Consider the following 57,671-nt stretch of genomic DNA (forward strand, 5'->3'; position numbering starts at 1 on the left):
ACCCTCATACATCCACAAATGTTCAGACATTTTCGGATTGTTAAAATCGAAATATTGAATTTCTTTTGAATGCACCGATAGTGGTGTTACAATATGAAAAAATTCGTGCGATACCACATCTACCATTGCTTGTTCAAGACGACCAAGATCCATTGCTTCTGGCAACACTACAACAGTAGAAGTATGATGTTCTAAAGCACCGAAACCTTGAGCATCTGGTATATTAACATCAGACAGGTATAATAATATGTTATATTCTTTTGTACTATCTACATCACCCAAAAACCTTTTTTGAGCACCCATCATAGACACCATTTTTTCTTTCAAATCAGCAGCCTTGTATACATTATTAGGAGAAAAAAGACTTAACGTTACCATTATTCCATTAATCTCAAAAATCTCAGTATTAGGCTTCGCATACATAATAGGGTTATCAATAACCTCAAAATATCGCTTAGCTATAAAACCATCCCACAGAGGATCTGGTTTTCTATTTGGCTCTTTAGAAAGTGTAGTAGTCGCAATTAAATTTGCGGGTTTTTTAATCAAAATTGAATAAGGCACTTCTTTAAATCCATCAAAATAACCAACGAATCCGTGTAGGTTAAGCATGAAATTACTACCGGCAGCAATATTTGTCCCTGCAGGAGAAAATACTGCATCATCAACTTCATTCTCGGTATCATAGGTATCATTTACCCAATATTGAACTTTATCAAGTTGAGTTCCATTGTCAATACTCCAAGAATTCTCATCAATTTTTGTAAACTGTAGCAGATTTCCTTTATAATCAAGAGCCTTAAAATCTTGAATATACTGTCCGTAATTATCAGAACTATAGGTTCCGGGCACTGTCTTCGGAATACTAAAAATAACGGTAGATGTGGTAAAAGCCCCAGGGTTCAAATCGACCTGAACTCTATCATCTACTACATTCACCAAATCTATAGCCGCAACTATCGGCGCATTCTCGACCGAAACTAAAGCTTTACCAGCACCACAGGCACTTAATATCAAAGCGATAACAATAACTAATACATTTTTTTTCATAAAAAACTTCATATGTGCATTTTTAAAAATAATGGTTACCAAAGATAGAGAATATGTAACCACCCAAACTTATAGAATTATGTTTTGCTTGTTTAAAATTTGACCACGCCCATCAAAAATTTTCATTATTTTTGGTGGCAAATAAATATTTAGATGCACTACAAAAGAATTCTTCTTAAATTAAGCGGTGAAGCCTTAATGGGCGAAAAGCAATACGGTATAGATTCTAACCGTCTAAACGAATATGCCGAAGAGATAAAAGAAGTAGTAGAAAAAGGAATTGAGGTTGCCATAGTAATTGGCGGCGGAAACATTTTTAGAGGATTAGCCGGTGCCGCAACAGGTATGGACAGAGTACAAGGCGATCATATGGGAATGCTGGCTACCGTTATAAACGGATTAGCATTACAAAGTGCATTAGAAATGAACGGTGTACAAACAAGATTGCAATCTGCTATTAAAATCAACGAAGTAGCAGAGCCTTTTATTCGAAGACGTGCAATGAGGCATTTAGAGAAAGGAAGAGTAGTAATTTTTGGTGGTGGTACCGGTAACCCTTATTTCACTACCGATTCTGCAGCGGTTTTAAGAGCTATTGAGATTGAAGCTGATGTAATTCTTAAAGGTACTCGCGTTGATGGTATTTATACTGCAGACCCAGAAAAAGACAAAAGTGCAACGAAATTTGACACGATATCTTTTCAAGAAGTACTTACAAAAGGGTTAAAAGTAATGGACACTACGGCTTTTACCTTAAGTCAAGAAAACGAACTACCTATCGTAGTTTTTGATATGAACAAAAAAGGAAACTTACTGAAAATTGTTGACGGCCAAACTATTGGTACGACCGTAAACGTATAACTTTCGGTATAGTTTATGATATTGCGATAGCTATATACTTATTATATGAACGAAGAAGTACAATTTGTTTTAGACGCTACAAAAGAAGGCATGGATGCCGCTATAGCGCATTTAGAACGTGAATTTTTAAAAATTAGAGCCGGTAAAGCCAGCCCTGCAATGTTGTCATCTGTTATGGTTGACTATTATGGGTCGCAAACTCCGTTATCTCAGGTGGCCAATGTGAATACACCAGACGGTAGAACGATTTCTGTTCAACCATGGGAAAAGAACATGCTTCAAGAAATTGAAAAAGCGATTATGAATGCCAATCTAGGCTTCAACCCTATGAACAATGGCGATATGATCATTATCAACGTACCACCACTGACAGAAGAACGCAGAATTCAACTTACCAAACAGGCAAAGGCAGAATCTGAACATGCAAAAGTTGGTGTACGTAGTGCTAGACAAGATGCAAATAAAGAAATAAAAGATTTGGATATCTCTGAAGACCTTCAAAAGAATGCCACTGCAGATGTACAAGTTCTAACCGATGCTTATACTAAAAAAATCGATGACTTCTTGATGAAAAAAGAAGCAGAGATTATGAAAATATAGGTAACTTAAGTCAAAAATACGTAAGTAAAGCTACCCTATTCGGTAGCTTTATTTTATTGTATAAAATTTAAACTTTTCAATTTAGGAACAGATGTAGCTAATAGTTACCTTTGCCACCTGCAAAAACAGTTATGGTAGCTAAACTTACGAAAGGATTTTGGCCTAAAACGGCAAACATAATTCTCCGCAATAGAATCTTAATTTTACTATTGATTGCCGGTTTCACCATTTTCATGGGCTGGCAATGGCAATACATGCGATTTTCGAGCTCGCAAACAAACTTACTACCAGACGACCACCCCGTAAATCAGCAATACCAAGATTTTCTTAGCAAATTTGGCGAAGAGGGGAATGCCGTAGTATTTGCTATTCGTGATAGCGCCCTATTTACACCTGCAAATTTTAATCGTTGGAACAAGCTGAGCAAGCAACTTGCGGCTTTTCCTGAAGTAGAATTCGTTATTTCGACCGACAATCTTAAAGAATTGGTCAAAGACAATGAGTTACAACAGTTTAAAATGCGCCCCTTAATAAATGGAGAGCTAAAAACAAAAAAGGAAATAGATAGCATTACCAACCATTTATTTAACGACCTACCTTTTTACGACAATATTATTTATAATAAAGAAAGTAAAACAATACGTACTATAGTCAATTTAGACAAGGATATAGTAAATACTGCGGTCAGAAAAGACTTTATTCTACAAGATGTAAATAAACTCATCGAAAATTTTGAGGACGAAACCAATTTAGATGTTCACATATCTGGTATGCCCTATGTGAGAACCATGAACTCTCAAAACATTATTGATGAAATCGGTAAATTTATATTAGCTGCCCTAGGGGTGACTTCATTAATTTTCTTCTTTTTCTTTAGAAGTGTACGGGCAACGTTCATTTCAATGTGTGTGGTGATTATTGGAGTTATGTGGGCTTTTGGTTTTCTAGGGTTATTACAATACGAGATTACCGTACTAACTGCACTGATCCCTCCGTTAATTATTGTTATCGGTATACCAAATTGCATATTCTTAATTAATAAATACCAGCAAGAGGTTAAAAAACATGGTAATCAAGCACTTTCATTACAACGTGTAATTTCTAAAATTGGGAATGCCACTTTGATGACAAACATTACTACGGCTTCAGGTTTTGCTACATTTATTATTACTGATAGTACCCTTTTAAAAGAATTTGGTATTGTAGCCTCAATAAATATTATTGGGATTTTTGTTTTGTCGCTACTGATTATACCTATTGTATATAGCTTTATGCCACTGCCAAAAACAAAGCATTTAAAGCATTTGAACAAAAAATGGATCGATGCTTTTGTTCATTGGATGGAACGTATTGTACGACACCGAAGAATTACTGTTTACATAGTTTCAATTTCTCTGTTAGTAATTAGCATCATTGGTATTTACCAAATAAGAATTTCAGGAAGTCCTATAGAAGACATGCCTAAAAATGCAGATTTCTTTCATGATATTCGATTCTTTGAAAAAGAATTTAAAGGTATCATGCCTGTTGAAATAGTTGTGGATACTAAAACTCCGAAAGGTGTTTTAAAACCTGCAACCCTTAAGCGCATGAATCAGTTTAGTGAGGTCATCGAAGAGATTCCCGAACTTTCTACACCGGTATCCGTAGTTAATTTAGTAAAGTATTCAAAGCAGGCGTTTTATAATGGTATTCCTAAATACTACCAACTACCTACCAGTCAAGAGAATACTTTTATAATGGATGTTGCGCGTAAATCATCTGATAATGGAGATTTGCTAAAAGCTTTTGTTGACAGCACAGGGCAAACTGCAAGAATAACCACTTTCATGCGAGATGTTAACACTAGCCGAATGGAAGAAATCGAGACTCGTTTACTAGAGAACATCGATAAAATATTTCCTGCCGAACGTTATACCGTTTACATGACGGGTAGTGCCTTGTTATTCTTAAAAGGAACCAAATATCTAGTAAAAAACCTAATTATGTCACTTGCATTGGCGATTGCATTAATTGCTTTGTTCATGGCGTATTTATTCAGGTCTTTTAGAATGATTATTATTTCACTCATACCAAATTTACTACCGTTGGTTATAACGGCAGGTATTATGGGGTTTGTAGGCGTGCCCATTAAACCTTCTACTATTTTAGTATTCAGCATTGCCTTTGGTATATCGGTCGATGACACCATACACTTTCTCGCAAAGTATCGGCAAGAACTCACCGCTAATAACTGGCGCATAGAAAAATCAGTATATAATGCCCTAAGAGAAACAGGGGTTAGTATGTTCTACACCTCCATCGTTTTATTTTTCGGTTTTTCGGTATTTGTAATATCTAATTTTGGTGGCACAGTAGCCTTAGGTTCTTTAGTTTCTGCTACCTTATTGCTAGCAATGTTGGCCAACTTAATTTTATTGCCATCATTACTTTTATCTTTAGAAAAAAGTATTGCAAACAAGCAAACATTAAAAAAACCACAAATAGACATTTTACCACAAGATGAAAGTAATAACTAACTGAAATCATTTTGCCATGTTTATATAGCTTTATAAGCTCATTATTTTTTAACAAAATCCTATCTTTGGGTCTTTAATTTTCAATTCAACATCATGCGTTTAGCTACAATAAAAGAATTACTAGCAAGTAAAAACTTACTACAAGAAATAACTATAAAAGGTTGGGTACGTACTTTTAGAAGCAACAGATTTATTGCTCTTAATGATGGTTCAACTTTAGGCACTATTCAATGCGTGGTTGATTTTGAAAATTTCGACGAAGAATTATTAAAGAAAGTAAACACAGGTGCAGCTCTAAAAGTTACGGGTACTCTTGTTGAAAGTCAAGGTCGCGGACAATCTGTAGAGATCCAAGTTAGCGCTTTAGAAGTATTGGGTGTTGCAGATCCAGAAGAATATCCTATTCAACCAAAGAAACACTCTTTAGAGTTCCTAAGAGAAAAGGCACATTTAAGAATTAGAACTAACACTTTCGCAGCAATCATGCGTGTTAGGTCTACCCTAGCTTTTGCTATTCACAACTATTTTAGAGAAAACGGGTTCAACTATTTTCATGCACCTATTATCACTGGGTCTGATGCTGAGGGTGCAGGCGAAATGTTTCGTGTTACCACGTTAGATGAAAAAAATCCGCCATTGACAGAAGATGGTCATGTAAATTATAAAGAAGATTTCTTCGGAAAAGAAACAAACCTTACCGTATCTGGTCAGTTGGAGGCTGAGGCTTATGCCATGGCATTAGGTAAAGTATATACATTCGGACCAACATTTAGAGCCGAGAACTCTAACACCTCTAGACATTTAGCAGAGTTTTGGATGATCGAACCAGAAATGGCTTTCTTCGATTTAGATGCGAATATGGACCTTGCCGAAGATTTCATTAAAAATGTTATTTCATATACATTGACCCATTGTCAAGAAGATCTAGAGTTTTTAGAAAATAGATTGTTAGACGAAGAAAAAAGCAAACCCCAAGCACAACGCAGTGATATGGCGTTAATCGAAAAATTAAAATTTGTAGTAGACAACAACTTTAAAAGGGTAAGCTATACAGAAGCCATTGAAATTCTTAAAAATTGTAAGCCCAATAAAAAGAAGCAATTCACCTATCCTATTGAAGAATGGGGTACCGATTTACAAAGTGAGCATGAGCGTTACCTAGTAGAAAAGCATTTTAAATGTCCGGTAATCTTATTTGATTATCCTGCGAAAATTAAAGCGTTCTATATGCGTTTAAATGAAGATGGCAAAACTGTTAGGGCTATGGACATTTTATTTCCTGGTATTGGCGAAATCGTTGGTGGTTCTCAAAGAGAAGAGCGATTAGATGTCTTAAAAGAGAAAATCAAAGAATTGGGTATCGACGAAAAGGAATTATGGTGGTACTTAGATTTAAGAAAGTTTGGTACTGCAGAACATAGTGGGTTTGGACTAGGTTTTGAACGTTTAGTTCTTTTTGCAACTGGCATGGGTAACATTAGAGATGTAATTCCGTTTCCAAGAACACCACAGAATGCCGAATTCTAAGCGGATTTAGTTACTTTTACAAGTACTAGAATAAACTAATGCTGAAACAACACCTATCATTTAAATTATCTCAAAAGTTATCTCCACAGCAAATTCAATTGATGAAGCTGATTCAATTGCCCACGCAGGCATTTGAACAACGTCTGAAACAAGAATTAGAGGAGAATCCGGCTTTAGAGACCGGTAAAGAAGATTTAGAAACTACTTCTGACGACTATGATGATGTTTACGATGACGCATCAGATAATGAAACCATCAATACGGAAGACATCAATATTGATGATTATTTAAGTGATGACGAAATACCTGATTACCGTACCAAGGCAAATAACTATAGTTCAGATGATGAAGAAAAAAGCGTGCCTTATGCCGCAGGTATTTCTTTTAATCAATATTTAATAAATCAACTGAACACGTTTTATCTTACCGATGATGAGTGGAATATCGCCGAGTTTCTTGTTGGCAGTATAGACGAAAGTGGCTACATCCGTAGACCAATTACAGATATTATGGACGATTTGGCATTTACCCAAAACGTGTATACAGATGAAGCTACTATTACCAAAATACTATCTATCGTTCAAGATTTAGATCCACCTGGGGTCGGAGCTCGATCCTTAGAAGAGTGTTTAATTATTCAATTAGAGCGAAAAGATATTACACCAAGCATAGAACTTGCGACCGAAATACTTAAGAAGTCTTTCGAACACTTTACCAAAAAGCATTATCAAAAGTTAATTCAAAAACACAATATTACCGAAGCAGAATTAAAAAACGCTATTGGTGAAATAGAGAGATTGAACCCGAAACCAGGTGGTTCTTATTCTGGCAACAACAGAATGACAGAACATGTGGTGCCCGATTTCGCTATTAGAATTACCGAGGGAGAACTGGAACTAACCCTGAACGGCAGAAATGCACCAGAGCTGCATGTATCTAGAGAATATAGCAATATGCTTAAAGGCTACAAAGAAGCCAAAGACAAATCTAAATCTCAAAAAGATACTGTCATGTTCATTAAGCAGAAATTAGATGCTGCAAAGTGGTTTATAGATGCCATAAGACAACGCCAGCAAACGTTGTTCATTACAATGAACTCTATAATGCAATATCAAAAAGAATATTTTTTAACTGGTGATGAGCGTAATTTACGCCCTATGATCCTGAAAGATATAGCTGATGAAATAGGTATGGATGTTTCAACCGTATCTAGGGTGGCAAATAGTAAATATGTAGATACACCTTACGGCACAAAGTTGATAAAAGAGTATTTCTCAGAATCGATGAAAAACGAACAAGGTGAAGATGTCTCGACAAAAGAAATAAAGAAGATTTTAGAGACTGTTATACAGAACGAGACAAAAAAGAAGCCACTTACCGATGATAAACTGGCGGCTATTTTAAAAGAAAAAGGATATCCTATTGCTAGAAGAACCGTAGCAAAGTATAGAGAGCAGTTAAATATACCGGTTGCACGTATGAGAAAAGAAATCTAATGAAGGTTTTCTCTAATTTCATCTCTTATTTATTACACCCACTTTTTATGCCTATTGGCGGTACGGTCGCCTACTTTCTAATTACGCCAAAATATACGCCATTAGAAATACAAAGCGCCAGTATTTTACCCATTTTTATATTGACCGTTATTATACCAATTGTAACATTTCTAATATTAAAAAACTTGGGATTGGTACATTCCATTTCGTTAGAATCAGTTAAAGAAAGAAAATACCCTTTATATATACACGCTTCTATACTTCTACTAATCCTATATAAGGTTATTCCGAACAATTATGTAAGTGAGCTCTATTTTTACTTTACAGGGCTTTTAGGCGCCACTATCGCGTGTATTTTACTTGTAGTATTAAATTTTAAAACTAGTTTACATGCCGTAGGAGTAAGTGGGTTGCTTATGTACCTAATTAACCTAAGTATTCATTTTGAAATAAACCTTATAATTGCGATAAGCGTATTTATACTATTTACGGGGGGTATTATAAGTGCAAGATTAAATCTGAAGGCTCACACCCCACTAGAACTTGTTGTAGGACTTTTTATAGGCATATTATCGCAGCTACTAACCGTTAGATTCTGGTTATAAGATGTAAAAAATAAGACCTATTCGTAAAGGTCTATATTGTAGAACTTCACCATTGACAGAAGCATTACCATTAAACAGTTCGGTTAGCGCATAGTAAGCATGTAAATTAAATGTATTGTAACCAAAATTTAATGTTAGCCCGTATTGAAATCTAGTTAGGTCTGTATTTTTGAATCCTTCACTAATATCACCTAAGTCGTATTTTGACCTAGCACCTAAAACATAAGCAGCTTTAATACCACCATATACGCGCCAGAATTTATAATCTTCTGCAGTAGAATTTCGCCATCTAAACTCTAAAGGAAACTCTACTAGATGTGTCTCTAATTTACTTCTAGTTATATCATCATTGATACTATAAGAAATATCATCACCAGAAATATCGGCAACTAAGTTCGAATAATAACTATTTAAAGCTAAACCAGCACCAATACCTATAGCTTTAGTTCCCGTACGATTTAAGGGGATATCTTTAATGACCCCAGCTTGTAGACCGTATGATAAATTACGTTGGTTAGAGCCCACTGGGTGATTTAGTATAAAATTATATGAAAGACCTAAGTAGAACTGATCTTCAAAATAACGTGTATCACTAATACTGTCAGTTGCTACTTGAGCATTAGACTGAAATATGATTAAAAGAAATAGAATTACAAAACGCATAAAGTAAAGTTAATGAAATAAAAAACGCTTCAAATAAATTTGAAGCGTTTGAAAATGTAATATTCTACTTAACTAACTATTGTAGATTATTGAAAGCATCACCTTCATAGGTAGTATAATTTACCTTTAAAGCGTTTACTTTTCTTAACTCTTGTTTAATATCGGATATCAATCCCATATTAGCGTTCTTATCAACCTTAAGCGCTGTGGTCAGTACATTTTGAATTTCTTGAGGCTTTTTAGCTCTTTCCATTAAAATATAATCACCGACTTCTGACGGACTAGCGAATTTATCGTTCAATTGAATCTTTGGTTCTGTACCAAAAGTTTTCTCATATTCTTTAGTTGGCTTACCAACATAAATATAGATCACACGATCCTTCTTTTCCAATTTCTTTACTTCACTAGCGTTCGGCAGTACGTTTTCAACTTTCAAGGAACTATCTTTCATAACGGTTACCGTCATAAAGAAAAACAAAAGCATAAATACAATGTCAGGAAGGGAAGCTGTTGATACCGCTGGTACCTCTCCATCTTTTTTCTTTGCAAATTTTGACATAGTGTTACTTTTAATTTATTAATTATTCACTTGAAGTTTCAGCCTCAGATAATTTCTGTGGAAACAAACCTTGTATTCTGGTTACCTTATCTTTCAACTCCTCTTTAACAGAATCTTCAGTTTCAGGATTCAAATACTCGGCTTCCATCGCAACATAATCTTTACCGTATAATCTTTTAGCCTCTCTATTTCTAAGATCGTTATAAGCCCCTACCAATTCGTTTTGAACTGTAATGTAAGTACTATACTTAGTTTCACGATCATTTTTCAAAGAGATAATTGCCTTAGTCGGATTATCAGAAGAATCAGCGTTACGCTTTCCTTTACAATAACTGCAATAATCTGGGCTACCTGAAGCCGCTCCTCCATTATCTAAAAAGGCCATTGCTTTTTCACGCAAGTCGTTAATTGAAAGAATTTCATTTTCAACTAATAACTGACCGTTACGGTTAATATTTACCGTAAAAATGTTCTTTTCTTTAATGATTGGTGGCGCTTCAGTTGGTGGCTCCATTGGTGGAAGCATACGATCCAATCCTGCATCAGTTTCAATAGTAGTTGTTACCAAGAAAAAGATAAGTAAAAGGAAAGCTATGTCCGCCATTGAACCCGCACTAACCTCTGGTGCTCCTGCTCTTCTAGCCATAGTTTTTTATTTTATTATTTACTAAACATATTTTTAACAGCTGGCACTACTAAAGATAATACAGCGATTATTGTAAGGATAAAAAATACATTCAATCCCATACCAATATTCTTTACTGTACTTTCATTTGTCATAGAAGCGAATTCTGGAGCAACGTCCGTTCCGCTTGATAGAACATAAGAAATACCAACTACCAATAAAAGACCACCAATAACAAACAAAGTCTTTTTCAAACCTTGAGGATTAGAGAATAAGTTTTTTAAGGTAAAGACTAAACTTACTATAACGGCAACCGCTAAAAGGAAGTAAGTTATGATAAACATAAAGTTCATAGCACCACTTTGAGCTGCTTCAGCCGCAGGCATATCCCTTCCAGGAAGCATGAACCAAAGTACTGCACCAAGTAATCCTATTACTACCAATGCTATTTTTACAATTTTTTGCATAATATTTTAGGTATTAAAAGTGTTACTTATTTTTTGTGATCCACCAACATATCGATTAAAGTAATCGAAGAGTCTTCCATATCATTAACAATGCTATCAATTTTAGCGATGATATAGTTATAAAAAATTTGAAGAATAATAGCCGTAATAAGACCAAATACAGTTGTTAATAATGCAACCTGAATATCACCTGCGATAAGAGACGCACTTAAGTTACCAACAGCTGCAATCTTTTGGAAAGCCTGAATCATACCGATTACAGTACCCATGAAACCAAGCATTGGAGCAATAGCTATAAATAAAGACAACCAAGAAACGTTTTTCTCTAATTGACCCATTTGAACACCACCATAAGCAACAACCGCTTTTTCAGCAGATTCTATGCTCTCACCAGCTCTATCTAAACCTTGATAGTAAATAGATGCAACAGGACCTTTTGTATTTCTACAAACTTCTTTTGCAGCTTCAACACCACCAGATGCCAATGCGTCTTCAACTTGTTGTTTCAACTTAGCAGTATTAGTACTTGCCATGTTTAAATAGATAATTCTTTCAATAGCAACTGCAAGACCAAGGATCAAACATAAAAGAACGATGCCCATAAAGCCGGCACCACCAGTAATAAACATTTCTTTTAACATTTGAGTAAAACCTCTCTCTGCTTCTGCAGGTGCGTCTTGAAGTAATAAAGCTACTGCGGCTACTTTAGCGCTTGCCATATTTGTACCTGCTACAAATGCCCCAGCAATTGCTAGGCTTGGGAATAATTTTTTCATTTTTTCGAACTTAAATTAGTTAGTTAATAGGGTTAAAGATAAAAAAAAAACAATATAAAAAAAGTAAAACTTACTTGCAGAGAGGAAGGGATTCGAACCCTCGATACCCTTTTGGGGTATACACACTTTCCAGGCGTGCGCCTTCGACCACTCGGCCACCTCTCTAAGTTACCCTTTTTAAGGGTGGGCAAATAACAAAAAAAATCTTAGTTATCGAAATTAAAATGCTGTTAAATTTATAGCATTTCTCCTCTTAACGAAGTTTCAAAAACTGTTTTAAATAGCTCATGCGACACACCGCTACCGAGCAAGTACATTGCCTTGGTAATGGCAGCCTCAGTTGTAATATCCTTACCATTAATCACTTGCATTTTTTTAAGCCCTGAACTTGTTTCATAGTGTCCCATCATAACGGCACCACCAGAACACTGAGTTACATTAATAATATGTATTCCTTTATTTATGGCATTATTTAATTTCTCTAAAAACCATTCTTCCATCGGCGCATTTCCTGAACCATACGTCTCCAAAACGAGCGCTTTTAAATCGGCTGCATTTAAAATTGCATCAATAATATTTCTGTTAATTCCTGGAAAAATTTTTAAAATTGCCACATTATCATCCATCTTTCGATGAGATTTTAATGTTAATTTTCTTTTTTGAGGCAATAAATACTCCTTAAAAATTGTCAAATGCACCCCAGATTCGATCAAATGAGGATAATTTAAAGAGGCAAAAGCTTGAAAATGCTCTGCGTTTATTTTAGTAGTTCTATTTCCTCGGTACAGTTTATACTCAAAATAAAGCCCGACCTCTTGTACAACCGGCTTCCCTTTTTTATGTAAAGCGGCAATTTGTATTGCAGTTATTAAATTTTCTTTAGCATCTGTTCTTAAATCTCCTATTGGCAATTGCGAACCAGTTAATATGACAGGTTTTGAAAGATTTTCAAGTAAAAAACTTAAAGCTGATGCCGTATAACTCATAGTATCACTACCATGTAATACCACAAAACCATCATAATCACTATATCTTTCAGAAATAATATCGGCAATAGAAACCCAATGTGTTGGGTTCATATTCGAAGAATCAATAGGCTCATCAAACGAAAAACTAGATATCGTACAGTCCAATTGATTTAGTTCTGGTATGTTTTTCAATAATTGCGTAAAATCAAAAGCTTTTAAGGCACCCGAGGTATAATCTTTCATCATACCTATAGTACCACCAGTATATATCAGTAAAATATTTTTCTTTTCTATGCTCAAAACTTCCTATTTAAACTCATTACTATATACCAAAAACTTCTTTCGAGTTCTTTGTCGTTTCTAAAGCGACCTGTTCATTTGAGACCCCATAAATATCTGCCAACTTCTCAAGAATATTAAAAATATAGGCGCTTTCATTTCTTTTACCTCTATAAGGTGTAGGCGCCAAATATGGTGAATCTGTTTCCAACACAATATTTTTTAGGTCGATTTTATTTAAAAAGGTATCGATTTTACCATTTTTAAAAGTAACCACTCCCCCAATGCCTAACTTCAAATTATAGCCTATAGCTTTTTTAGCCTGCTCTAAGGTACCTGTAAAGCAATGAAAAATCCCTTTTAAATCATCTCCTTTTTCCTCTTCCAAGATTTCAAAAACTTCATCGAAAGCATCGCGGCAATGAATAACTATTGGCAATTTATTTTTTTTTGCGAGTTGTATCTGCGTTCTAAAAGCTAATTGCTGCTCATTTAAATACTTCTTCTCCCAATACAAATCAATACCAATCTCACCTATTGCATAATAGGTATGCTTACCCAACATTTCTTCAACGTGCGCCAATTCTTCTCTAAAATTTTCTTTCACATGCGTGGGATGCAAGCCCGTCATTAAATACATATGCCCAGGAAAATCTTTCTCTAAAGTCAACATGCGCTCGGTATAGGTAGAATCGATGGCAGGTATAAAAAATCTTTCTACGCCTAAATCGATTGCTTTTTGAATGGTTTCTTTTCGGTCTTCATCAAAAGCCTCACTATATAAATGGGTATGCGTATCGGTTATTATCATGCCGCAAAAATAGACTTATCTTTGAAAAAAATGAATTATGAGTACCCTCAAAAAGTTTTTGAAGGATAAAGATTACGTACGCATCCCTTTAGTATTGACAGCTACCGACCATTTTGAAATATATGCAGAAATAAATTCAGTACCCGGTAGATTTATATTAGATACTGGCGCCTCTAACACCTGTGTTGGAATAGATCGAATTGACCATTTTAAATTGATATCTGAAGAGTCTTTAATAAAGGCTGCAGGAGCTGGGGCAACGAATATGGAAACCCTTGTGTCGAAAAAAAACAAGATCGGATTAAACTCTTGGAAATATAAAAAACTTGAAATAGTTCTTTTCGACTTAAAACATGTTAACGAAGCACTTACCGCACACAGCGCCGAACCTGTAGATGGTATTATTGGCGCTGACATTTTAAAAAAATCAAAAGCGATTATTGATTACAATAAGAAATGTATTTATCTAAAAAAGAAAAAGCGTTGAGATTACCCAACGCTTTACTTTATATATAAATCTTAAGAAAATTACATCTCTAAAGCTTTCTTAATATTATTATCCATCAACAACTCTTCAGGATTTTCTAAGGCTTCTTTGATTGCTACCAAGAAACCTACAGATTCTTTACCATCAATAATTCTATGGTCATAAGAAACAGCAACATACATTATAGGTGCAATTGCAATAGCTCCGTCACGAGCAATCGGTCTGTCAACTATATTATGCATACCTAAAATTGCACTCTGAGGCGGATTGATAATTGGTGTAGACAACATAGAACCGAATACACCACCATTGGTAATAGTAAAAGTACCACCTGTCATTTCATCAACAGTAATTTCACCTTCACGCGCTCTAATCGCCAATCTTTTCACCTCAGCTTCAACACCTCTAAAGGTTAAGTTTTCAGCATTTCTTATTACAGGAACCATTAATCCTTTTGGCCCAGATACTGCAATACTAATATCACAGAAATCATAAGAAACCATTTCTTTACCGTCAATCATAGAATTAACTGCAGGATACATCTCTAAAGCTCTAACTACCGCCTTTGTAAAGAATGACATAAAACCAAGACCTACACCGTGCTTATTCTTGAAATCATCTTTGTACTTATTTCTAAGTGCGAAAATGGCACTCATATCCACTTCGTTAAAAGTGGTTAACATTGCCGTTTCGTTCTTTGCAGAAACTAATCTTTCAGCAACTTTTCTACGTAACATCGATAATTTTGAGCGAGACTCCCCACGATTACCACCGGTTGGTGACCCCATTGAAGGTACAGCACTTACCGCATCTTCTTTGGTAATTCTACCATCGCGACCAGAACCTGAAACAGCATTACTATCAATACCTTTTTCATCTAATATTTTCTTTGCAGCTGGCGAAGGTACACCAGATGCATACGATTCTTTAGCTTTTGCGGGTTGTGGTGCTTTTTCAGCAACAACTTCCTTTTTAACGCTTGCAACTTCTTTTTTAACAGCAGCTGGCGCATCATCAGATCCACCTGGTTTAGCTGCACTAGTATCAATTAAACACACTACAGCACCTACCGCAACGGCATCGCCTACTTCTGCTTTTAATGTTATAATACCACTAGCTTCTGCAGGTAGCTCTAAAGTAGCTTTATCTGAATCTACTTCGGCAATTGCCTGATCTTTTTCTACATAATCCCCATCTTCAACTAACCATTCCGCTATTTCCACCTCTGTGATAGACTCTCCCGGCGATGGGACCTTCATTTCTAGAATCATTCTTTCTATAATTTGATATGTTATTTATTTTTTTGGTTTTGACATGTTGTCTTTTGTTTTATCAAAGACGTAATCGATAACTTGTTGGTGACGTGCTTTAGAACGAACAGAGCTACCAGCTGCTGGTGCCGCATAAAAACGTCTAGATGCAACCCTGAATTTCTGAATTTCACTAAAATGCATTAACATATGACTCCAAGCACCCATATTTCTAGGCTCTTCTTGTGCCCATACAATATCATCTGCGTTTTTATATTTCGTCATTGCCGCCTTCATTTTCTCTTCAGGCACCGGAAATAATTGTTCTACCCTAACAAGGGCAACATCATCTCTTTTTTGCTCTTCTTGAACAGCTAAAAGGTCATAATAGAATTTACCTGTACAGAATACTAAACTTTTAACTTTTTTAGGGTCTGCAATTTCATCATCTATAACTTCTTGGAAACCTCCATTGGTTAAATCTGATATTTTAGAAACAGCCTTGGGGTGCCTTAATAAACTCTTCGGTGTAAAAATGATTAATGGCTTTCTAAAATTCGCCTTCATTTGTCTACGAAGAATATGAAACATCTGAGCAGGTGTAGTTACATCTGCTATGTACATATTATCTTTTGCACATAATTGTAAGTAACGCTCCATTCTAGCAGAAGAGTGCTCGGCACCTTGACCTTCATAACCATGTGGCAATAACATTACCAATCCGTTTTGAAGCTTCCATTTATCTTCGGCAGCCGAAATATATTGGTCGATCATAATTTGTGCTCCATTACTGAAATCGCCAAATTGTGCCTCCCATATAGTTAAGGTATTAGGGCTCGCCATAGCGTAACCATAATCGAAACCAACAACACCATATTCTGATAAAAGTGAGTTATAGATTTGGAATTTAGCTTGCTGTTCAGATAACTGATTCAACAAAATAACCTCTTCTTCACTTTCTTCAACTTTCATTACTGCATGACGGTGAGAGAAAGTACCACGTTCCACATCTTGTCCAGACATACGAACCGCAAAACCTTCTTCCAATAATGTACCATATGCTAAAAGCTCTCCCATTGCCCAGTCAAGGTTATCAGCTTCAAAATACATATTGTAGCGATCATTAACCAGTTTCTCAACTTTGCGTAAAAACTTTTTACCCTTAGGCAACGCAGTTATTACTTTGGCAATTTTATCTAATTTGGCTTTAGCGAATGTGGTATTTACAGGCTCCATCATTTCCCACTCACGAACATTGTCAAAACCTTTCCATTCATCTGCCATGAACGGGGTAATTACAGTTTTATCTTCTTTTCGTGAATCTTCTAATTTCTCTTCAAGCGAATCTTTATACTGTTTCTCTAGTAGCGCAACATACGTGTCATCAATAACACCTTCTTTGATCAACCTTTCAGCATAAATATCTCTTGGGTTCTTGTGTTTGGCGATAGCCTTATATAATTTAGGCTGGGTAAATCTTGGCTCATCACCTTCATTATGCCCATATTTTCTATAACCTAACAAGTCAATAAATACATCGCTAGAAAAACGCATTCTATATTCTAACGCAAAAAGAGATGCGTGCACTACTGCCTCGGCATCATCTGCATTTACATGTAAAACCGGACTCAACGTCACCTTGGCAACATCGGTACAATAGGTAGATGTTCTTGCATCTAAATAGTTTGTAGTAAAGCCTATTTGGTTGTTTACCACAATATGTATGGTACCGCCAGTTTTATAACCATCAAGACCTGCCATTTGAACAAGTTCATATACCAAACCTTGACCAGCAATAGCTGCATCGCCATGTACTACTATAGGCAATACTTTTGAAAAATCATCTTGATAATGAGCATCTTGCTTTGCTCTTGCAATACCTTCAACCACTGCACCAACGGTCTCTAAGTGTGAAGGATTAGGAGCAATATTCATTTTAATCTTATTACCGTTATCAGACTTTCTATCTGACGTCCAACCTAAGTGATATTTAACGTCACCGTCAAAAATCTCTTGCTCGTAGTCTTTACCGTCGAACTCGCTAAATATGTCTTTTGCAGATTTACCGAATATATTGGTAAGTACATTTAATCTACCACGGTGTGCCATACCCATAACAAATTGCTTAACGCCCATTTCAGCTGCGCGTTCTACAATTACATCTAGAGCCGGAATCAACGATTCATTACCTTCTAATGAAAACCTTTTTTGACCTACATATTTAGTATGTAGAAAAGATTCAAAAGAGATCGCATGATTTAGCTTCTTAAGAATATGTTTTTTACGGTCGGCATCATAGTTCGGGTGATTATCGTTGACATTGATCCAATCTTGAATCCATTTAACACGTTCTGGCTTTCGAATAAACATATATTCTACACCAATAGCATCGCAATAGATACTTTGTAAATGTCTAACAATCTCTTTAAGGGAACTTGGACCTATACCAATTATATCACCGGCATTAAATACTGTTTCAAGATCAGACGTTAAAAGTCCAAAATTTTCAATTTCTAATGAAGGTTCATAATGTCTTCGCTCACGTACCGGATTTGTTTTCGTAAATAAGTGTCCTCGGCTTCTATAACCATCAATTAAACGAATTACCTGAAACTCTTTCTGTAGAGATTCTGGCATTTCACTTTTATTGCCGTTTACTAAAACTGTAGTTCGATTCTCATCAATTTCAAGTTCATCTAATGAACTCTCCATACCAAAGTCAAATCCTTGAAAAAAGGCTCTCCAACTTGGCTCTACACTATCCGGATTCACTAAATACTTATCGTATAACTCTGAAAAAAAAGAGGTATGAGCGGTATTTAAAAAGGAATATTTATCCATGAATTACTTTCTGTATCTTTAGAATAAATTTCTAACAAAAATACAACATTTACAATATCTAACGATAGAATGCCATGTATTATTGAAAAAAATGAAACTTTAAAACAAAATTATCATATGAGCTTAAAAAAACTAATTTTAACAGGGCTAGCAACACTTACTGTTACTCTTTCATTCGCTCAATCTTCAAATAATGCTTCTGATTTTTGGAATAACGTAAGATTTGGCGGAAGTATTGGCTTAGGGTTCACAAATAATGGTTTCAATGGCTCCATTTCGCCAAGCGCTATCTATCAATTTAATGAGAAATTTGCTACAGGCGCAAGTTTAAGTTTGAATTATGCAAAATTTGCTGACGATAAATTCTTAGCATACGGCGGTAGTGTACTTTCCCTTTTCAACCCCATACCACAAATTCAATTATCAGCCGAATTTGAACAACTTAGAATTAATAGAACTCTCGCCACCCAAACTATTAATATAGAAGACAATTATTGGCTGCCAGCATTTTTTATAGGGGCGGGTTATAGCACTAGAAATGTAACCGTTGGTCTACGGTACGACCTTTTGTATAATGACAACAAAAGTATTTATGGCAATTCAATAATGCCATTTGTACGTGTCTATTTCTAAATTTTACTACCTTTCTCTATACCAAACCAACCAGCATGAGTAAATTAAAAAATAGATTTCTTTCATTAGATGTCTTTAGAGGGATGGATGTCGCTCTAATGATTATTGTGAACTCCCCCGGAAATGGAGATACTAGTTTTGGAATTTTAAAACATGCCGTTTGGAACGGATTCACACTAACTGATTTAGTTTTCCCAACATTTTTATTTGTTGTCGGTAATGCCATGAGTTTTAGTATGAAAAAATACGAAAGCGAAGGCAGTGGGGTATTTTTAAAAAAAGTCTTTAAACGTTTTTCGATTATTTTCCTATTAGGATTTTTAATGTACTGGTTTCCGTTTTTTGAAGATGGCGGACTTAAGCCGATTGCCGAAACTAGAATTTTCGGAGTATTACAGCGCATTGCCCTGTGTTACTTGTTTGCATCAATTTTTCTTCATTATTTTAAAACCAAATCTGTTCTAATTTTTAGCGCTTTAGCTTTAGTAGCTTATCATATTATACTAGTAGTATTCGGCGACTTAACCTTGACAGGCAATGCAGTATTAAAACTTGATAAATTTCTTATCGGTGCAGATCATATGTATCATGGTAATGGCGGCATAGCTTTTGACCCTGAAGGATTACTAAGCACATTACCTTCGATTGTAAATGTAATCGCAGGCTATTTTACAGGTAAATTTATTCAAAAGAATGGGCAAAATTTTGAGACTATTGCTAAACTTATTATGGCAGCCGGTATTTTGATAATTGCCGGTTTTGCTTGGGATATAATATTCCCATTCAACAAAAAACTTTGGTCTAGCTCATTTGTACTGTTGACTAGCGGTATTGACATTTTTGTAATAGCTGTTTTAATCTATCTCTTAGATATGTCTAAACCCGGCAAATGGACCTACTTCTTCGAAGTATTTGGCAGAAACACACTATTCATCTACTTATTATCAGAGTTATTCATTATCAGTTTAGCAGAGCTATCTATGAAAGGCACAAACGCTTATAATTGGATAGCAGATAAGATATTCATTGCTTCAGCAGGCGATTATTTTGGCTCACTGCTATTTGCCTTGTGGATCATGTTCACCTGCTGGCTTGTTGGTTATATTATGGATAGAAAAGGAATTTACGTAAAAGTATAAGTGCTATTGATATCGATTACGATACCATACCTTTTTATACTCTCTTTTCAATATTAATAATGTGACCTGGTCAGCCACATCAACAGTATCGGTGATTTCAATATTCTGAAAATCATTTTCTGGAATATCTATAATATACATTAAATTTAGATAATCAGAAAAATGCTCCATCATTAGATAATACACCTTCTCACGAACTAGGGCAATAAAAGCTACATGCCCTAGTGTATCAGGTATTTTCAAAGAAACATTGGCAAGAACAAAATCTTTCTCGACCTGGTGTACCAGTTTATCAAATAGCGAATCACTTTTCACTACTTGCATCAATTGCTCACTATTGTCAACATTCAACTTCATGCAATTGATTTATCCTTAAAAAATAACAACCTATTATTTATACTATTGTTTGTATACTACACCCTCTTTCATTACAAAAACAACATCGGTAAGCGTTTCTACATTATCTAAAGGATTTTCATTTACAGCAACAATATCGGCTATGAAACCTTCTTTTATTTGACCTAATTCCTTTTCACCCAAAAGCATTGCATTCGTAATTGTAGCAGAGCGCAAAGCCTCTATAATTGGCATGCCTGCTTTGTGCATATAAATAAATTCTTTCGCATTATCTCCATGAGGTGACACACCAGAGTCTGTACCAAAAGCGATACTTACGCCTTTTTTATACGCCTTTGCAAAAGTTGCATTTAATTTAGGTCCGATTTCCAAAGCTTTCTTAGCTACAACAGGCGGTAAGTAGTTCGGTATTTTAGCCAACCTAGCCGCTTCTTGACCTGCAGATATCGTAGGCACCATAAACGTTTTATACTTTATCATTAAGTCCATTGTTTCTTCAGACATTAATGTACCGTGCTCAATAGTTTTTATACCTCCTAAAATTGCCCTTTGCATACCTTCATCACCATGTGCATGAGCTGAAGTAAGCATACCGTAATCATTAGCTGTTTCGGTAATCGCTTTTATTTCTTCAATCGTAAATTGAGGGTTCTGACCACTTTTCGCTACACTTAACACACCACCAGTAGCAGTTATCTTAATAACATCAGCACCTTCTTTATAGCGTTGACGAACCGCTTTTCTTCCATCTTCAGGAGAATTAACCACTCCGTCTTTTGGTCCTGGATCACCCATTAACTCATTGCTTCTTCCGTTAGTTGGATCTGCATGACCACCAGTAGTGGCAAGGGCTTTACCAGCGGTAAAAATACGTGGCCCAACTACAGTACCTTTATTAATTGCTTTCTTTAAGGCAATATTTACTCCCGAACCACCTAAATCTCGCACAGTTGTGAAGCCGGCCATTAATGTTCTTTTAGCATAAACTGTCGATTCAAATGCGATATCAGCTTCATTCATAGTAAAAGCCTCTAAATATCTTGACGGACTTGATTCGCTTTCAATATGCACATGCATATCTATAAAACCTGGTAAAACGGTCTTAGATTTTAAATCTACCACCTCATCTTGATCACCGCCGGCCACAAAGCCATTCTTAATTTCTGTAATTTTATTACCTGAAATAATGATCGTTTTCTCTGACATTATCTCACCTGATTCCACATCAACAATTTTACCGCATTGAAGATATGTATTTTGAGCTGTGGCTACTGTAAAAGAAAGAAGCATAAGAAGAAATAATGATTTTTTCATAAGAGGTGGTCTTAAAATTGAATAAGGGGAAATATAGCTATATTTCCCCTTATTCATATCGTTAAACCTGAAAAAATCAGTCACGTATTTTCTGTTCCCAGATCCACGCGTAATTCATGGCTTCTTCTAAAGTATATTCTGCTTTCCAGCCTAACACTTTATTGGCTTTAGTAGTATCGGCATAAGCAGTTGTAATATCACCAGGTCTTCTATCTACTATTTTATAGTTTAATTTTCGTCCAGATACTTTTTCAAAACTATGTATAGCCTCTAGCACAGAGCTACCAGTACCCGTACCAACATTAAACACCTCATAATTAGATTCGTTTTTGCCGCTCAATAAACGCTCTAAAGCTATTACGTGAGCTTTGGCTAAATCTACCACATAAATATAATCTCTAATACAAGTACCATCTGGCGTAGGATAATCATCACCAAAAACAGATAATTGATCTCTGAGTCCGATACCGGTCTGAGTAATAAATGGAACCAAATTCTGAGGTACACCTATTGGCAATTCCCCAATTTCACCACTCGGGTGTGCACCCATAGGGTTAAAATAACGTAATGCAATTGCATTTAAACTAGGCGTTACTTTACAGGTATCTGCAATGATCTCTTCACCCATTTGTTTCGTATTACCATAAGGCGATTCAGCAACTTTAATAGGTGCATCTTCCGTAATAGGCATTTTATCTGCTTGACCATAAACCGTGCAAGAAGAACTAAATATAAAACTAGCCTTGTTCTTTTTACAAAGCTCTTTTAAGATATAAACTAACGTACCAATATTGTTCTCATAATACAGTAATGGTTTTTCAACACTTTCACCAACTGCCTTAGAAGCTGCAAAGTGTATAACACCAGCAACATCTTGATAGCGTTGAAAAAAATCTTCTACCTTATGCTTCTCTTTTAAATCTATTTTCTCGTAAAGCGGCTTCTTACCTGTAATAGCTTTTATGCCTTCAAGTACATTTTCGTCAGAATTAGAGCAATCATCTATAATGATTACTTCGAACCCTTTGTTTTGAAGCTCTACTACAGTGTGAGACCCAATAAAACCTAAACCGCCTGTTACTAATACTTTCATTTATAATGCTGTTTGAACGTTATCAAATTTAAAAAATTACACCATTACCCGTTAACAAATCCGATAATTAACTGCGTTATAAAGTCAATCTGCTCTTCATCCAATTCTGTGTGCATCGGTAAAGACAATACCTCTGTCACCAATTGATTCGTTACCGGAAAATCTGCTTCATTGTAACGGTCATCTACATAAGCTTTTTGTTTATGTAACGGAATTGGATAGTATACCCCAAAAGGAACTTCATTTTTAGCTAAAAATTGCCCTAACTCATCTCTTTTTCCATTTGTGATTCTCAATGTATATTGATGAAAGACATGACAATCGCACACATCGCAAATACCTTGACAATTATTAACCGTTACAGGAGTCATAATATGTTCTTGCCCCTCAAAAGCTTTAGAATATGCCCTTGCAGCATTTCTTCTTGCCTCACAATAACCATCTAACTTAGGTAGTTTTGCACGTAAAACTGCAGCCTGTATAGAATCTAGTCTAGAATTTACACCAACCACGTCATGATGATAACGCTCGTACATACCATGATTAACGATACCACGTAAGGTATGTGCCAAATCATCATCATTGGTGAAAATTGCACCACCATCACCATAACATCCTAAATTTTTAGAAGGAAAAAATGACGTAGCACCAACATGCCCCATACTACCTGCCATATGCTTTGTACCATCTTTTGATAAATATTTAGCCCCTATTGCCTGAGCATTATCTTCAATAACAAACAAATCGTGTTTTTTAGCCAGGTCAAGTATAACATCCATATTGGCGCATTGGCCGAAAAGATGAACCGGTACAATTGCTTTTGTTTTTGGAGTTATCGCTTTTTCTATAGCTTCAATATTAATATTGAAAGTATCTGGATAAACATCTACCAAAACCGGAGTCAGCTGTAACAATGCAATAACCTCTACTGTTGCAGCAAAAGTAAAATCTGCAGTAATAACTTCATCGCCTGGCTTTAGACCCAAACCCATCATTGCAATTTGCAAAGCATCGGTACCATTAGCACATGGTATAACATGCTTAACTTGAAGATAATCTTCTAGTTCTTTTTGAAAAGCATGAACTTCAGGACCATTTATATATGCCGAGGTTTCTAATATTTGAGCTATAGAAGAATTTACTTGTTCTTTAATTTCTTGGTATTGACCGCCAAGGTCTACCATTTGTATCTTTTTCATCTGTTGTAATTACATGAAGTCATACAAAAATACGAAACGGGCGACACTAATTTTATGGAAAGAAACGTAATTTAGCCCAAAAGCATCAGTTTGTACTTTCTTTATAACCTTATCGTAATATGCGCATCTACTATTTTAAAGGTATTGGCATTGGTGAATTCTAAACTCTCGCTATTTGTAAATGGCAGGAAAGAGACAATCTCCTTAATTAAAAAATCCGTTTCAATAGATGACAACGTTATTTGGATTCATGCAGCCTCATTAGGTGAATACGAGCAAGGATTACCCATTTTAGAAAAAATAAAAATTGATTATCCTTCGTATAAAATAATCCTAACCTTTTTTTCTCCTTCTGGTTATGAAGTGAAAAAGAACAATAAAATAGCTGATGTTACCTGTTACCTACCTATGGATACGAAGAGCAACGTAAATTCCTTTTTGACAGCCGCACACCCAGATATCGCCATTTTTATTAAATATGAAATATGGCCCAACTACTTACATGCATTAAAAAAAGCTAATACACCAATATTTTTAATCTCAGCATTATTTAAAGAGAATCAGATTTATTTTAAGTGGTATGGTGGTTTTATGCGTCGATCACTAAATGAGTTCTCACATTTTTTTGTACAGAATGAAACATCAAAAACACTATTAAATTCCATTGGACATACCAATATTACCATTGCCGGAGACACTCGTTTTGATAGGGTAAATGAAATTTTAGAAAGAAACAACGCATTAGATTTCATGACACGTTTTAAAGATGGTAAATTTTGCCTAGTTGCAGGCAGTACGTGGCCTGAAGATGAGAAGTTGATAGTAGAATATATTAATAAGACCACCTACCCTATTAAATTTGTAATCGCACCACACACTGTTAAGGACAATCATATTCAAGAAATAATTCAATCTTTAGACAAGAAGGTTACACGCTTTACAACGCTAGAGAATAGTGATCTAGAAGATTGCGAAGTGCTAATTATTGACACCATTGGGCTTTTAACCAAAATTTACAGCTATGCAGATATGGCTTATGTTGGCGGCGGCTTTGCGACAGGTCTGCACAATACCTTAGAGCCAGCAGTTTTCGGTATACCGGTAATCATTGGTCCGAAATATGACGGATTTGCAGAAGTGGAAGAATTAGTTGATCTAAAAGGTGTTATTACTATTGAAAACGCAAATGAGTTTACAAAACTCACTAATAATTGTTTTACCAATGATGACTTTAGAGTAAAAACTGGATGTATAAATACCGCATATATCAAAAATAAATCTGGTGCCACAGACCGTATAATGACCATACTTAATTCAGTAATTGGTTAAACCTTACACTTAGTAATTTATCTACCCACGCTCTATTTCGCATAATTCTCAACGAAGTTTTATGCCTATTAATATTCATTAATTATACTGTACAAAGGAGTTTTGCTTACGTTAATCGATTTTACAAGCCTATACAACAGTACTTTATACTAGATAAACCTATATTGAGTACAGAACAATAGAACAAAGATTATGGAAAGAGAACTAACACCCGGAGTTAAAATACTCAACGGATTTCTTAAATTAATGATTACCTGTTTAGTCGTAATACTTTTAGCTGTACCACTAGCAGGAATAGCAGATTGGCTTGGAGTTATTATATAATTAGATTCAATAACATACTTTAAAAACAACACTACATTCGTTAACTAGTAGAATTTGCAACAAATCGAAATCGACGAGTTGCCACTTTTATGGGGTGAATTACATTTCGGCACTACTTCAAACCACAAATTTGTAAGTTTTTACATCGTATTTGTAAATTTATACAACATTTTGTATTGAAATGTTGCCCAATTCAACTAACTTTAGTAGTGTAACTTTAAAGTAGGTAATGTTATGAACGATTTATCATTTAAAACCGGAGTAGAAACTTATCTATCCGTGCTTGTTATTGCAATGCATGCATTTTTAGCAGTAGTTGTAGTAGGAGCTTTTTTAGCCCTAATAGGGATTGTCTAACCTTTTAATACCAAACCCTTATTGAAAAAAATTACTTCAAAAAAATGCCCCTTTTAAAAGGGGCATTTTTCATTTTATAAAGTTATACGATTACATCATTAAATATAATCACTTGATTAATCTTGATTTTGCCTTTTTCCTTCTTTTCCAAATATCCAAAACATCAAGTGAAAACGGCATTGTTTGCCAAATGGTTGGATAAACTTTACTATTTTTCATTCTTTAAATAATTAACAATTATATCATGCAAAGGTGATCTAAAGTATAACTATGCAAAACATGGATATTATCAAGTTTCTATGCTGAATTAACTTAAACCTTACCTTAAATCACAATTTACACCAGTTAAGAAAATTATTATACTCCTAAAGTTATAATATATAAACAAAAGAAGCCGTCAAAAATGAATTTGACGGCTTCCCTTTTAATTAAATTATTCTATTGGTAAACCCTTACATAATCCACTTCCATTGTGTCTTCTGTAAATGCTGGATCTATAGCGCCACCAAGTGTACCGCCCATTGCAATATTCATAATTAGAAAGAAATCACTATTAAAGGGTGTAGTTGCACTATTGACTAAACTATTATGGACTAGCTCCCCATCAACTACGAACTTAATACTATCTGGAGTCCATTCAACCGTATAGTTATGAAATTCTGACGTGGCGGTTTCTACAGGCGTACTACCTACAACTGCATTACCACCAAAATTACCAGGATAATGCAACGCACTACTAATAGTATTGCTGTTGTTACCTACATGCTCCATAATATCTATTTCACCCGTTGCAGGCCATCCTACTTCATCAAAATTGGCACCTAATGCCCAAAGTGCAGGCCAAGTACCGCCAGCCGAAGGAAGTTTTGCTCTAATCTCTACTCTACCATATGTGAATTCAAATAAATTTTCAGATTTAATTCTAGCAGAAGTATAAGCTGCATCACCCGAAGGACTTACTCCGAAATCAAAGAACAACACTACCCTATCATAATTAAATGCCGGAGCACCACTAAGGTCAAAAGATAATGTCTCCCAAGACTCTGATACCGATGTAGTTGCATCTACTTCAAAAAATTCTTCTGAATTTGCTTGATTTTCGATTTTCAATCTAACCACTGCACCTGTTACAGGAGACCAAGTATTTATATTCATACTTGAATATGTCTCTAAATCTAAAGGAGCGGCAATATCAAAAAATGAACCTGCCCAAACTTCGGCACCACTATTCTTTGTTGATTCTGCTACTGTACCAGAAGTATTTACACCCGATGCATCAGGATTGTCTATTACAGCAGTTGAAGCTCCACCAAAATCTGTAAATACCGGTGCGCTACTTTCAAAATCCTGTACAGATAAAGTTTCACCACCAGTAGCGATCAGAGTAATATCATCATAATAATGAACAGCTCCACCAACTGCACCAGAACCTCTAGCAGTAATTTTAAGAACACCATCTTCCACAATTACATTATCCGAGCTATCTGTATATTCTTGAGCTTCACCGTTACCCCAGCCACCTGCTCCAAGGTCATACGTCCAATTTGCAGGATTAGGTGCACCATCTACATCAAACTCATCAGACCATATCAAATTAGTATAAATGGTTTCTAAACTTTCTTCACCACTACCAGTTGAAGGAGCCGAGGTAAATCTTAAATACCAAGCCAAATCCGCATTCTTGGTATCGTAAGTTCTAACGTAAAGTAAATTTTCACTTATAGTTAATATTTCATATGTAGATGAACCTACATAATAACTCATGAATCCTCCATCAGAAAATTCCATTTGCATACCCGTTGTTTCCGCAGTTGGCACATTTCCTTCTACCGATGAAAAGGTTACGTCTTTTTCTCCAGAACTATCATAGTCATAACAATAATCTTCGTCTGCTGTTCCCCCAACTACATCTTTATGTCCGACGTTAAAAAAGGTTTGACCCTTATTATCCAAAACATAAGTAACATCACCACTATCATCAACTGTAAATGTTAATTCATCATCACAAAAACAATCGGATATTTCGATTGCACATTTTTCAAAAGCTTGGGCTGAATACCATTTAGGGTACCACCAATCACCATCAATACCTTCTCTTGCCGGACCTAATCCTAAATGACCTGGTTGAGCTGCTGCCAAAAACCAAGTTTTAGAATTTCCGTCGGTAATTAAATTAACTAAATCTGAATTTGTAGCAGGCAAAATTATAGTGACTTGAACAGTTTCTGTTAAGGTAGTACCATCATAACCAATTGCGGTAATTGTTACAATAAACGTATTTTCTCCCGCCGTGGTGTAGGTTTTTGAAATAAAACCCGTTAGAGATTCCCCTGTAGTACCATCCCCAAAGTCGTAGGTGTAACTCTTGGCTCCTGAAGCACTAGGAGTAAACATTACTATACCAGAACCATCATCTTTTATTTCGGTGGTAACCGCTAAATTAGATAAAGCCCCAGTCGAAAAGGTATCATCATCTTCACAGCTAGCAAAGACCATTAAAAATACAAACATTGTGTACATAAAGTTTTTCATAGTTTAATTTTTTGTTAGAGTTAATTATTTGACTTAGAAATCACCCTGAACATTACACATACTATTGTTGTGTTCTGATAAGAATAATCGCTATCGCAATTTAAATCAGAACATTATTAATTTCTAAATTATCGCCCCTACAAAAAACATACAATTCAAAAAAAAGATATAATAAAAGAGATTATCGTAATAAAATATAGGCGTTGCCTAAATATATCATTAGCAGTATGAAATTTATTAACTAGTGTAAAAGTTTAAGAATGTTGTGGTAATGTTGTGGTGATTTCACCAAGTGTTGAGGAAACTATAAATTGATGATATACTCGGTTAAACCAGCTTCATGTGCTAAATTCATTTTTTTTCGCAAACGATACCTTTTCACCTCTACGCTTCTAACAGATATATTTAAAAGTGGAGCAATTTCTTTAGAGGATAAATTCAATCTTAAGTATGCGCACAATCTTAAGTCGTTCGCAGATAAATCTGGATGCTTCTCTTTCACATTTTTCAAAAAGTCTTTATCGGCATTATTAAAAGCATTTTCAAAAAATTTCCAATCGTCAGCGTTATTAATATTTCTATCTATAGTTCTAATAACTGATTTTATTTGAGGATTTTCATCACTCTTTTTCAACTTGTCTTTGATTGAATTTAAAAATTCATTCTTCTTTATAATACTCATGGTAGAGATTGCCAATTCTCTATTCTTACTTTCAACCAACTCTTGTAACTGCTCATTTTTAATTTGAATAATTTTCTTTTGACTTTTTAATTTTTTACGTTTTAAAAGCCTTTGATTTTCTTTTATGAGTTGCTGTTGCTGCCTTTTATAATGGTTTTTATATAGTTTATGAATTAAAATAGAAAGCAGAGCCCCAAGAAAAATATAACATAAAATTGCCCAGTAAGATATATACCATGGTCGCTGTATAACAAACGTATAAGTGGCTATGTTTTTAGATAACTCATTTCCCACTCTTGCTCTTACTTTAAGTTCATAAGAACCATAGGGTAAATTTTCAAAGGAAACATTAGGGCTTGTTGACCAACTACTCCATTCATTATAAAACCCATTTAATTCATACTGGTAATATACCTCTGTGTACTTATCATACTCGGTAACATTGTAATTAAAATTTATAGTATTCTCTGCATATTTAAATTCCTGAGAACCATTAAGAACAATATCCACCTTAGGGGATTCGTGTGTTTTTCTATAAATGGAATTAATATGTATTTGATAATCTTTCTGTTTTACTTTTTGTAAATCTAAAGTAACGTAACCATTAGAGATTCCGATTAAATAAAGTTCCTTTTCTAAATGAACCACAGATTCAAAACCCAAGACACCCATACTGCGTCTAAAAGATTTAGGAATTGGAATTTTTACTGTTTGTGGTTCATTACTTAAATGTCCATTAGAAACACTAATTATATTATCATTTGTAAATCCCCATAACCTTTCTGAATTATTAGTGGATTGTAATATACCAACAATACTCTCATCAGTATTAAAGAATTTAGTGGTAAGTACAGAGTCTTTCAGAAAATCATGTTGTTCCGCATTATATTTAAAAACTCCGTTTATAGTACTGTAAACAATATCATCTCTATAGCGAACTAAACTTGAACCAATACCTTTAGATTCTTTGTGATCACTTTCTATGACTTTAGTAAATTCTGAATCAACCGTTAAATCGAATATCCCTTTATAATCATGATTTACAAGTAAATGATGTTCCCCAACAAATTCAAAAAACCTACTAGAATTATCAAATCCTATAATATCATTACGGTATTGCCATTGATTATTTTTTCGTTCCAATACACTTAAACCTTTATAGTTTCCTTGTATCAATAAATCCTCTTGGTTTTTTAAAGATTGAATATCCCAAGTTCCTGGTTCATTAGAAATCTTGGTTGCATTTTCATTTTCTATTACGTAAGTACCGTTATGATGACCACAGAACAATGTACCGTCAATTTCTTTTAATAACCATACTTGGCCTTGTGTACCATTTACAAGTTGAAAGCCATCTACTCCAAAGGTTCTTCTATAGAATAAACCCTGATTAGTACCTAAGTATAAAATGTCACCTAATTTCTTAGCAGTATACACAACACCAATAGCACCAACATGATCTATATATTCTTTAAATGGTGAGTCTAAATTTATGATGGTTATACCGTTATCTAGCCCCAGCCATAAGTTTTGGTCGTAATCTTGAAATAAGGATAATACTGTATTATTGTTTAGCCCTTTTTCTTGATTAATATGCCTTATCAACAATCCATTAGCATCTAAATGAAAGATACCTTTGGATATTGTTCCCAATATAATAGAACCATCATTTAGACGTAAAGTACTATGGATTTTGGTTGTTGATAAATCTACTTCTGCTGATATTTCCCATTTTATCAGCTGAGAACCATCTAAATAATAAAATTCTCCAAGTTCCGTAATTACTAGAATTTTAGTTGCCGATTGAAAAACACCAACAATACCTGTATTTTTAAGAACTGCATCATTAGACACCAAAATAGGTGTACCATTATCTAGCGTATATAAACCTTTACCAATTTTTTGAAAGTATAATTTGTTTCCAACTTCAAATATTTTAGGACTTATGGTCTCTACCTCCAACATTTCAAATGAAGCATTCTTAACATTGTAGATATAAATTCTATCTAAAGATTGAAATAAAATCCAATCTTTAAAATGCGTAATATTCCAAAAATCCTCATCTTCTATAAGGGAAGTATTTAAATGAGCTGATAGTGAAGTGTATTCTAGAGTCCCGAATTCATTTCCTTTCCAATATCCAAATTCCATGTAACTACCAGTGTAAACCCTATCATCAACAACCTTTACAGATTTTACAGGAGTACCGTAAGGAACTTGATATAACTTCCACGATGTACCGTTGAATGCCATTAACCCACTATTGTTGGCTAAGTACACAGAGGCATCATTAGATTGGTCTATAGACCAATTTTGATTACCGGCATTATATTCTATAGGAGTAAAATTCTGTATTGGCGGCAACTCTTGAGCTGAAATACACAATGCAAAAAGAAATATTACACTAAAATAAGATTTCAATATCATTGAAGGGGAGATGAAATTTGTTGAATTTAAATATAAGATATTTAAAATTGGACATCATATTAAGTGCATTGAAATTCCTTGACACCAAAATAGCATGTCATATTTCTTGATTAATTTTTATAACAACTTAAAAGCATTTATAAGTTATTAATTAACTTGTGGTACACAACCTAAATACCAATGAAAAAATTTACATTACTCTGTTTAGCCCTATTAACAATTCAATCATCATTATCCCAAACAACTCAAAAAAATAGGGTAATTATACTTTCTGATATTGAAGCAGACCCAGATGACACACAATCATTTGTACGTTTATTTCTCTACGCAAATGAAATCGACATTAAAGGAATTGTCGCTACTACGTCTTGTTGGATGCAAACTACTATTAACCCAAATTCTATTGAAAAAATAGTTGATGCATATGGCAAAATTCAACCTAACCTTCTTAAACATCAAAAAGATTATCCTTCTGCAGAAGCTTTACGCTCAATTATTAAAGAAGGCTTGCCAAAATATGGCATGACAGGAGTTGGAGATGGAATGGATTCTGAAGGTTCTGATTGGATAATAAACGAGTTGGAAAAAGATGATGACCGCCCTCTTTGGATATCTGTTTGGGGCGGTGTAAATACGTTAGCACAATCTCTGCATAAAATAAAAAACACAAAAAGCATAAAAGATGCTAAAAAGTTGATTTCTAAACTTAGAGTTTATACTATTTCTGATCAAGATGATAGCGGATTATGGATCAGAAACAATTTTCCTGATGTTTTCTATATAGTATCCCCTGGTGATAATTATGAAGACGCTACGTGGACGGGAGTCAATACTTTTATAAAGGGTATAGATAACACAACCATTAGTAATGAATGGCTAGCAGATAACATTCAACAAAACCATGGCCCACTTGGTGCAATATACCCAGATGTTGCATGGGGCGTTGAAGGAGATACCCCGGCATTTTTATCGTTGATACCAAATGGACTAAACGAATCTGAACATCCTAATTGGGGTTCATGGGGTGGGCGTTATGAGCTATACAAACCAGATTTTTCCAAAACTAAAAAAGGGAACTCCATAGTTGAGATTGGGGCTGAAAAACGGGCTATTTGGACTAATGCAATTGATAATTACATACCACACATACCATCTAAATATGGCAGATCCGTTAAACCTGATTCTACTTCATTTACAGGATTCAAAGAAACACTTTGGCGCTGGAGAGATGATTTTAACAATGATTTTGCCGCTCGTATGGATTGGTGTACCATGAGCTTTGAAAATGCTAATCACCCTCCCGTACCTGTACTAAGTCATCCCCAAGAATTTGAAGTAAAATCTGGTCAAGCGTTCAGTTTAGATGCACTAGACTCTACAGATCCAGATGGAGATAATTTGAGCTTTTTATGGTTTCACTATCCAGAAGAAAGCTCGTATAAAGAAAAAATTAACCTAGGCGCCGACAATGTTCATATTGTTCATGCAACCGCACCTAAAGTAACAAAGAAAGGAACATTACATTTTATACTAAAAGTAACCGACAAAGGGTCTCCCGCGCTATCTAGGTATAAACGGGTTATTGTTACGATTACCCCTTAATTATTTTATGACACTATTCATAAAATCCTCCTTATAAGCCCTACCTATGGGAAGAAGAGTATTTTCTTCTAACTGTATTTGATTACCTGTTATCTTAAGAATTTTTGAAATATTTAATATGTACGATTTATGTATTCTTGAGAATTTTTGTGGATCCAAATATTCTTGCCAGTAACGTAATGTTTCTTGAGAAAGATGTCTCTGGTCTTTTGTATGAATTTCAGTATAATCTGCATCTGAACGAATGTAACAAATGTCACCTACTTCTATTTTGATGTGTTCGTATCCAGATTTGATAAACACTACGTCTGTAAATTCATTGCTACCCAAACCTTTAGATTTTTTAGAAAAGGCTATAGTATTAATAGGCACTTTATGTACCGCTTGTATAAAACGTTCAAAGGAATATGGTTTAAGAAGGTAGTCTACCACATCATATTCATAACTCTCCAAAGCATAATCTGAAAATGCCGTAGTTAATATTATGCTAGGTCGGTGCTTTACAACTTTTAAAAAATCAATACCCGAAATTTTAGGTAAATGAATATCTAAAAAAATCAAATCAATGGTATTGGTCTTTAAAAAATCTATGGCTGACAGGGCATCGGCAAAAGTAGCTTTAAGCGCTAAGTTTCCTATATCAGAAATATATTTTTTCAACACTCTTTGTGCTGGTGGTTGGTCTTCTATAATAATGCACTTTATCATATGCTACCTTGTGTTAACATTAACCTCAAATGAACGTAGTATATATTTTGATCTTCTTGAATGTACATTTTATGTGCATTGGGATATAAAAGTTGTAATCGTTTTTTTACGTTCTTCAGACCTATACCATGAGAAAGCTTATCTGTATTTGTCGTTTCTAAAAAAGAGTTTCTACATTCAAAATTTAAAAAACCTTTATCATCCAATGAAATATTTACATCTATAAATATACCATCGGCCTGGCTAGCCGTACTATGCTTAAATGCATTTTCTATAAAAACAGATAAAATTAAAGGGGCAATTTCATAGTTGTCTTTAATATGTTTTGTTTGAAAACTAACCTTACCTCTTTCTTCGATCTGTAATTCGTTCAACTGGGTAAAATTTTTCAAATGTTCAATTTCCTTTCCCAGTCCAACAAATTTAGCCCTACAATCATATAGCATATACCGCAAAACCGAAGATAGCTCAAGTATAATAGATGGTGTCTTAGGCGATTGTTCTATGGCATATGAATATAGATTATTCAGGTTATTGAACAAAAAATGCGGGTTTATCTGTGACTTCAAGAATAACAATTCACTTTCTTTGACCGACGTCCTAAGTTCCTCCACTTCCAACTGTTTTATAGAGGCGTCCCATGCAAACTTAAATCCCACTAAAATTAAAATTACGGGCATTACATCTAATAGACTATAAACTATCCCGGGGAAAAATTTTGCCCTTGAATCCGGATAGTATATTTGTTCTAAAACAAGTTCTTCAAAAGCCATAATTATACTTACCAAAACAGCTACACAACAAAAGAAAAGAACGTATTTTTTTTGATAAAAAAATAGAGGTAACAACACATAATTTATCACTAGGGCACCCAAGGCATAGTTAAGAAAAGTCACAATTTTAAATCCTTGAATTTCAGGTTCGTACCTGTCAAAAGAAAAAAATAAAAATACCACAATATGCAATAGAATCTGAAAAAGAATTTCGTTTCTAGTTGTATTTTTAAAAAATGGAGTAAAGGTCATATTATAAAAATAACGTTTTACAGACATACGCAATTCAACAAAACCGCCAACGACAATAAATTACTGGTAAACGCCATTTAATATGACGATGTCGTTTACACTATAACATTTGTCGTTTGCAGAATTTAGCTATTAAAACATAAAAGTAAAATGCATCTTTACATACAAACTCATCAACTTTTAATATGCATAATCAACTTACTTTATTAACATTATTGTTCGTTTCATTTATAGGCGTCAATACTTTAATAGCTCAAAATACAACAACTATTACCGGTAAAATAGTAGAAGCTAATGACGGTGGCCCTATCGAATTTGCAACGGTTTTAGTTGGGAATCCTACAGACCAAAAACCTATTGTAGGCACTACCACCCTACAAGATGGGAGCTTTGTGTTAGAAACCAATGCACAAGAATTTTATATTGAAGTCAGTTTTATAGGTTTCACTACCAAAAGGTTTGACAATCCTAAAATTGTAAACGGTAAAATTGATTTAGGTACGGTAGCTATTGCAGAAGATTCCCAGCAATTGGATGAAGTTGTAGTGCAAGGGGAAATTAGCCAGACCGTTTTTAAATTAGATAAGCGCGTTTTTAATGTAGGTGCAGATTTAAGTAGTACGGGCGCCAGCGCATTAGAAGTTTTAAATAATGTACCGTCTGTTAATGTAAATATTGAAGGGCAAATTAGTTTACGAGGTAGCCAAGGTGTACAAATGCTTATAAATGGCAAGCCATCTGTAATAGCCAATGAGCAGGGAAATGCTTTGGGAACCTTAACGGCAGATATGATAGAGCGTATTGAGGTAATTACAAACCCATCTGCAAAATACGATGCAGAAGGTACTTCTGGCATCATCAATATAGTACTTAAAAAAGAAGAGAAAAAAGGGTTGAATGGTGCCGTAACTTTAAATACGGGCATACCTAACAATCATAGTATTGGTTTAAGTCTTAACCGAAGAACAGAAAAATTCAATCTATTTAGCCAGTTAGGTTTTGGTCGCAGAACATTTCCTAGTGACGAGGAGACCGAAAATAGGAATCTTATAGATGACACTTACATTAGCAGCATTGGAAAAAATGATAAGAACGAAACGTTTTTCAATCTTATTCTTGGAACAGATTACCACATTAACGACCTCAACGTAATTACATTATCTGGAAATTTTGCATACGAATGGGAAAAAGAAAATGCTGATGCTATTTTTAATACATTAAATTCTAGCAACACATTAACAGATGCTTTTAGGCGTACAGAGTTGACTACGGCCACCAACCCTAAATACTCATACGAACTTCAATATAAAAAAGATTTTGAAGGCAATGATGAGCAGTCTTTATTATTAAGTGCTACTGGAAATCTTTTTGCAAAAGATCAAACATCAGATTTTACAAATACCACTACCATAGGTAATGAAGATGATATGATGCAACGTAGTAGAACAGATTTTAGCCAAGCAGAATATACGTTCAAGGCAGATTACACATATCCTTTTTCAGAGAAATTTACTCTTGAAACGGGTGCTCAATATCAAATTAACGATGTAGAGAATGATTTTGCAATAAGTGATTTCAATGGTGGAAATTTCATTGAAAATCCTGATTTAACCAATGTTTTTGAATGGACTCAAAAAGTATTTGGTATTTATGGAACCACCGCATACGAAAGTGATAGATGGGGCTTAAAAGTAGGATTACGATTTGAAGACACTGATGTTGCTACGCTATTACAAAACACAAATGTCAGTAATGATAAAAAGTATAGTAATCTTTTTCCAAGTGGGCATACTTCTTATAAAGTTAACGATGATCTTTCGCTGCAAGCAGGCTATTCTAAACGTATATTCAGACCTAGGCTCTGGGATTTAAATCCGTTTTACAACATTAGAAATAATTTCAGCATTAGTACGGGTAATGCAGATTTGCAAGCAGAATTCACAGATAGTTATGAGGTTACCAGTATCTATAAAATAGGCAAGGTTTCTATGAATCTTGGTGTCTTTTTTAGACATACAGAAGATGTTGTAGAACGTATTGTAGCGTTTGAAGACAATGTAAGTATATCTAGACCTGAAAATGTTGGTATCAACAATACAACCGGTATAGAGTTTAATGCGAAATATATTCCTGCAAATTGGTTGTCTTTTACCAATGATTTTAACTACAGTCACTTTACCAGAGAAGGAGATTTTGAAGGGAATTTGTTTGATTTCAAAGGAGACCAGTGGTCCACAAGACTTACTAGCAAGTTTAAATTACCAGCCGATATTGATTTAGAATTTATTGGAAATTACCGCTCAGGGTATAGAACGTTACAACAAGAAATCACTGAAAACATATTTATGGATTTTGGGGCACGAAAGAAAATTTTTAAAGGAAAAGCAATAGTTAATTTAAGTGTTAGAGACGTTTTCGCTTCACGTATTAGCGAAAGTATTACCAGCCAACCAGAATACTATTTAAGAGATTTTAGTCAAAGAGGTCGCTTTGTAACCTTAGGTATTAGTTTTGGTTTTGGAAAAGGAGAAGCAATGGAATTTTCAGGTCAAAAACATTTTTAACCGCAACAAATAAGTAATATTTAGAAACAGTACTTCTTAATAAGACAAAGACACCCTATTTATAATTTACAAATTAGATAAAACAAAAAAGGTCAGCTATTAGCTGACCTTTTTCTATTCTAAATATTCACTTTTATTTTACTTCAACACCTTTCCAAAACGCAACAAATCCTTTAATACCCTTTGCTAATTCTGAAACTTCTGGGTAATACCATGCCGCATCTTTATTTACTTTACCATTTACTTCTACATCGTAATAAGAAGCAACTCCTTTCCAGGGGCAACTTGTATGTGTATCCGTAGTTTTAAAAAACTCTTTTTTAATATCGTTCGGCGGAAAATAATAATTTCCTTCAATTACAACAGTTGCATCACTTTCTGCTATAACAACATCGTTCCAAATTGCTTTTACCATTTTTTAAGATATTTATTTCTCTTAGACTAACTCAGTTTTTATAACAGCTTCCGACTCAAATGTTTTATGAACAGGGCATTTATCGGCGATTTCTAATAATCTTTTTCTTTGTGTATCGTCTAGATTACCAAATAATTCAATTTTCCTTTTAAAGGTATCAATTTTTTTGACCACTGATGTATTCTCAGAATCAGGTGCATGTTCTTTACCGTGATCTACATGGACAATGACTTTCTGTAAATCCCATTTTTTTCTAGTTGCATACATTCTTAAGGTCATTGCCGTACAAGCACCTAAACCAGAAGCCAAATAGTCATAAGGTGATGGTCCGAAATCATTACCACCAAAATCTATTGGTTCATCTGCTATTAACAAATGATTACCCGAAACAATTTCAGAGGTAAAACCTTCATTACCGATAATTACCGCTACTTGGTGTGCAGTTTTCAATTCTTGTCTTTTCGGAATATCTAAATATCGTGATGCCCAACCAGCTATTACATTATCCAGATACGTAGAATCTTCATTATTCGTCAATAAATGATCTGCTTTATCTATGGATACAAAACTTTTTGGATGGTGCGTTCAAAACCCATATGTAGTGTTTTCTATATTTTTAATGTAATCATAGTATTAGAAGTAAATAATACTTAAAACTTACAGCAAGGAAAATAAGATTTGTTTTAGGCAAATAGAAATTTAAAATAAAAAAAGCCCTTCATTTCTGAAGAGCTTTTGACTCTGTACAGGCGGAGAGACTCGAACTCTCACACCTTGCGGCACTAGATCCTAAGTCTAGCGTGTCTACCAATTCCACCACGCCTGCATACTTTCCTAAATCACCAAATAGTGATTATCGGGGTGCAAATATAACGCAAAAAATCAATTCTCTAAATTTTAGCTATTTAAAAATTACGCTTTTTGTACTTTTATCGAAAGTCATATAAAAAAGTACATGAAAAACGTAAAGAATTATCTATCGGAAAATAAGGACCGATTTTTAAATGAGCTTATAGAACTACTTAAGATTCCGTCTGTTAGCGCAGATTCTGCCTTTTCTCAAGACGTGTTAGATACTGCAGAAATGGTTAAAGCCAGATTAGAGGAAGCAGGTTGCGATATTGTTGAAATTCATGAAACTGCCGGGTATCCAATTGTATATGGTGAAAAAATCATAAATACTGATCTACCTACAGTTCTCGTCTATGGCCATTATGACGTTCAACCGGCAGATCCCATCAATCTTTGGCATTCACCACCATTTGAGCCTGTTATTAAAAAAACGGATAAACACCCAGAAGGTGCCATATTCGCTCGTGGAGCTTGCGATGATAAAGGTCAAATGTACATGCATGTAAAAGCATTGGAACTGATGGTGAAAACCGATCAATTACCATGTAATGTAAAATTCATGATCGAAGGCGAAGAAGAAGTTGGTAGTAATAACCTTGCCATCTATGTAGCCGAGAATAGAGAGAAACTGGCAAACGATGTTATTTTAATATCGGATACAGGTATGATTGCCAATAATGTACCATCGATCACTACAGGTTTACGCGGACTAAGTTATGTTGAAGTAGAGGTTACAGGACCTAATCGTGATTTACATTCAGGTTTATATGGCGGTGCGGTTGCCAACCCTATTAATATTTTAACTAAAATGATTGCTAGTCTACACGATGAGAACAACCATATAACCATACCAGGTTTTTATGACAAAGTAGAAGAACTTTCTGCTGAAGAACGTGCAGAAATGGCAAAAGCACCTTTTAGTATTGAAAAATACCAAGAGGCTTTAGATATTGAATCTGTTTACGGTGAAAAAGGATATTCTACCAACGAGCGTAATTCCATTAGACCTACATTAGATGTTAATGGTATTTGGGGAGGGTACATAGGTGAAGGAGCTAAAACAGTTATTGCAAGCAAAGCATTTGCTAAAATATCTATGCGTTTGGTTCCAAATCAAGATTGGAGAGAGATTACAGAATTGTTCAAAACTCATTTTGAGTCAATTGCCCCTAAAGGTGTAAAAGTAGTAGTGAAACCCCATCATGGCGGACAAGGATATGTTACCCCTATTGACACCATTGCCTACCAAGCGGCTTCAAAAGCTTATGAAACTACATTCGGCAAAAAACCGATTCCCCAACGTAGTGGAGGTAGTATTCCTATTGTTTCTCTTTTTGAAAAAGAACTACAGAGTAAAACTATTCTAATGGGCTTTGGTCTAGATAGTGATGCCATACACTCCCCTAACGAACATTTCGGAGTATGGAATTATTTTAAAGGAATTGAAACCATCCCTTATTTCTATGAGTATTTTACAGAAATGACCAAGAAATAGTTGAAAGTTGACAGTAAATTAAAAAATAAACGTCTTTGAGAGCAAAGACGTTTAATTTTTTAGACAAATTAGATTTTGTTAAAGCTTCATGAACTATCAACTATATTTTCTTAACGTATTTGGTAATTATAACCGTCATTGTTGGTCCTACTTTACCTTCTATATATTCTGCATTTTCACGATCCAAAGAAATTCTTCGAACTGCAGTACCTTGCTTAGCTACTTGGCTAGATCCTTTTATTTTCAAGTCTTTTACCAAAACAACGCTATCTCCGTTTTCTAAAATTACTCCGTTTACATCGCGGTGAATAATCTTATCAGCTTCTGCTAAACCTTCGCCTGTAGCTTTTGCCCAGTCTAAAGCTTCTGGCTCTAAATAAATCATATCCAATAAATCTTTAGGCCAACCTTCAGATTTTAATCTAGATAGCATTCTCCAAGCGACAACTTTCACAGAATCATACTCACTCCACATACTGTCATTTAGACAACGCCAGTGGTTTGCATCCATTTGCTCTGGATCTTCAATTTGAGTTCGGCATGTTTCGCAAGCTAAAATACTAGAATCGACTCCGCTAATAGTAACTGGTTCAACTTCAAAAACTTCTAAATTATTGGTTCCCGTACATAATTCGCAAGTGGAACCACTACGCGCTTCCAAATCAGCTAATACACTCATTATTCATTATTTTTATAATACGAATTTACATCTTTTAAGTGGGTCAATTAGACCTTTCCCCAAAGAATTGGGGTCGGGCTATTCATTACAAGTACGCTTTGCTAAAAAGCAAATGCGGGCTTTTCATTACTATCCCTAAGGCAAAAAAAACAAAAATACTCTACACTTGTAGAATTAAATTATTTATTCTATGTTTGTAGAACATACTCTAAACTTGTAGAAAATGCAACTATCCAAATCGGAAGAAGAATTAATGAATATGCTATGGAAGCAAAAAAAGGCTTTTATGAAAGATCTACTCGATGCTTACCCAGAGCCAAAACCCGCTACGACCACGGTTGCCACATTATTAAAAAGAATGGCCGACAAAAAATTTATTGACTATAAAAGCTTTGGTAGAAGTAGAGAATATTTTCCATTGGTAAAAAAGAAAGACTATTTCTCTAAGCACGTAAACGGACTCATTAAGAACTTTTTTAATGATAGTGCTAGTCAGTTCGCATCGTTTTTTACTCAAGAAACCAATTTAAGCAAAGCCGAGTTAGAAGAATTGAAAAAGTTAATAGACGTAGAAATCGAAAAGAAATAATTATGGTTATCTATCTTTTAAAATCCGCCGCATGCATGGGTATTTTTCTGCTCTTCTATAAATTCCTATTAGAAAAGGAAAGTATTCATCATTTTAAAAGATTTTTTCTGCTATTAGCTTTAATGGGTTCTTTCATAATACCAAGTATAGTTTTTACCGAATACATTGAAACAGTACCTACAAATATATCTACCCAAGTATTAAACATAGAAACGCCAACAGAGTTTACAACTGAGACTGAACCTGTGGTTCAAGAAATTGAAAAAAAACCTTTTAACTGGTCGTTAATTTTATGGTCTGTTTACGGAATAGGAGTTGTAGGATTCGGTTTTCGATTTATCCGGCATTTATATCAAATATGGTCAAGAATACGCAATAACACCAGGCTGAAACAGCCCTTTAATATCAAGGTGCTTTTACTGGAGTCTTTGCCACCGCATACATTCTTTAACTATATCTTTCTGAATAAACAGAAATATGAAGCTAATAGCATACCCAATGTTGTTCTACTTCATGAAGAAACACATTCAGCCCAAAAACATAGTTTAGATGTTTTATTTATTGAATTTATACAAGTAATTTTCTGGTTCAACCCTATCATTCACTTTTACAAAATCTGTATTAAACTAAACCATGAGTTCTTAGCTGATAGGGCTGTACTAAATGGTCAAGAAGACCACTTAAACTATCAAAAAACATTATTGTCGTACTTATCAAACGACAGCTTTAACACCCATAAATCAATTGGTATTGCAAATGCCATAAATTATTCATCAATCAAAAAACGATTTATCATCATGAAAAAACAAACCTCAAAAAAGAGTATCCTGTTACGAAGTTTATTACTACTTCCGGTACTAACTTTAATGCTTTACGGATTTAGTCAAAAAAATGTGGTGTCGAAAAACACGATTAAAGACATTAATATAGAAATCACAAAAACTGGAAGTTTATTAATAAATAACGAGCCAGTAGGTTTAGAAAAACTATCTGAAAAAGCACTTAACATAAATCAAAATATTGACACATATATCTTTAAAAATTACATAACAGCACATATTTTATATGATGAAAATCAATATAAATTGATAGATCAAGTACAATCAGAACTTCAGTCTGTGGGCATTTTTAATATTGAACATTTTAGTAAAAGGACAACTGGGATTTTTAATCAAAATGGATTTGCTTCAAGTGATTATGATGGAAAAACAGTATCTGAGGCAAAAGAAATTCGAAAGAATAATGTGCTTAATGGATTTAAAACAGATGTTAACAATGAACCATTACTTGAAATTGCATGGATAGAAATTAAAGATGAAAACGAAATATGGTTTAATAACAATCAGATTGAACTTTCGCAGCTTTCAAATAGTGTAGCATCAGAATTTCCTTTAGCAGTCAAGAGTAATAAACTAGCTGCGCAAATTTATTCCACTGAAATTATCAACTTAAATTTAACAGATGCTATCTCAAAAGAGCTAAGAAAATTAAATACTAAAAGTATTACCATTTATTCTGATAAATATATCATACCGGCCGATGACTATAAAGAAGATTTAGAAATTACTCCCAAAGCAACTATTTCAGAAACTAACAATCATATTTTACAAGATAATGCTACAAAAGAGCAAATATCCACTTACAATAAGTTGGCAAAAAGTTACAACTCCATGATATCTAAAGGTGGTAATATTCGCATCATGAAAGCTGATCTTGATAATTTAAATTATATCTACAGATTAATGTCTACTAAACAAAAAACAGCTGCAGAGCCTTTTCCTGAGTTCCCAGAACCACCACCAGCGCCAAAGGCACCTAAAGTTGCAAAAGGTGAAAAAAGTGATATTCCTTTAACACCTAGTCCTCATGTCAAAAAAGAAGATACAGACTTAATTCCACCACCTCCCTCACCTCCTACTCCGCCTTCCCCATTAGACTATGCTATTGGCATGGCAAAAAAAGGAGCAACCTTCTTTTACCAAGGCAAAGAAGTCTCGTCTGATAAAGCCATTGACCTGCTAAAGAAAAACAAAGAATTAAATATAGAATCTAAAGCGAAAAATGGCATAGCAGAAGTAAGAATTACCAAAGAACCTGTAACAATCGAATAACAACAACGTCAAACAAATGTTAAAGCCCTCTTTTCGAGGGCTTTTTGCGTACCAAAAGTGAAATAGTTACGTTCACCCAGTATACATCATCAATCAAAAATAAATCATTAATCATGATACAAGACTTCTTTATTCTCTGCTCAGGCGTAGACTCTGAACTTTTAAAAACTTGCTCTAAAGGTGAGCAAAACAAGTATGCCGGTATAGGTGCGACCGTATTTTTCACGGCAGTTATGGCTTTTATCGCTAGTAGCTATGCATTATTCACGGTTTTCGACAATGTGTATAGTGCAGTATTCTTTGGCTTCATTTGGGGACTACTTATTTTCAATTTAGACCGTTTTATCGTTGCTACCATTAAAAAGAGAAACAACTTTGGTCAAGAATTTTTACAGGCTACTCCCCGTATTATTCTCGCAGTTATTATTGCTATTGTGATTTCAAAACCTCTAGAAATGAAAATTTTCGAGAAAGAAATCAATCAGGTGCTACTTGAACAAAAGAATGAACTTACCCTTGCCAATAAAGACCAACTTGCGCTGCAATACTCACCAAAAGTTGAGCAATTGAATCAAGATATTGCCGATTTAAAATCAGAAATCGCAAACAAAGAAACGGAGACAAATGCACTGTATGATATTTATATCAATGAAGCCGAAGGTACTGCCGGAACCAAACTGCTAGGTAAAGGTCCCGTTTACGCTGAAAAGCGAGATAAGCATGATGCTGCACTTGTCGAGTTACAAGCGCTAAAAACTGCAAATGGTGAAAAAGTAAAAGCTATAGAATCTCAAATTACAGCATTAGATACTGAATATGCCGAAGTGGTTAAAAATTCGCAACCGATAATAGACGGTTTCGACGGATTAATGGCAAGAATTACCGCTTTAGACGAGTTGCCATGGCTACCGTCATTCTTTATTTTTCTGTTGTTCTTAGCGATAGAAACATCACCAATTATTGCAAAATTACTTGCCCCTAAAGGAGAATATGATATTAAATTAGAAGAGGAAGAAAGCGTTCTTTCTACCTGGGTCGAACAAAAACTGGCCCAACGAAAACTTATTGCTTCGACTGATAGTGAAATCAATCAGAAAATATATGAAGATTTAAAGGGCGAAGAAGAGCTTTACGGCTACAAAAAGAAAAAAGCAGAAGAGTTGCTACGTTTACAAGCAGACAGTTTTCACAACATTCAAACAAAAGGCTTAAAATAAAAAAGACCAATACTTCTATTGGCCTTCTTTGATTTGGGGGAACTACCTGAACAACTATTAAAATTTTATGGGCTTAGCCCCTAGAATTAATGCTTAACTCGTAACATTAAACTTGTTAGTAAATCATTAATTACACCTCAAAGATATTAAGCATGAGACTTAAAAATTGGTCGCTTTAGACTAAATTAATTTAAGTGTAGACGAATGAACATTATGTATCGATGAACCATTTCATATATTTTAAACCTCACTAGAACCAGATATGTAATTCATGTTCATTATGTTCTATACCGATAATCTTCGTAGCAAATAAGCTAACTTTATATATTGGTAGTATTAACTTTGCATACGAATGGCAACACTTAAAGAAACCAAGAAGAAGAAAAAAAGGTTTTATAACCTTGTTATCATAATAGTTCTATTAATAATAATTGCTACAGGTTTTATGGCACAATTGGGATGGTAATGTCTCCGTTAAAAATTGAATGTTAAAGTTCAATCCATTATAACAAACCATATGACCGATAAAAATCTAAAAATTAAAAAATTAGCAAAGCTCTTCGGGAAAATAATTCTGGGGATACTACTGCTATTTTTTATTTTGGTGTTAGTCATTAGAACTCCGTGGGCTCAAAATTTAATCGTTACTAAAGTCACTAATTATATTTCAGAAAAGTCAAATACCAAAGTAGAAGTCGGCAAGGTGTACTTAACTTTTTCTGGAGATATATTGGTCGAGAATGTATATCTTGAAGATGTAAAAGGCGATACTTTATTCTACTCAAAATCGCTTCAAGCAGATATTCCTATTTACCCTATTATTTTTAAAAATTCATTAGCAATAGATAAAGTCATTTCTAATAGTGTGGTTGCCCATATTAGTAGAGAAGATAATCCTAATGAATTTAATTTCACTTTTCTTATCGATGCATTAGTAACACCAACAGATACAGCTTCAGCTACTTCTGAACCTATGGAAATCTCTATAGGAAGTTTAGATTTAACCGATTGGAAATTGAATTATAACGATGCCTATTTAGGAACGGACATAATCCTAGTACTTGGCAACTTAGATATAGACGTTTCTGAGTTTGATTTAGAAAAAATGAAGTTTTCTTTAGATGATTTAAATTTAAGAGATATCCAATTCACTTATAACCAAACACACCCGTTCCCTATTACAGAAGATACTACCAGTACTGCACTACCTTTTATACAATTAGAAGATTTTAAAGTGGAAAATGTAGCTATCACTTACAACAGCCAGCCTGATGGTTTAACATCACAATTAAAATTAGGAATCCTTGAACTAACCGATATACTGGCAGACGTTTCTAAAAATAGATACGAAACCGACGACCTCTTATTACAAGATTCGCAGATAGCTATTCAGATAACAAGTGAGGAAGTTGAACAAAATAGCACATCCACAAACTCAGAATTTAAGTGGCCAGAATTTATAATTGCTGCCAATAATATCAACATCGCAAAAAACACATTTAGCTATATATTAAATGGCGAACAGCAAAACTCAAGCAGTTTTGACCCTAATGCCTTTACAATACAAGATTTTCAACTTCTAGCTAATAAATTTGAATACCGACCTGAGCTCTTTAACCTTGATGTTTCTTCTTTTACATTCTCAGAGCCGAGTGGCATCCAATTAAATCAATTAGCATTTAAAGCCGGTCTTACTAACCAACGGGCATCCCTCTCAAACCTGGTTTTTAAATTGAATAACAGTGCTGCAAAAGCAGCTTTAGATATCCAGTTCAGTTCTTTAAACAACGCTATAGAATATCCTGAAAAAAGTTCGTTATCTGCGGTATTGTCAGACATGTATTTAGAGATAGAAGATGTACAAAAATTGTTACCCGAACTTGCCCAAAACCAATACTTAAATTCCTTGTCGGCATACCCTATTATTGGGAATCTAAAAGCACAAGGGAATCTAAAAAAAGTAAATGATTTTGATACCGAATTACAATGGGGAAATGATACTAAACTATCCGCAAATGGGAGTATAAGTAATCTTACCAATGTAGATTCACTAAATTACAATTTGAACAAAATTAGCTTCAAAAGCACAAAATTAGCAATCAAAAAAATAATATCGTCTAAAGAATTAGGTGTTTCTATTCCCGAAACTATACTCGCAGAAGGAAGTTTATCTGGCGGAACCACATGGGTAAAGCCTGATATGAATATCAAAATACCAGAAGGTTCTGCTACTATAAATGCGCTTGTAAATTTTAGTGAAGCTATGAATTTCGATGGTCAAGTTTCTGTTGATAGTTTGCAATTAGGTAAACTATTACAAAACGAACAACTGGGTAAAATATCACTTAAAATTGAAGGTACAGGTGCAGGTTCTAAACTCAGTAATTTTGACAGTACTATTGATGGTAGTATTACCCAATTTCAACTTGACGGATATGATTATAACGACATAGAAATTACGGGAAATCTAAACAACGGAAACGGCACAGTTACCGCCAATATCGATGACCCAAATTTGAACATGAAAGTCAATTCTACTATAGCACTTTCATCACAAGAAAACAACATTGTTTTTACTTCAAATATTATTGGCGCAGATTTACAAGAACTAGGTCTCACAAAAAACAATATCAAAATAGCCGCAAATATTAAAGGCAATTATACCGGCACTCCCTCTAATTTCAATATAAATACAACTATTGAAGACGGTATTGCGATTGCCGATAATGAGCAATATCAAGTTTCTACTATTGCCTTAAAAGCCCATATTGAAGATTCGATTACAGATGTATCGATACAAAGCAATTTTTTAAACGGGCAATTAGCGTCTAATGCATCACCTAACCGTATTACCGATGCCCTTAAGAAACAAATAGAACATTATTTCTCTACCGACGGCACTAATTTCGAACCTGATGATACTATAGAGGCTAAACTGGCTTTTGCCATAGTGCCCACACCTGTATTGTCAAAAGTATTTTTTGACGGCGTAAAAGATTTAGATTCTTTAAATATAGATGCTAGCTTCAATTCAAAAACGCAAAAGATTTCTGCCGAAGTTAAAGTGCCACATATATCATATGCCGGAAGTTCTGTCGACAGTTTAAACGCTTATATAAAAGGTGATTCGGTAGACCTAAAATTCTCTGCTGGTTTGGCAGATTTAATTTACGACCCCATTCACTTAAAACAGACATATATAGAAGGTAGATTGAAAAACAAAGAACTGTTGCTCGACTTTACGTCTAAAAATGACACCACACAGGTAATGCATCTAGGATCGGCATTATCATTTCAAAAAGACACTTTAAAACTTCACATCACTCCGAAAGATCTGATATTAAATAGAAAAAAATGGGACATTCCCGAAGATAATAATATTGTAATAGCCACGTCTTATTCCGATTTTCAAAATGTAATCTTAAGCCGAAATTCCCAAAAAATGGAAATTTCAAACAAGGTTCCTAAAATGGAATCGGATCATATCGGTATCCTTTTCGAGAATTTTCAATTACAAACATTTTTAAGCTTTTTTAATCCTGATGAGGCTTTAGCTAAAGGTAAAGTCGAAGGGAATTTCGTGATACTCAATCCGTATGCCGCTTCTGGGTTGGTCGCAGAAATTGATATTAAAGATTTTCAAGTGATGCAAAATCCGCTTGGCACATTAACCTTAGACGCATCTTCTAAATCGTTATCTGAATATGATTTTGATCTGGCATTGAAAGACGGTGGTGCCAATCTCACTTTAACCGGGGACTATACTGCTAAAGAAAATACGGCAGATTTGAATATGGAGCTCGATATTCAAAAATTTGAAGCAAGTATTTTACAGGGGTTCGCAAGAGACCAATTAAGCGATGCCAAAGGGTATTTAGATGGTAGTCTATTGGTCAAAGGTACACTGACCGAGCCTAAATATTCCGGTAGAATTAATTTCAATGATTTCAGCCTAAGCCTCAAAGCATACAAATCTACTTTGGCAATAGATAATCAATCTATCGATATCGATCAAGATGAAATTACATTAGAGACCTTCACTATAAACGATATTAATGAAGGTGTATTAACTATAGATGGTAAGGTTATCACCAAAAACTTCGCAAATCCTGGTTTTGACCTATCTGTTAAAACAAATCAATTTAGAGTATTAGATTCTAAAAAGGGTGATGACGAACTAGTGTATGGCATTGCTAGTATTCAAGCAGATTTGACCGTAAAAGGAAATTTAGAATTACCTGTAATTGATGGGAAATTGCGTGTTCGCGATGTAACAGACCTTACCTATATAGTACCACAAGATCAGTTAGATATTCAAGAACGCGACGGCGTGGTAATTTTTGTAAATAGAGAAAACCCCGAAGCTATATTGACCCGTAACGATGGCGAAAAGTCAGATTCATTTTTTGCCGGTATGGATATTAATACCCTTTTAGAAATCGGTAACGAGGCAAAGTTCACCATTGTTCTTGATGAAAAAACACAAGATAAACTACAGGCATCAGGTGCAGCAATCTTAAACCTAAATATAGACCCAAACCAAGACATTCGCTTATCAGGTAGGTTAGAATTAAACTCTGGCTTCTACAGAACCAGCTTATATAATTTAGTGAGCCGCGAATTTAAATTACAAAAAGGCAGCAGTATTGTTTGGACCGGTGACCCATATGATGCAAAAATGGATGTAACCGCTATTTATGAAATTGAGACATCGGCATCATCTCTAATGTCTTCTATAAGTTACGGTACAGACAGCAATGTATCTGGCTCATATCAACAGTCTACACCATTCTTGGTATATTTAAATATCGATGGCCAACTTTTACAACCTGAGTTATCGTTTGCTTTAGATATGCCAGAAAGCGCCCAGGGTAATTTTGGTGGAGCCGTATATAGCCGCATTCAACAATTAAACGAACAAGAATCTGAATTGAACAAGCAGGTTTTCTCTTTATTGGCACTAAACCGTTTTTACCCAACAACAGGAAGTGATGGTAGTAGTGGAGGGGCAGTTTCTATAGCTAGAAATAACGTGAATAAGGTACTATCAAATGAACTTACATCAATTTCTAACAAATTGCTGGGCAATACAGGTTTTGAGCTTGGTTTTGATTTAGATAGTTTTGATGATTATGGAAGTGGAACTGCCCAGAGTCGAACGCAAATAAATATCAACGCCAGTAAAAAACTTTTTAACGACCGATTAATCGTTACTGCCGGTAGTGCCGTAGATGTTGAAGGTAGTGCATCAACAAGCGATACCGAGACACCGTTAATTGGCAATGTAACCTTAGAATATCTACTGAGTGAAGAAGGTATATATAGACTTAAAGGGTTTAGAAGGCAAGAGTATCAAAATATTATTGATGGGCAGTTAATCGTTACCGGTGTGGCTTTTATTTTTAACCGAGAATTCAATAAATTCAGTCAATTATTTAATCCGCTGAAAAAAGAAAAATCTGAAGAGAAACCTTCAAAAAAAGACACAAAGACCAAAGAAGAACAAGAGAACATTGAAAAATAAAATCTTTACATATCGTACCATATGCTGGTTGGCATTTTTAATTACCTATTCGTGCGGTATAGAAAAATATATACCTGAAGGTGAACAATTATATACAGGCGCAGAACTTGAAATAATTTCAGAAAGCGAGTTAAAAGACCAAAAAGAAGTTAAGACAGAATTATTTGGTTTAATAGAACCGTACCCCAATACAACATTTTTAGGAATGAAGCCTGCGTTGTTTTTTCATTACAAAGCACAGCGAGAAAAACCTGGGTTTCTTTATAAATTTTTGAACAAATCTTTTGGCGAAGAGCCGGTTTATTTTTCTAATGTAAATACAGAAAGGGTCGAAGAATTGATCTTAAACAGACTAGATAATAACGGATTCTTCTATAGCAGATCAACATCTGAGACCTTTGCTGACAGCAACTTTGTTTCGGTAAAGTACTCAGCTACCCTACCCGAACCGTATGAGTTAGAAAATTACAATCTAGAATCTGACTCCCTCCCCATTTACAAAGAAATTCAGAAAATGCTGCCTGAAACGGCACTAGTAAAAGGAGATAGATTTGATCTCGATTTATTGAAGGCAGAACGAGCACGATTAAATAACGGGCTCAAACAAAAAGGGTTTTACAACAGTCAAGAAGATTTATTGATTTTTGAGGCAGACACTAATCAATACAACAATAAAAAATTTGATCTATTTCTTAGATTGAAAAAGAATGTGCCGGCGCGTGCATCCATTCCTTATACCATAGATTCTATTACGGTGTACCCTAATTATTCGATTGAAGGCGATACATTGCCTTTAACCAAAGATAATGTTACCCAAGTCGACAACATCGATTTTATACAGAACGAACTATATTTTAAACCAGACTTATTAGAATCGTATTTATTATTCAATGAAGGCGATTTGTACGATGCCAATATCTCGAAACAAACGAGCAATAGGCTGTCGGCACTTGGTAGCTATAAATACGTAAACATACAATATACAGAGCTAGATACCACTGCTACAGACGGTGACGGCGGTTCTTTGGCCGCAAGTATCTATTTGGCACCTTTAACCAAACGATCCATTAGAGCAGAATTACAAGCAGTTTCAAAATCGAACGGATTTACCGGCCCTGGCATATTACTGAGCCATACCAATAGAAACGTTTTTAATGGTGGGGAAACCTTTAGTATATCTGCCAATTTCAGCTATGAATCGCAATTATCTAGCGGTAGTAATTCTAGCTTAAGCAGTATCGCCGGTGGTCTTAATGCAGACCTCGTAATACCTAGGTCAATACCCTTTTCCCCAAGAAGGTTTAAATACGCAGTACCAAAAACTAAAATTTCTTTAGGCGTAGATTTTCTACAGCGAAGTCAGTTGTTCACATTAAGCTCTGTAAACGGTTCTTTTGGGTACACATGGAAAGAAAACCAGTATGTATACCATACATTAGACCCTATCAGTATTAACTACTCAAGGCTTTCTAATGTAACAGATGATTTTCAGACCATACTTGATGATAATCCGTTTTTGAGTCAAAGTTTTGAGCAACGTTTTATTGCCGGTTTGTTATATAGTTTCACATATGATGAAGTCTCTAACCTCAGAAAAGAAACTCCCATCTATTTTAATGCAAATTTTGATCTAGCAGGAAACATGCTCAATTTGGTCAGCGGCGGATCAGGTGCCATATTTGGCTCTGAATACGCACAATATGCAAAAGCTGATGCCGATGTACGATTGTATTTACGTTGGAAAAAAGAGCGCACTTTAGTATCTCGATTATATGCAGGTTGGGGAGTACCATACGGTAATAGCTCAACTTTACCATTTGTAAAGCAATTTTATTCTGGTGGACCCTACAGTGTGCGAGCTTTTAATATTCGTTCATTAGGACCTGGTAATTTTAATGCAGAAACAGAAAATGCAACCACAGATTATTTTGACCAATCTGGTAACTTAAAACTGGAAGCAAATGTGGAATATCGTTTTCCGTTATTCTCGTATTTAAAAGGTGCTCTTTTTGTTGATGCAGGAAATGTTTGGCTAACAGGAGATTATTCTGACATTGAAGATGACCAACTAACCAGTAGTTTTTCTCAAACCCTTTTTACTGATGGAAAATTTGAAAAAGATTGGTTAAAAGAAATTGCTGCAGGAGTCGGTTTTGGTGTGCGGTTAGATATTCAAAGTTTTGTAATTCGGTTAGATTTGGCTTCCCCTTTACGCATACCATACTTAGATGAAAACGAACGGTGGAACGTACCATTCTTTGGAAATGCAGATAATAATATGACTTTAAACTTTGCTATCGGTTATCCATTTTAAATATCATTATTAAAGCTAAATAGTTAAATATCAGGCGATGGTTTAATGTAGTATGATGTATGGTTGAACGCAGTCGAAATCTCTCATCTACAATCTAATACTACTCAATTGAACCCGAGCGGACAATCGTTTTTATGACTACCCTTCAAATTCCTTCATTAATTTCCCCACATTCGTTGCCACAGTACAGCCATTAACCGTTTAGCATCTCTTTTAAACTTCGGTCTTTCTTCTACAATTAAATCATCTTCCTCTAGTATTAATTTATAACTGAATGCAAATTGACTTTCATTTTCGTTTAAACTAATGAGTCCGAATCTTAGGTCATTAAAATACAATTGTCCATCCTTTTCAGTAATCGTATACCAGCCTTCGGTTATTTTTATAAGTCGCATTATTTTATCATTACCAGACCATTTACCCAGCAATTCATGATTTTTAGGATATGATATAAATGAAATTGGTTGGCTATCAAAAAAAGAATAATCTGCCATTAAATAGGCATCTTTAGTATCCACATTTGCCATCCACAGCACCGTATTCAAAGGCGCAGGCCTTGTATTCATTTCAGTATAAGAAATACCCTGCTCATTAAGAGCATTTTCGAATTTCTGAAAAGCGACACCTTTTAAAACCAAGGTCAATACCAAATAAACACAACTATTTACAAGTCCGAGCTTCACATAGTTTCTACGTTTCATAGAAGTTCGCTTTTGAAACATTGCTAATATCAAGAAAATAATAAACGGAACAGTATACAATGGATCAATCACAAAAACACTCTGAAATGCTAATCTGGTTTCAACGGGCCAAAACAATTGTGTGCCCCACGTAGTAAAAGCATCTAATAACGGGTGAGTAAAAAGTCCCAAGAACATTAACCAAGACCACTCTTTCCAAGTAACCGATTCTTTCTTATTAATTTTCCAAACCAACCATCCAAAAACAGGTGCAAATAATACAGTAAAGAAAATGGAGTGACTAAAACCTCTATGCCATTCAGTAGCTGTAACTGTATCTAAAAAGAAACGGGTTATAACATCTAAATCGGGTATTGTACCTGCAATGGCACCATAAAGCATTGCCTTGTTCCCGACTTTCTTACCTAGTACAGCTTCGCCAACTGCCGCTCCGAGAACTATTTGTGTTAATGAATCCATAAGCTCATCCCCCAAGCCCTAAAGGGGGAATTAATAACTGTTGTTATATTATTTTAATAAATTAAAATACCTTCTGATTTAAATACTTCTTCTTTTACTATTTTCTTTTCTATTCAATAATCCCCATCTTTTTTAAGAGAAAAGAAGCGTTCATATTCTGGCAAATACCATCTTTGAACGTATAATCGAAATGTAATTCGTTGTCTATAATTTCTGCGTCGAAATAATGATTTTTAACTGCTTCGTATTCATCGGCAACTTCACAAAGACTAAGATCATGCGTAGCAATTATTCCGGTGGATTTACTTTTCACTAGGCGTTCAACAAATTTTCTTGAACCTAAAGCCTTATCTGTACTGTTTGTTCCTTTCAAGATTTCATCCAAAACAATGAAATAACGATCCGTTTGAATTTCATCTACGATGTAGCGTAATCGCTTAAGTTCTGAAAAGAAATACGATTCATCATCAGTTAACGAATCTGTAGTACGCATACTGGTAATTAATTTAATTGGTGAGTAGGTTACTGACTCCGCACAAACTGGCAACCCTACATTTGCCATCATAATCTGCAGCGATACCGTTCTCAAGAACGTACTCTTACCAGCCATATTTGCTCCGGTAATGATAAAAAACTGTCCGCCATCAATTGTAATATCATTCAATATACTTTTTGCAGGGTCTAATAACGGGTGACCAGCATTTTTAGATTTCAATACCACTCCGTCATTAGTAATCGTCGGGTATGTAAAATTCGGATGATTAAAAGCAAAATTCCCTAAACTACTATAGGCGTCAAAAAATGCGATGGTATTGAACCATATTTCTACACTTTTACCATGTGCCTCAATCCATTTTTCAATGGCAAGACAATCTGTTAACGAGCGAAGGAAAAATCCGTTCGCAAAAATTAAATAGAGTAGATTATTATTACGATCCAGGTTGCTTAAAAGTGATGCGAATTTCTTTAGAACCTTAGAGTTATGCTCACCATTGCTTAAAATGTTTGACTTTTGTTTTTTCAAAAGATCAGATGTAAAATTAGTCTTTTCTATCATTGCCAATAGCTGATTATACTGGTCAAAAGTAGATTTCATTTTGGTAGCACTCTGTCCTAAATTGGTCACTTTTTTAGTGAATAACCCAACGATAATCAAACCTAAAACCAACCATGTAATCAACACAGATTCTGGCAAGTAATCTAAAAAGTAAGCGACAAAAATAGCTGCTGAAATAATTGAAAATACAAGAGGAATAAACTTCATTGCCTTTGGCACAAAAGGCTCATAATTCTTTAACCATTTAGCAATGGTATGTGTAGAAGTCTCTGTTTTGGTCAATGCTGCCATCGCAGAAAACTCTTGTCGCCAATCTACTTTCTCGCCAATTTCAGCAATAGCTTCTTGCTTTTCGGTGATGTCGGCAATAGAATTCTCTTTATAGATATCGGATAATAAAAGGCTACCCTCAGCAAGTTTTGTTCTATTAGAAATTTGATAAAAAGAACCCTCCCCAAACAAGTCTATATCTTGACTGAAAAAATGAATATCATCGGCAAATTCTTTTCCGTTAGGTAATTTAGAAAAGTCTCTTTTTAGCACTTGCAATTCTACCAGATTGATATTTCTTAATTCCTCTATTTTAGCTTTTTGAAGTTTCAGATTTGTGTACTTACTTACTAAAAACAAGAATAATGGTATACCTACAAATAGCACGGCAACCACATATTTTGCATTTATCGAAGCAAAATAAAGTGCAGCGATAGTGCCTAAAAATATGAGTAAACGTAACGTACTAAATAAAAAGAGCTTCTTATTTAAAGCATCAATAACCTCATCAAATTTTTGTACGCGTTGGGTGTAAAATTCCTCTAAATTATTCATGAATATCAACCTATTATAGAAAAGGCAAAGATAACCTTACAAAGTGGTTTCTTTAAATGGAAAACAGTTTTAAAGCGCAAGAATTATCTACAATACTTTCTATAGATTATCGACAGCCGTACCTTCATAAGTGGTATAGTTTATTTTTAACAAATTAACCATTCGCAGTTTATTTTTCAGGTCCTCAATAATTCCCATTTTCACTCCGACGTCTGCCTTTATAGAAACTGTTGCAACACTTCTTAAATGTTCTGGCATTAACGACAAAGCTTGTAAGGCATAGTCGCCGACTTCACTTACGGTAATAAATTTATTATCCATTTGAATTCTGGGCTTATCTCCTAAAGTTGAATTGCCGCCAGAAGTTGGCTTACCCACATAAATTTCTATGACTCGATCTTTCTTGTCCAATTTTTCAGTTTCAGTTGCTGTTGGCAAGGTATTCTCTACCAATAAGTTTTGGTTCTTCATCACCGTAACTGTCATAAAGAAAAAGAGCAATATAAAAAAGATATCTGGCAATGATGCAGTTGATACAGGTGGCAAGCTTTTGCTAGATCTATATTTGTTAAATTTTATCATGGCTTTAGTTTTTACGGTTTCTGGTTCTAGAATTTTCTGCGGATAAAGTGCTCTTATAATTTCAAGACGTCCTTTTAATTTTCGCTTTTCGTTTTCACTAATTTCTTCATTGTAATAATCAGCATTAATAGCTTCATAAGTTGTATTGAATAATCGTAAACTTTCTCTATTGTGTAACGTGTTGTAAGCCCCAATAACTTCATTCTGTACCGCAACGTAAACTGGATAGCTCGTATTTCGTTGTGATTTTATAGAAATGATTGCCTTATCAGGGTTTTCAGATGAATCTGCTAACCGGTCTCCTTTACAATAATCGCAGTACCCGTCAACACCTATCGTATAACCGCCGTTATCTATAAAGGCGATTACTTTTTCCCTAAGATTTTTAGGATCTATAATATCACCTTCTGCCATTATTAGATCAGCATCATTTATACTGATTTCAAAAAAGTTTCGCTCTTTGATATCAACACTATTTTCAATAATATCAGGAGGCATAGCCCGGTTGAGTCCCGCATCATTTTCTATAGATGTGGTGACCAAGAAAAAGATGAGTAATAGAAAAGCGATATCTGCCATAGAACCGGCATTTACTTCTTGAGGTGATCTGTGGTTTTTCATGAATAGTAGTTTTAAACACTATTAAGTACTGAAAAACAGAAAATTAATAAAAGTAGGAATGAGTGAATGGTGGTTTTGAGTGAGGGAACAGATCGCTTTACAAATTATAAAAGGTTTTAGTTACCTAGTACTATAGAGCTTCTAATTCCGCCTTTACCTTCTTTGTCAATTTAGACACCACCAGATCATAAGAATGGTCAATAAGCTCCTTAGTAAGTTCCTTAGAAATTCTATCTAAATACACAGTGTTCCAATGTTTTTTGCTCATGTGCCAGCCCTCTATAATACCATCATGCTCTTCACGAAGTTCTATGGCTCTTTCTGGGTTACATTTTAAATTGACTCGTAGTGGAACATTATCCAACCCGCAAAGAGCAAACATTTTACCCATTACTTTAAATACCAAAGTTGTCTCATCAAAAGGAAAAGATTCTGTAACTCCTTTTTTTGAAATACAATAATCTCGGTATTCTTCGACATTCATTTTTTATGTGATTTAGCCTTTATATTATCCAAAAATCGAGACGCATCTTCCCAATAGTATCTTATCTTCAAAAATGG

The 57,671-nt window shown here is 34.7% G+C and carries 45 protein-coding genes and 2 tRNA genes (2 of these 47 cut by a window edge); 19 read left to right on the forward strand and 28 right to left on the reverse strand.

The genetic code is table 11. The features are described from left to right. On the reverse strand, positions 1 to 1,050 hold the 5' portion of the coding sequence (locus tag ACEN2N_RS02685; RefSeq protein ID WP_441823126.1) for a M61 family metallopeptidase. 822 nt of this gene lie to the left of the window's left edge; the window shows 1,050 of its 1,872 coding nt (coding positions 1-1,050); the start codon lies at positions 1,048 to 1,050; its stop codon lies off the left edge, out of view. 153 nt (positions 1,051 to 1,203) lie between these two features. Between ACEN2N_RS02685 and pyrH the strand changes: the two genes are divergently transcribed. From pyrH to ACEN2N_RS02715, 6 genes are all read left to right on the forward strand, one after another. Next, complete coding sequence (gene pyrH, locus ACEN2N_RS02690) at positions 1,204 to 1,911, forward strand: UMP kinase (protein ID WP_423997671.1); 708 nt, start codon at positions 1,204 to 1,206, stop codon at positions 1,909 to 1,911. 45 nt (positions 1,912 to 1,956) lie between these two features. Continuing rightward, positions 1,957 to 2,511, forward strand: coding sequence for a ribosome recycling factor (gene frr, locus ACEN2N_RS02695; protein ID WP_441822863.1), 555 nt, complete (start codon positions 1,957 to 1,959; stop codon positions 2,509 to 2,511). 131 nt (positions 2,512 to 2,642) lie between these two features. Further along, positions 2,643 to 5,030 (forward strand): efflux RND transporter permease subunit, encoded by a 2,388-nt coding sequence (locus ACEN2N_RS02700; protein ID WP_441822864.1) that lies wholly within the window; start codon positions 2,643 to 2,645, stop codon positions 5,028 to 5,030. Between the two features lie 93 nt (positions 5,031 to 5,123). Further along, on the forward strand, positions 5,124 to 6,557 hold the full coding sequence (asnS, locus tag ACEN2N_RS02705) for an asparagine--tRNA ligase (protein ID WP_441822865.1): 1,434 nt from the start codon (positions 5,124 to 5,126) through the stop codon (positions 6,555 to 6,557). A gap of 38 nt (positions 6,558 to 6,595) precedes the next feature. After that, a complete protein-coding gene (rpoN, locus tag ACEN2N_RS02710; protein ID WP_441822866.1) occupies positions 6,596 to 8,053 on the forward strand; it encodes an RNA polymerase factor sigma-54 in 1,458 nt (485 codons plus the stop codon). Further along, positions 8,053 to 8,658: a hypothetical protein gene (locus ACEN2N_RS02715; RefSeq protein ID WP_441822867.1), complete on the forward strand. Its 606-nt coding sequence runs from the start codon at positions 8,053 to 8,055 to the stop codon at positions 8,656 to 8,658. Before rpoN ends, ACEN2N_RS02715 begins: the two co-directional genes overlap by 1 nt. Here ACEN2N_RS02715 and ACEN2N_RS02720 read toward each other — a convergent pair. The 8 genes from ACEN2N_RS02720 to ACEN2N_RS02755 all read right to left on the reverse strand — a co-directional run bounded on the left by ACEN2N_RS02720 (position 8,653) and on the right by ACEN2N_RS02755 (position 13,806). Then, positions 8,653 to 9,321 (reverse strand): porin family protein, encoded by a 669-nt coding sequence (locus tag ACEN2N_RS02720; RefSeq protein WP_441822868.1) that lies wholly within the window; start codon positions 9,319 to 9,321, stop codon positions 8,653 to 8,655. The genes ACEN2N_RS02715 and ACEN2N_RS02720 overlap by 6 nt on opposite strands. A 76-nt stretch (positions 9,322 to 9,397) precedes the next feature. Next, a complete protein-coding gene (locus ACEN2N_RS02725) occupies positions 9,398 to 9,880 on the reverse strand; it encodes an ExbD/TolR family protein (RefSeq protein WP_133686269.1) in 483 nt (160 codons plus the stop codon). A gap of 22 nt (positions 9,881 to 9,902) precedes the next feature. Then, positions 9,903 to 10,526, reverse strand: a complete 624-nt coding sequence (locus ACEN2N_RS02730; RefSeq protein ID WP_423997659.1) for an ExbD/TolR family protein — start codon at positions 10,524 to 10,526, stop codon at positions 9,903 to 9,905. 14 nt (positions 10,527 to 10,540) lie between these two features. Then, positions 10,541 to 10,972, reverse strand: coding sequence for a hypothetical protein (locus tag ACEN2N_RS02735; protein WP_441822869.1), 432 nt, complete (start codon positions 10,970 to 10,972; stop codon positions 10,541 to 10,543). A 26-nt stretch (positions 10,973 to 10,998) separates the two neighbouring features. Continuing rightward, positions 10,999 to 11,748 carry a MotA/TolQ/ExbB proton channel family protein gene (locus tag ACEN2N_RS02740; protein WP_441822870.1) on the reverse strand — a complete coding sequence of 250 codons (750 nt, stop codon included), beginning with the start codon at positions 11,746 to 11,748 and terminating at the stop codon, positions 10,999 to 11,001. 77 nt (positions 11,749 to 11,825) lie between these two features. Next, positions 11,826 to 11,913: transfer RNA gene (locus ACEN2N_RS02745), tRNA-Ser, on the reverse strand. 71 nt (positions 11,914 to 11,984) lie between these two features. Further along, positions 11,985 to 13,016 (reverse strand): asparaginase, encoded by a 1,032-nt coding sequence (locus ACEN2N_RS02750; RefSeq protein WP_441822871.1) that lies wholly within the window; start codon positions 13,014 to 13,016, stop codon positions 11,985 to 11,987. 22 nt (positions 13,017 to 13,038) lie between these two features. Continuing rightward, on the reverse strand, positions 13,039 to 13,806 hold the full coding sequence (locus ACEN2N_RS02755) for a TatD family hydrolase (protein WP_441822872.1): 768 nt from the start codon (positions 13,804 to 13,806) through the stop codon (positions 13,039 to 13,041). Positions 13,807 to 13,843: 37 nt separating this feature from the next. On the opposite strand from ACEN2N_RS02755, the gene ACEN2N_RS02760 reads away from it, so the two are divergent. Next, positions 13,844 to 14,293 (forward strand): retropepsin-like aspartic protease, encoded by a 450-nt coding sequence (locus ACEN2N_RS02760; protein ID WP_441822873.1) that lies wholly within the window; start codon positions 13,844 to 13,846, stop codon positions 14,291 to 14,293. 41 nt (positions 14,294 to 14,334) lie between these two features. Here ACEN2N_RS02760 and odhB read toward each other — a convergent pair whose 3' ends face one another. Both odhB and ACEN2N_RS02770 read right to left on the reverse strand, forming a co-directional pair. Beyond that, a complete protein-coding gene (gene odhB, locus ACEN2N_RS02765) occupies positions 14,335 to 15,564 on the reverse strand; it encodes a 2-oxoglutarate dehydrogenase complex dihydrolipoyllysine-residue succinyltransferase (RefSeq protein ID WP_441822874.1) in 1,230 nt (409 codons plus the stop codon). A gap of 24 nt (positions 15,565 to 15,588) precedes the next feature. Further along, positions 15,589 to 18,384: a 2-oxoglutarate dehydrogenase E1 component gene (locus ACEN2N_RS02770; protein ID WP_441822875.1), complete on the reverse strand. Its 2,796-nt coding sequence runs from the start codon at positions 18,382 to 18,384 to the stop codon at positions 15,589 to 15,591. Positions 18,385 to 18,501: 117 nt separating this feature from the next. On the opposite strand from ACEN2N_RS02770, the gene ACEN2N_RS02775 reads away from it, so the two are divergent. Next, the gene (locus ACEN2N_RS02775) at positions 18,502 to 19,017 is read left to right on the forward strand and encodes an alpha-ketoglutarate decarboxylase (RefSeq protein WP_441822876.1); all 516 of its coding nucleotides are present in this window, start codon (positions 18,502 to 18,504) and stop codon (positions 19,015 to 19,017) included. Positions 19,018 to 19,052: 35 nt separating this feature from the next. Continuing rightward, the gene (locus tag ACEN2N_RS02780) at positions 19,053 to 20,156 is read left to right on the forward strand and encodes an acyltransferase family protein (protein ID WP_441822877.1); all 1,104 of its coding nucleotides are present in this window, start codon (positions 19,053 to 19,055) and stop codon (positions 20,154 to 20,156) included. Between the two features lie 3 nt (positions 20,157 to 20,159). On the opposite strand, the gene ACEN2N_RS02785 is transcribed toward ACEN2N_RS02780, so the two are convergent. The 4 genes from ACEN2N_RS02785 to ACEN2N_RS02800 form a co-directional block, all read right to left on the reverse strand. Beyond that, positions 20,160 to 20,513, reverse strand: a complete 354-nt coding sequence (locus ACEN2N_RS02785; RefSeq protein WP_441822878.1) for a hypothetical protein — start codon at positions 20,511 to 20,513, stop codon at positions 20,160 to 20,162. Between the two features lie 42 nt (positions 20,514 to 20,555). Then, positions 20,556 to 21,827, reverse strand: a complete 1,272-nt coding sequence (locus ACEN2N_RS02790; RefSeq protein ID WP_441822879.1) for an amidohydrolase family protein — start codon at positions 21,825 to 21,827, stop codon at positions 20,556 to 20,558. A gap of 76 nt (positions 21,828 to 21,903) precedes the next feature. Then, a complete protein-coding gene (galE, locus tag ACEN2N_RS02795) occupies positions 21,904 to 22,920 on the reverse strand; it encodes a UDP-glucose 4-epimerase GalE (RefSeq protein ID WP_441822880.1) in 1,017 nt (338 codons plus the stop codon). Between the two features lie 44 nt (positions 22,921 to 22,964). Further along, entirely contained in the window at positions 22,965 to 24,119 is a 1,155-nt protein-coding gene (locus tag ACEN2N_RS02800; RefSeq protein ID WP_441822881.1) for a DegT/DnrJ/EryC1/StrS family aminotransferase, read from the reverse strand. Positions 24,120 to 24,209: 90 nt separating this feature from the next. Here ACEN2N_RS02800 and ACEN2N_RS02805 point away from each other — a divergent pair, with 90 nt between their 5' ends. Further along, a complete protein-coding gene (locus ACEN2N_RS02805; RefSeq protein ID WP_441822882.1) occupies positions 24,210 to 25,448 on the forward strand; it encodes a 3-deoxy-D-manno-octulosonic acid transferase in 1,239 nt (412 codons plus the stop codon). A 192-nt stretch (positions 25,449 to 25,640) separates the two neighbouring features. Then, entirely contained in the window at positions 25,641 to 25,772 is a 132-nt protein-coding gene (locus tag ACEN2N_RS02810) for a hypothetical protein (RefSeq protein ID WP_423997632.1), read from the forward strand. Between the two features lie 795 nt (positions 25,773 to 26,567). Here ACEN2N_RS02810 and ACEN2N_RS02815 read toward each other — a convergent pair. Beyond that, positions 26,568 to 28,661: a family 16 glycosylhydrolase gene (locus ACEN2N_RS02815; protein WP_441822883.1), complete on the reverse strand. Its 2,094-nt coding sequence runs from the start codon at positions 28,659 to 28,661 to the stop codon at positions 26,568 to 26,570. Positions 28,662 to 28,965: 304 nt separating this feature from the next. Continuing rightward, the gene (locus ACEN2N_RS02820; protein WP_441822884.1) at positions 28,966 to 31,770 is read right to left on the reverse strand and encodes a triple tyrosine motif-containing protein; all 2,805 of its coding nucleotides are present in this window, start codon (positions 31,768 to 31,770) and stop codon (positions 28,966 to 28,968) included. Positions 31,771 to 31,950: 180 nt separating this feature from the next. On the opposite strand from ACEN2N_RS02820, the gene ACEN2N_RS02825 reads away from it, so the two are divergent. Beyond that, entirely contained in the window at positions 31,951 to 33,372 is a 1,422-nt protein-coding gene (locus tag ACEN2N_RS02825) for a nucleoside hydrolase-like domain-containing protein (RefSeq protein WP_441822885.1), read from the forward strand. Here ACEN2N_RS02825 and ACEN2N_RS02830 read toward each other — a convergent pair whose 3' ends face one another. Continuing rightward, positions 33,373 to 34,080 (reverse strand): LytR/AlgR family response regulator transcription factor, encoded by a 708-nt coding sequence (locus ACEN2N_RS02830; RefSeq protein ID WP_441822886.1) that lies wholly within the window; start codon positions 34,078 to 34,080, stop codon positions 33,373 to 33,375. Then, the gene (locus ACEN2N_RS02835; RefSeq protein ID WP_441822887.1) at positions 34,077 to 35,105 is read right to left on the reverse strand and encodes a sensor histidine kinase; all 1,029 of its coding nucleotides are present in this window, start codon (positions 35,103 to 35,105) and stop codon (positions 34,077 to 34,079) included. Before ACEN2N_RS02835 ends, ACEN2N_RS02830 begins: the two co-directional genes overlap by 4 nt. Before the next feature lie 185 nt (positions 35,106 to 35,290). Here ACEN2N_RS02835 and ACEN2N_RS02840 point away from each other — a divergent pair, with 185 nt between their 5' ends. Beyond that, on the forward strand, positions 35,291 to 37,669 hold the full coding sequence (locus ACEN2N_RS02840; RefSeq protein ID WP_441822888.1) for a TonB-dependent receptor domain-containing protein: 2,379 nt from the start codon (positions 35,291 to 35,293) through the stop codon (positions 37,667 to 37,669). 133 nt (positions 37,670 to 37,802) lie between these two features. On the opposite strand, the gene ACEN2N_RS02845 is transcribed toward ACEN2N_RS02840, so the two are convergent. The 3 genes from ACEN2N_RS02845 to ACEN2N_RS02855 form a co-directional block, all read right to left on the reverse strand. Beyond that, on the reverse strand, positions 37,803 to 38,084 hold the full coding sequence (locus ACEN2N_RS02845) for a DUF427 domain-containing protein (protein ID WP_441822889.1): 282 nt from the start codon (positions 38,082 to 38,084) through the stop codon (positions 37,803 to 37,805). Positions 38,085 to 38,105: 21 nt separating this feature from the next. Continuing rightward, positions 38,106 to 38,621, reverse strand: coding sequence for an OsmC family protein (locus tag ACEN2N_RS02850; RefSeq protein ID WP_441822890.1), 516 nt, complete (start codon positions 38,619 to 38,621; stop codon positions 38,106 to 38,108). 207 nt (positions 38,622 to 38,828) lie between these two features. Continuing rightward, positions 38,829 to 38,910 (reverse strand) — tRNA-Leu (locus tag ACEN2N_RS02855). Between the two features lie 129 nt (positions 38,911 to 39,039). Here ACEN2N_RS02855 and ACEN2N_RS02860 point away from each other — a divergent pair. After that, positions 39,040 to 40,431, forward strand: coding sequence for a dipeptidase (locus ACEN2N_RS02860; protein ID WP_441822891.1), 1,392 nt, complete (start codon positions 39,040 to 39,042; stop codon positions 40,429 to 40,431). 100 nt (positions 40,432 to 40,531) lie between these two features. Here the strand turns inward: ACEN2N_RS02860 and ACEN2N_RS02865 are convergent, their stop codons facing one another. Then, a complete protein-coding gene (locus ACEN2N_RS02865) occupies positions 40,532 to 41,110 on the reverse strand; it encodes a PhnA domain-containing protein (RefSeq protein ID WP_441822892.1) in 579 nt (192 codons plus the stop codon). Positions 41,111 to 41,333: 223 nt separating this feature from the next. Here ACEN2N_RS02865 and ACEN2N_RS02870 point away from each other — a divergent pair, with 223 nt between their 5' ends. The 5 genes from ACEN2N_RS02870 (at position 41,334) to tamL (ending at position 52,865) form a co-directional block, all read left to right on the forward strand. Continuing rightward, complete coding sequence (locus tag ACEN2N_RS02870) at positions 41,334 to 41,699, forward strand: BlaI/MecI/CopY family transcriptional regulator (protein WP_441822893.1); 366 nt, start codon at positions 41,334 to 41,336, stop codon at positions 41,697 to 41,699. Positions 41,700 to 41,734: 35 nt separating this feature from the next. Next, on the forward strand, positions 41,735 to 43,810 hold the full coding sequence (locus ACEN2N_RS02875; RefSeq protein WP_441822894.1) for a M56 family metallopeptidase: 2,076 nt from the start codon (positions 41,735 to 41,737) through the stop codon (positions 43,808 to 43,810). 113 nt (positions 43,811 to 43,923) lie between these two features. Next, positions 43,924 to 45,027, forward strand: a complete 1,104-nt coding sequence (locus tag ACEN2N_RS02880; protein WP_441822895.1) for a DUF4407 domain-containing protein — start codon at positions 43,924 to 43,926, stop codon at positions 45,025 to 45,027. Between the two features lie 517 nt (positions 45,028 to 45,544). Further along, the gene (locus ACEN2N_RS02885; RefSeq protein ID WP_441822896.1) at positions 45,545 to 50,551 is read left to right on the forward strand and encodes a translocation/assembly module TamB domain-containing protein; all 5,007 of its coding nucleotides are present in this window, start codon (positions 45,545 to 45,547) and stop codon (positions 50,549 to 50,551) included. Beyond that, positions 50,541 to 52,865: a translocation and assembly module lipoprotein TamL gene (tamL, locus tag ACEN2N_RS02890; RefSeq protein WP_441822897.1), complete on the forward strand. Its 2,325-nt coding sequence runs from the start codon at positions 50,541 to 50,543 to the stop codon at positions 52,863 to 52,865. The genes ACEN2N_RS02885 and tamL overlap by 11 nt, the downstream gene beginning before the upstream one ends. Positions 52,866 to 53,023: 158 nt before the next feature. Here tamL and ACEN2N_RS02895 read toward each other — a convergent pair whose 3' ends face one another. From ACEN2N_RS02895 to ACEN2N_RS02915, 5 genes are all read right to left on the reverse strand, one after another. Further along, entirely contained in the window at positions 53,024 to 54,025 is a 1,002-nt protein-coding gene (locus tag ACEN2N_RS02895; protein ID WP_441822898.1) for a metal-dependent hydrolase, read from the reverse strand. 109 nt (positions 54,026 to 54,134) lie between these two features. Further along, on the reverse strand, positions 54,135 to 55,907 hold the full coding sequence (locus ACEN2N_RS02900) for a MutS-related protein (RefSeq protein ID WP_441822899.1): 1,773 nt from the start codon (positions 55,905 to 55,907) through the stop codon (positions 54,135 to 54,137). Between the two features lie 99 nt (positions 55,908 to 56,006). Continuing rightward, entirely contained in the window at positions 56,007 to 57,110 is a 1,104-nt protein-coding gene (locus ACEN2N_RS02905; RefSeq protein ID WP_441822900.1) for an ExbD/TolR family protein, read from the reverse strand. Between the two features lie 130 nt (positions 57,111 to 57,240). Beyond that, positions 57,241 to 57,594: an MmcQ/YjbR family DNA-binding protein gene (locus tag ACEN2N_RS02910; RefSeq protein ID WP_441822901.1), complete on the reverse strand. Its 354-nt coding sequence runs from the start codon at positions 57,592 to 57,594 to the stop codon at positions 57,241 to 57,243. Continuing rightward, positions 57,591 to 57,671: the end of a GNAT family N-acetyltransferase gene (locus ACEN2N_RS02915; protein WP_441822902.1), read on the reverse strand. 468 nt of this gene lie beyond the right edge of the window; 81 of the gene's 549 nt are visible here — the last part of the coding sequence; its start codon lies off the right edge, out of view; the stop codon is at positions 57,591 to 57,593. The genes ACEN2N_RS02910 and ACEN2N_RS02915 overlap by 4 nt, the downstream gene beginning before the upstream one ends.

Origin of the sequence: Maribacter spongiicola (assembly GCF_052119685.1) — a bacterium.
GTDB classification, from domain to species: Bacteria; Bacteroidota; Bacteroidia; order Flavobacteriales; family Flavobacteriaceae; genus Maribacter; species Maribacter spongiicola_A.

Excerpts from the sequence above, each read along its gene's own strand:
- pyrH (WP_423997671.1), top strand. The coding sequence starts at position 1,204 with ATGCACTACAAAAGAATTCTTCTTAAATTAAGCGGTGAAGCCTTAATG.
- frr (WP_441822863.1), top strand. The coding sequence starts at position 1,957 with ATGAACGAAGAAGTACAATTTGTTTTAGACGCTACAAAAGAAGGCATG.
- ACEN2N_RS02700 (WP_441822864.1), top strand. The coding sequence starts at position 2,643 with ATGGTAGCTAAACTTACGAAAGGATTTTGGCCTAAAACGGCAAACATA.
- asnS (WP_441822865.1), top strand. The coding sequence starts at position 5,124 with ATGCGTTTAGCTACAATAAAAGAATTACTAGCAAGTAAAAACTTACTA.
- rpoN (WP_441822866.1), top strand. The coding sequence starts at position 6,596 with ATGCTGAAACAACACCTATCATTTAAATTATCTCAAAAGTTATCTCCA.
- ACEN2N_RS02715 (WP_441822867.1), top strand. The coding sequence starts at position 8,053 with ATGAAGGTTTTCTCTAATTTCATCTCTTATTTATTACACCCACTTTTT.
- ACEN2N_RS02720 (WP_441822868.1), bottom strand. The coding sequence starts at position 9,321 with ATGCGTTTTGTAATTCTATTTCTTTTAATCATATTTCAGTCTAATGCT.
- ACEN2N_RS02725 (WP_133686269.1), bottom strand. The coding sequence starts at position 9,880 with ATGTCAAAATTTGCAAAGAAAAAAGATGGAGAGGTACCAGCGGTATCA.
- ACEN2N_RS02730 (WP_423997659.1), bottom strand. The coding sequence starts at position 10,526 with ATGGCTAGAAGAGCAGGAGCACCAGAGGTTAGTGCGGGTTCAATGGCG.
- ACEN2N_RS02735 (WP_441822869.1), bottom strand. The coding sequence starts at position 10,972 with ATGCAAAAAATTGTAAAAATAGCATTGGTAGTAATAGGATTACTTGGT.
- ACEN2N_RS02740 (WP_441822870.1), bottom strand. The coding sequence starts at position 11,748 with ATGAAAAAATTATTCCCAAGCCTAGCAATTGCTGGGGCATTTGTAGCA.
- ACEN2N_RS02755 (WP_441822872.1), bottom strand. The coding sequence starts at position 13,806 with ATGATAATAACCGATACGCATACCCATTTATATAGTGAGGCTTTTGAT.
- ACEN2N_RS02760 (WP_441822873.1), top strand. The coding sequence starts at position 13,844 with ATGAGTACCCTCAAAAAGTTTTTGAAGGATAAAGATTACGTACGCATC.
- odhB (WP_441822874.1), bottom strand. The coding sequence starts at position 15,564 with ATGATTCTAGAAATGAAGGTCCCATCGCCGGGAGAGTCTATCACAGAG.
- ACEN2N_RS02770 (WP_441822875.1), bottom strand. The coding sequence starts at position 18,384 with ATGGATAAATATTCCTTTTTAAATACCGCTCATACCTCTTTTTTTTCA.
- ACEN2N_RS02775 (WP_441822876.1), top strand. The coding sequence starts at position 18,502 with ATGAGCTTAAAAAAACTAATTTTAACAGGGCTAGCAACACTTACTGTT.
- ACEN2N_RS02780 (WP_441822877.1), top strand. The coding sequence starts at position 19,053 with ATGAGTAAATTAAAAAATAGATTTCTTTCATTAGATGTCTTTAGAGGG.
- ACEN2N_RS02785 (WP_441822878.1), bottom strand. The coding sequence starts at position 20,513 with ATGAAGTTGAATGTTGACAATAGTGAGCAATTGATGCAAGTAGTGAAA.
- ACEN2N_RS02790 (WP_441822879.1), bottom strand. The coding sequence starts at position 21,827 with ATGAAAAAATCATTATTTCTTCTTATGCTTCTTTCTTTTACAGTAGCC.
- galE (WP_441822880.1), bottom strand. The coding sequence starts at position 22,920 with ATGAAAGTATTAGTAACAGGCGGTTTAGGTTTTATTGGGTCTCACACT.
- ACEN2N_RS02800 (WP_441822881.1), bottom strand. The coding sequence starts at position 24,119 with ATGAAAAAGATACAAATGGTAGACCTTGGCGGTCAATACCAAGAAATT.
- ACEN2N_RS02810 (WP_423997632.1), top strand. The coding sequence starts at position 25,641 with ATGGAAAGAGAACTAACACCCGGAGTTAAAATACTCAACGGATTTCTT.
- ACEN2N_RS02815 (WP_441822883.1), bottom strand. The coding sequence starts at position 28,661 with ATGAAAAACTTTATGTACACAATGTTTGTATTTTTAATGGTCTTTGCT.
- ACEN2N_RS02820 (WP_441822884.1), bottom strand. The coding sequence starts at position 31,770 with ATGATATTGAAATCTTATTTTAGTGTAATATTTCTTTTTGCATTGTGT.
- ACEN2N_RS02825 (WP_441822885.1), top strand. The coding sequence starts at position 31,951 with ATGAAAAAATTTACATTACTCTGTTTAGCCCTATTAACAATTCAATCA.
- ACEN2N_RS02830 (WP_441822886.1), bottom strand. The coding sequence starts at position 34,080 with ATGATAAAGTGCATTATTATAGAAGACCAACCACCAGCACAAAGAGTG.
- ACEN2N_RS02835 (WP_441822887.1), bottom strand. The coding sequence starts at position 35,105 with ATGACCTTTACTCCATTTTTTAAAAATACAACTAGAAACGAAATTCTT.
- ACEN2N_RS02840 (WP_441822888.1), top strand. The coding sequence starts at position 35,291 with ATGCATAATCAACTTACTTTATTAACATTATTGTTCGTTTCATTTATA.
- ACEN2N_RS02845 (WP_441822889.1), bottom strand. The coding sequence starts at position 38,084 with ATGGTAAAAGCAATTTGGAACGATGTTGTTATAGCAGAAAGTGATGCA.
- ACEN2N_RS02860 (WP_441822891.1), top strand. The coding sequence starts at position 39,040 with ATGAAAAACGTAAAGAATTATCTATCGGAAAATAAGGACCGATTTTTA.
- ACEN2N_RS02865 (WP_441822892.1), bottom strand. The coding sequence starts at position 41,110 with ATGAGTGTATTAGCTGATTTGGAAGCGCGTAGTGGTTCCACTTGCGAA.
- ACEN2N_RS02870 (WP_441822893.1), top strand. The coding sequence starts at position 41,334 with ATGCAACTATCCAAATCGGAAGAAGAATTAATGAATATGCTATGGAAG.
- ACEN2N_RS02875 (WP_441822894.1), top strand. The coding sequence starts at position 41,735 with ATGGGTATTTTTCTGCTCTTCTATAAATTCCTATTAGAAAAGGAAAGT.
- ACEN2N_RS02880 (WP_441822895.1), top strand. The coding sequence starts at position 43,924 with ATGATACAAGACTTCTTTATTCTCTGCTCAGGCGTAGACTCTGAACTT.
- ACEN2N_RS02885 (WP_441822896.1), top strand. The coding sequence starts at position 45,545 with ATGACCGATAAAAATCTAAAAATTAAAAAATTAGCAAAGCTCTTCGGG.
- ACEN2N_RS02895 (WP_441822898.1), bottom strand. The coding sequence starts at position 54,025 with ATGGATTCATTAACACAAATAGTTCTCGGAGCGGCAGTTGGCGAAGCT.
- ACEN2N_RS02900 (WP_441822899.1), bottom strand. The coding sequence starts at position 55,907 with ATGAATAATTTAGAGGAATTTTACACCCAACGCGTACAAAAATTTGAT.
- ACEN2N_RS02905 (WP_441822900.1), bottom strand. The coding sequence starts at position 57,110 with ATGAAAAACCACAGATCACCTCAAGAAGTAAATGCCGGTTCTATGGCA.
- ACEN2N_RS02910 (WP_441822901.1), bottom strand. The coding sequence starts at position 57,594 with ATGAATGTCGAAGAATACCGAGATTATTGTATTTCAAAAAAAGGAGTT.